The 57,671-nt window shown below is 68.8% G+C and carries 45 protein-coding genes and 1 pseudogene (1 of these 46 running past the window's edge); 12 read left to right on the top strand and 34 right to left on the bottom strand.

Going from position 1 to position 57,671, the window contains the following annotated elements:
- The 3 genes in view from FE811_RS08550 to glpD are tightly spaced (at most 14 nt apart) and all read right to left on the bottom strand, a layout consistent with a single transcriptional unit that may run on beyond the window.
- On the bottom strand, positions 1 to 301 hold the start of the coding sequence (locus tag FE811_RS08550) for an ABC transporter ATP-binding protein (RefSeq protein WP_116220688.1). Its footprint begins 788 nt before the window's first position; 301 of the gene's 1,089 nt are visible here — the first part of the coding sequence; its start codon is at positions 299 to 301; its stop codon lies beyond the left edge, outside the window.
- A 1-nt stretch (position 302) separates the two neighbouring features.
- Positions 303 to 1,382, bottom strand: coding sequence for an ABC transporter ATP-binding protein (locus FE811_RS08545; protein ID WP_116220687.1), 1,080 nt, complete (start codon positions 1,380 to 1,382; stop codon positions 303 to 305).
- Between the two features lie 14 nt (positions 1,383 to 1,396).
- Positions 1,397 to 2,989, bottom strand: coding sequence for a glycerol-3-phosphate dehydrogenase (glpD, locus tag FE811_RS08540; RefSeq protein ID WP_116220686.1), 1,593 nt, complete (start codon positions 2,987 to 2,989; stop codon positions 1,397 to 1,399).
- A gap of 454 nt (positions 2,990 to 3,443) precedes the next feature.
- Between glpD and cysD the strand changes: the two genes are divergently transcribed.
- Positions 3,444 to 4,379: a sulfate adenylyltransferase subunit CysD gene (gene cysD / locus FE811_RS08535; RefSeq protein WP_036753297.1), complete on the top strand. Its 936-nt coding sequence runs from the start codon at positions 3,444 to 3,446 to the stop codon at positions 4,377 to 4,379.
- A 1-nt stretch (position 4,380) separates the two neighbouring features.
- Positions 4,381 to 6,303 carry a sulfate adenylyltransferase subunit CysN gene (cysN, locus tag FE811_RS08530; RefSeq protein ID WP_036753300.1) on the top strand — a complete coding sequence of 641 codons (1,923 nt, stop codon included), beginning with the start codon at positions 4,381 to 4,383 and terminating at the stop codon, positions 6,301 to 6,303.
- A gap of 92 nt (positions 6,304 to 6,395) precedes the next feature.
- Here the strand turns inward: cysN and glcF are convergent, their stop codons facing one another.
- Genes glcF through FE811_RS08515 form a run of 3 tightly spaced genes read right to left on the bottom strand, consistent with a single transcriptional unit; the run spans position 6,396 to position 10,262 of the window.
- Positions 6,396 to 7,691, bottom strand: a complete 1,296-nt coding sequence (gene glcF / locus FE811_RS08525; protein ID WP_116220685.1) for a glycolate oxidase subunit GlcF — start codon at positions 7,689 to 7,691, stop codon at positions 6,396 to 6,398.
- A gap of 1 nt (position 7,692) precedes the next feature.
- Entirely contained in the window at positions 7,693 to 8,826 is a 1,134-nt protein-coding gene (locus FE811_RS08520) for an FAD-binding protein (protein ID WP_116220684.1), read from the bottom strand.
- Positions 8,823 to 10,262, bottom strand: a complete 1,440-nt coding sequence (locus FE811_RS08515) for an FAD-linked oxidase C-terminal domain-containing protein (protein WP_370362669.1) — start codon at positions 10,260 to 10,262, stop codon at positions 8,823 to 8,825. Before FE811_RS08515 ends, FE811_RS08520 begins: the two co-directional genes overlap by 4 nt.
- Positions 10,263 to 10,425: 163 nt before the next feature.
- On the opposite strand from FE811_RS08515, the gene FE811_RS08510 reads away from it, so the two are divergent.
- Entirely contained in the window at positions 10,426 to 11,238 is an 813-nt protein-coding gene (locus FE811_RS08510; protein ID WP_036753313.1) for an FCD domain-containing protein, read from the top strand.
- A 37-nt stretch (positions 11,239 to 11,275) separates the two neighbouring features.
- On the opposite strand, the gene FE811_RS08505 is transcribed toward FE811_RS08510, so the two are convergent.
- The 9 genes from FE811_RS08505 to FE811_RS08465 form a co-directional block, all read right to left on the bottom strand.
- Entirely contained in the window at positions 11,276 to 12,241 is a 966-nt protein-coding gene (locus tag FE811_RS08505) for a tripartite tricarboxylate transporter substrate binding protein (RefSeq protein ID WP_036753316.1), read from the bottom strand.
- Between the two features lie 21 nt (positions 12,242 to 12,262).
- The gene (locus FE811_RS08500; RefSeq protein WP_036753319.1) at positions 12,263 to 13,771 is read right to left on the bottom strand and encodes a tripartite tricarboxylate transporter permease; all 1,509 of its coding nucleotides are present in this window, start codon (positions 13,769 to 13,771) and stop codon (positions 12,263 to 12,265) included.
- Between the two features lie 7 nt (positions 13,772 to 13,778).
- On the bottom strand, positions 13,779 to 14,243 hold the full coding sequence (locus FE811_RS08495) for a tripartite tricarboxylate transporter TctB family protein (protein WP_036753322.1): 465 nt from the start codon (positions 14,241 to 14,243) through the stop codon (positions 13,779 to 13,781).
- A gap of 56 nt (positions 14,244 to 14,299) precedes the next feature.
- Positions 14,300 to 15,274, bottom strand: a complete 975-nt coding sequence (locus FE811_RS08490; protein ID WP_036753325.1) for a tripartite tricarboxylate transporter substrate-binding protein — start codon at positions 15,272 to 15,274, stop codon at positions 14,300 to 14,302.
- A 191-nt stretch (positions 15,275 to 15,465) separates the two neighbouring features.
- On the bottom strand, positions 15,466 to 16,812 hold the full coding sequence (locus tag FE811_RS08485) for a sigma-54 dependent transcriptional regulator (protein WP_036753328.1): 1,347 nt from the start codon (positions 16,810 to 16,812) through the stop codon (positions 15,466 to 15,468).
- The gene (locus FE811_RS08480) at positions 16,809 to 18,638 is read right to left on the bottom strand and encodes an ATP-binding protein (RefSeq protein WP_244294869.1); all 1,830 of its coding nucleotides are present in this window, start codon (positions 18,636 to 18,638) and stop codon (positions 16,809 to 16,811) included. The genes FE811_RS08485 and FE811_RS08480 overlap by 4 nt, the downstream gene beginning before the upstream one ends.
- A gap of 118 nt (positions 18,639 to 18,756) precedes the next feature.
- Positions 18,757 to 20,079, bottom strand: a complete 1,323-nt coding sequence (locus FE811_RS08475) for a cytosine permease (protein ID WP_140847177.1) — start codon at positions 20,077 to 20,079, stop codon at positions 18,757 to 18,759.
- Positions 20,080 to 20,168: 89 nt separating this feature from the next.
- Complete coding sequence (locus FE811_RS08470) at positions 20,169 to 22,292, bottom strand: hydantoinase/oxoprolinase family protein (protein ID WP_072462225.1); 2,124 nt, start codon at positions 22,290 to 22,292, stop codon at positions 20,169 to 20,171.
- Between the two features lie 94 nt (positions 22,293 to 22,386).
- A complete protein-coding gene (locus FE811_RS08465; RefSeq protein WP_036753335.1) occupies positions 22,387 to 24,135 on the bottom strand; it encodes a hydantoinase B/oxoprolinase family protein in 1,749 nt (582 codons plus the stop codon).
- A gap of 306 nt (positions 24,136 to 24,441) precedes the next feature.
- On the opposite strand from FE811_RS08465, the gene FE811_RS08460 reads away from it, so the two are divergent.
- Positions 24,442 to 25,398, top strand: coding sequence for a helix-turn-helix domain-containing protein (locus FE811_RS08460; protein WP_116220680.1), 957 nt, complete (start codon positions 24,442 to 24,444; stop codon positions 25,396 to 25,398).
- Positions 25,399 to 25,583: 185 nt separating this feature from the next.
- Here the strand turns inward: FE811_RS08460 and FE811_RS08455 are convergent, their stop codons facing one another.
- Complete coding sequence (locus FE811_RS08455; protein WP_116220679.1) at positions 25,584 to 26,729, bottom strand: CaiB/BaiF CoA-transferase family protein; 1,146 nt, start codon at positions 26,727 to 26,729, stop codon at positions 25,584 to 25,586.
- Positions 26,729 to 27,922 carry an acyl-CoA dehydrogenase gene (locus FE811_RS08450; protein ID WP_116220678.1) on the bottom strand — a complete coding sequence of 398 codons (1,194 nt, stop codon included), beginning with the start codon at positions 27,920 to 27,922 and terminating at the stop codon, positions 26,729 to 26,731. The genes FE811_RS08455 and FE811_RS08450 overlap by 1 nt, the downstream gene beginning before the upstream one ends.
- Positions 27,923 to 28,026: 104 nt before the next feature.
- Here FE811_RS08450 and FE811_RS08445 point away from each other — a divergent pair, with 104 nt between their 5' ends.
- A complete protein-coding gene (locus FE811_RS08445) occupies positions 28,027 to 28,935 on the top strand; it encodes a LysR family transcriptional regulator (protein WP_116220677.1) in 909 nt (302 codons plus the stop codon).
- A 177-nt stretch (positions 28,936 to 29,112) separates the two neighbouring features.
- Here the strand turns inward: FE811_RS08445 and gabT are convergent, their stop codons facing one another.
- Complete coding sequence (gene gabT / locus FE811_RS08440) at positions 29,113 to 30,393, bottom strand: 4-aminobutyrate--2-oxoglutarate transaminase (RefSeq protein ID WP_116220676.1); 1,281 nt, start codon at positions 30,391 to 30,393, stop codon at positions 29,113 to 29,115.
- 143 nt (positions 30,394 to 30,536) lie between these two features.
- Here gabT and FE811_RS08435 point away from each other — a divergent pair, with 143 nt between their 5' ends.
- Positions 30,537 to 31,115, top strand: coding sequence for a cupin domain-containing protein (locus tag FE811_RS08435; protein WP_036753347.1), 579 nt, complete (start codon positions 30,537 to 30,539; stop codon positions 31,113 to 31,115).
- Here FE811_RS08435 and FE811_RS08430 read toward each other — a convergent pair.
- From FE811_RS08430 to FE811_RS08410, 5 genes are all read right to left on the bottom strand, one after another.
- Complete coding sequence (locus FE811_RS08430) at positions 31,112 to 32,545, bottom strand: NAD-dependent succinate-semialdehyde dehydrogenase (RefSeq protein ID WP_116221665.1); 1,434 nt, start codon at positions 32,543 to 32,545, stop codon at positions 31,112 to 31,114. The genes FE811_RS08435 and FE811_RS08430 overlap by 4 nt on opposite strands.
- Before the next feature lie 130 nt (positions 32,546 to 32,675).
- Entirely contained in the window at positions 32,676 to 33,098 is a 423-nt protein-coding gene (locus tag FE811_RS08425; RefSeq protein WP_140847175.1) for a hypothetical protein, read from the bottom strand.
- Between the two features lie 6 nt (positions 33,099 to 33,104).
- Positions 33,105 to 33,608 carry a hypothetical protein gene (locus FE811_RS08420; protein ID WP_036753356.1) on the bottom strand — a complete coding sequence of 168 codons (504 nt, stop codon included), beginning with the start codon at positions 33,606 to 33,608 and terminating at the stop codon, positions 33,105 to 33,107.
- A 51-nt stretch (positions 33,609 to 33,659) separates the two neighbouring features.
- A complete protein-coding gene (lepA, locus tag FE811_RS08415; protein ID WP_036753359.1) occupies positions 33,660 to 35,459 on the bottom strand; it encodes a translation elongation factor 4 in 1,800 nt (599 codons plus the stop codon).
- A 41-nt stretch (positions 35,460 to 35,500) separates the two neighbouring features.
- Positions 35,501 to 36,406 carry a DMT family transporter gene (locus FE811_RS08410; protein ID WP_116220673.1) on the bottom strand — a complete coding sequence of 302 codons (906 nt, stop codon included), beginning with the start codon at positions 36,404 to 36,406 and terminating at the stop codon, positions 35,501 to 35,503.
- Positions 36,407 to 36,510: 104 nt separating this feature from the next.
- Between FE811_RS08410 and FE811_RS08405 the strand changes: the two genes are divergently transcribed.
- From FE811_RS08405 to FE811_RS08385, 5 genes are all read left to right on the top strand, one after another.
- The gene (locus tag FE811_RS08405) at positions 36,511 to 36,696 is read left to right on the top strand and encodes a heavy-metal-associated domain-containing protein (RefSeq protein WP_036753366.1); all 186 of its coding nucleotides are present in this window, start codon (positions 36,511 to 36,513) and stop codon (positions 36,694 to 36,696) included.
- Positions 36,697 to 36,863: 167 nt separating this feature from the next.
- Positions 36,864 to 37,169, top strand: coding sequence for a hypothetical protein (locus FE811_RS08400; RefSeq protein ID WP_072462232.1), 306 nt, complete (start codon positions 36,864 to 36,866; stop codon positions 37,167 to 37,169).
- 7 nt (positions 37,170 to 37,176) lie between these two features.
- Positions 37,177 to 37,857 carry an NAD-dependent deacylase gene (locus FE811_RS08395; protein ID WP_116220672.1) on the top strand — a complete coding sequence of 227 codons (681 nt, stop codon included), beginning with the start codon at positions 37,177 to 37,179 and terminating at the stop codon, positions 37,855 to 37,857.
- A 181-nt stretch (positions 37,858 to 38,038) separates the two neighbouring features.
- Entirely contained in the window at positions 38,039 to 39,181 is a 1,143-nt protein-coding gene (locus FE811_RS08390) for an alpha-D-ribose 1-methylphosphonate 5-triphosphate diphosphatase (RefSeq protein WP_140847172.1), read from the top strand.
- Between the two features lie 99 nt (positions 39,182 to 39,280).
- Entirely contained in the window at positions 39,281 to 39,619 is a 339-nt protein-coding gene (locus FE811_RS08385) for a carboxymuconolactone decarboxylase family protein (protein ID WP_036753378.1), read from the top strand.
- Positions 39,620 to 39,640: 21 nt separating this feature from the next.
- Here the strand turns inward: FE811_RS08385 and FE811_RS08380 are convergent, their stop codons facing one another.
- From FE811_RS08380 to nadA, 10 genes are all read right to left on the bottom strand, one after another.
- Positions 39,641 to 41,272, bottom strand: a complete 1,632-nt coding sequence (locus tag FE811_RS08380; RefSeq protein WP_116220670.1) for an alpha-D-glucose phosphate-specific phosphoglucomutase — start codon at positions 41,270 to 41,272, stop codon at positions 39,641 to 39,643.
- A 10-nt stretch (positions 41,273 to 41,282) separates the two neighbouring features.
- Positions 41,283 to 43,118, bottom strand: a complete 1,836-nt coding sequence (locus FE811_RS08375) for a 4-alpha-glucanotransferase (RefSeq protein ID WP_116220669.1) — start codon at positions 43,116 to 43,118, stop codon at positions 41,283 to 41,285.
- On the bottom strand, positions 43,111 to 45,204 hold the full coding sequence (gene glgX / locus FE811_RS08370; protein ID WP_116220668.1) for a glycogen debranching protein GlgX: 2,094 nt from the start codon (positions 45,202 to 45,204) through the stop codon (positions 43,111 to 43,113). Before glgX ends, FE811_RS08375 begins: the two co-directional genes overlap by 8 nt.
- Positions 45,204 to 46,607, bottom strand: a complete 1,404-nt coding sequence (gene glgA, locus FE811_RS08365) for a glycogen synthase GlgA (RefSeq protein WP_036753389.1) — start codon at positions 46,605 to 46,607, stop codon at positions 45,204 to 45,206. Before glgA ends, glgX begins: the two co-directional genes overlap by 1 nt.
- Positions 46,604 to 47,866, bottom strand: coding sequence for a glucose-1-phosphate adenylyltransferase (glgC, locus tag FE811_RS08360; RefSeq protein WP_072462239.1), 1,263 nt, complete (start codon positions 47,864 to 47,866; stop codon positions 46,604 to 46,606). Before glgC ends, glgA begins: the two co-directional genes overlap by 4 nt.
- A gap of 43 nt (positions 47,867 to 47,909) precedes the next feature.
- Complete coding sequence (glgB, locus tag FE811_RS08355) at positions 47,910 to 50,111, bottom strand: 1,4-alpha-glucan branching protein GlgB (RefSeq protein WP_116220667.1); 2,202 nt, start codon at positions 50,109 to 50,111, stop codon at positions 47,910 to 47,912.
- A gap of 21 nt (positions 50,112 to 50,132) precedes the next feature.
- Positions 50,133 to 52,529, bottom strand: coding sequence for a glycogen/starch/alpha-glucan phosphorylase (locus FE811_RS08350; RefSeq protein ID WP_116220666.1), 2,397 nt, complete (start codon positions 52,527 to 52,529; stop codon positions 50,133 to 50,135).
- A 233-nt stretch (positions 52,530 to 52,762) separates the two neighbouring features.
- The gene (nadC, locus tag FE811_RS08345; protein WP_116220665.1) at positions 52,763 to 53,614 is read right to left on the bottom strand and encodes a carboxylating nicotinate-nucleotide diphosphorylase; all 852 of its coding nucleotides are present in this window, start codon (positions 53,612 to 53,614) and stop codon (positions 52,763 to 52,765) included.
- Entirely contained in the window at positions 53,611 to 55,179 is a 1,569-nt protein-coding gene (locus FE811_RS08340) for an L-aspartate oxidase (RefSeq protein ID WP_116220664.1), read from the bottom strand. Before FE811_RS08340 ends, nadC begins: the two co-directional genes overlap by 4 nt.
- Before the next feature lies 1 nt (position 55,180).
- Entirely contained in the window at positions 55,181 to 56,233 is a 1,053-nt protein-coding gene (gene nadA, locus FE811_RS08335; protein WP_114536629.1) for a quinolinate synthase NadA, read from the bottom strand.
- Positions 56,234 to 56,443: 210 nt separating this feature from the next.
- Between nadA and FE811_RS08330 the strand changes: the two genes are divergently transcribed.
- On the top strand, positions 56,444 to 57,226 hold the full coding sequence (locus tag FE811_RS08330) for an IclR family transcriptional regulator (protein WP_244294867.1): 783 nt from the start codon (positions 56,444 to 56,446) through the stop codon (positions 57,224 to 57,226).
- A gap of 5 nt (positions 57,227 to 57,231) precedes the next feature.
- Here FE811_RS08330 and FE811_RS08325 read toward each other — a convergent pair.
- Positions 57,232 to 57,671, bottom strand: a pseudogene (locus FE811_RS08325) (aminotransferase class IV); the annotation flags it as partial.

The following is a 57,671-nucleotide window of genomic DNA, read 5'->3' as shown; positions in this document are numbered from 1 at the left end:
TGTCGCGCACGGTCATGGTGTCGTAGACCACCGGGAACTGGAACACCTGGGCGATGTTGCGCTCGGCCGTAGGGGCCGCGGTCACGTCGCGGTCGCCGAACAGCACCCGGCCCTGGCTGGGGGTCAGAAGCCCCGAGATGATGTTCAGAAGCGTGGTCTTGCCGCAGCCCGAGGCGCCCAGCAGCGCATAGGCGCCGCCGTCCTGCCAGACATGGTCCATCCGTTTCAGCGCGAAATCTGCATCGGACCGCGGATGGGGCAGGTAGCTGTGGGCCAGGTTCTGCAGGGTGATCCGCGCCATGTCAGGCCGCCTTCGCATAGGCGGCCGGGGCGGCAAGCCGCCCGGACGCGTCGAACAGGTAGACATGCGCCGGGTCCAGCCAGACCGAAAGCGGCTGGCCGGGGGTCAGCAGATGCACGCCCTCGACCAGCCCGACCCAGCGGTCGGCGCCATGCTCGACATGGACGAAGGTTTCCGAGCCGGTGATCTCGGTCCCGGCCAGCGTGCAGGCGAACGCCACCGCCGCCGGGCCGTGCCGGGCCAGCGACAGGTGGTTGGCGCGGAACCCGGCCAGATAGGCGCCGTCCGGCAGGTCGGCGAAACTGCCTGCGGCCAGCACGCTGTCGCCGAAGGTGACGGCATCGCCCTGCTTGCGGGCGGCAACGAAATTCATCGGCGGATCGCTGAACACCCGCGCCGTGGTCGCATCCACCGGCTGGCGATAGACCTGCGGCGTCGGGCCGAATTGCGTCACCCGGCCCTGCCACAGCGTCGCGGTATGGCCGCCCAGCAGCAGCGCCTCCTCGGGCTCGGTGGTGGCATAGACGAAGATCGCGCCCGACGCCTCGAAGATGCGCGGGATCTCGACCCGCAGCTCTTCGCGCAGCTTGTAGTCGAGGTTCGCCAAGGGCTCGTCCAGCAGCACCAGCCCGGCGCCCTTGACCAGCGCGCGGGCCAGGGCGCAGCGTTGCTGCTGGCCGCCCGAAAGCTCCAGCGGCTTGCGCGCCAGCATCGGCGTCAGGTGCAGCATCTCGGCGGTCTCGCGCACCTTGCGGTCGATCTCGTCCCGCGGCCGGCGCAGGATGCGCAGGGGCGAGGCGATGTTTTCATAGACCGAGAGGCCGGGATAGTTGATGAACTGCTGGTAGACCATGGCAATGCCGCGGTCCTGCACGCGCTGGCCGGTCACGTCCCGCCCGTCCCAGAGGATGCGGCCGGTCGTCGGCTGGTCCAGCCCCGCCATCAGCCGCATCAGGCTGGTCTTGCCGGAAAGCGTCGGGCCCAGCAGCACGTTCATGCTGCCCCTTTGCAGGGTCAGGCTGGTGGGGTGGACATGCACCCTGCCCCCGACCGACCGCGATACGCCCTGCAGTTCCAGCAAAGCCTTACCCTCCCCTATTCCGCCGCCGAATGGGCGGCATGGTGCCTGTCCACGAAGGCCGCCAGCTCGCGGCGTTGCGCCTCGGTCATGTGCAGGCCCAGCTTGGTGCGGCGCCACAGGATGTCCTCGGCAGTGGCGGCGAATTCATGGCGGATCAGCCAGATCACCTCGGCCTCGGTCAGCCCGGCGCCGAAATCGCGCCCCAGCGCCGCCATGCTGCCGGCGCCGTCGAGCAGCAGGAACGCCTCGGTGCCATAGGTGCGCACCAGCCGGCGCGACAGGCGCGGCGACAGGAACGGGTGGCGCGCCTGCAGCTGGGCCAGCAGATCCTCGACCCCGTCCACCGGGAAGTCGCCGCCCGGCAGCGGCACCCGCGCGGTCCAGTCCCCGCCCGCCTGCGGAAAGTAGGGCGCAAGCCTGGCCAGCGCGCCCTCGGCCAGCCGGCGGTAGGTGGTGATCTTGCCGCCGAAGACGTTGAGCAGCGGCGCCCCGCCCGCCTCGCCGTCCTGCAGGCTGAGGACATAGTCCCGCGTCGCCGCCGTGGCCGATTTCGCGCCGTCGTCGTAAAGCGGCCGCACCCCGGAATAGGTCCAGACCACCTGATCGGGCGTCACCGGCCGGGCGAAATAGCGGCTGGCGAAGGCGCAGAGGTAATCGCGCTCTTCCTCGGTGCAGCGCGCCTCGCCGGGGGGGCCGCGATGGTCCATGTCGGTGGTGCCGATCAGGGTGAAATCCTCTTCGAAGGGGATCGCGAAGATGATCCGCCCGTCCGTGCCCTGGAAGAAATAGCAGCGGTCGTGGTCGTAAAGCCGCGGCACGACGATGTGGCTGCCGCGCACCAGCCGCACCCCTTCGGTCGAGGGGATATGCGCGACGTTGCGGATCACGTCCTCGACCCATGGCCCGCCGGCATTGACCAGCGCGCGGGCGTGGTGGATGCGCGTGCCCCCCGCCCCCTCGGTGGTGATGCGCCACAGCCCGTCCGCGCGCTCGGCATGGGTGACGCGGGTGCGGGTCAGGATGGTGGCGCCGCGGGCCTGCGCGTCGCGGGCGTTCAGCACCACCAGCCGCGAATCCTGCACCCAGCAGTCGGAATATTCCCAGCCCCGCCGGAAGCCCGGCTTCAGCGGCTTGCCCAGCGGGTCGCGGGACAGGTCCAGCCGCCTGGTCCCCGGCAGGATCCTGCGGCCGCCCAGATTGTCGTAAAGGAACAGCCCCAGCCGGATCAGCCAGGCCGGGCGGCGGCCGCGCAGCCAGGGCATCGCCAGCGACAGGATGCGCGAGGTCGGCGTGTCGGCCTCGAAGCGCATGTCGGGCGACCAGGGCAGCACGAAACGCATCGGCCAGGAGATATGCGGCATCGCGGCCAGCAGCGTCTCGCGTTCCTCCAGCGCCTCGCGCACCAGCCGGAACTCGAAGAACTCCAGGTAGCGCAGCCCGCCATGGAACAGCTTGGTCGAGGCCGATGAGGTCGCCTGCGCCAGGTCGCCCATCTCGGCCAGCGTGACCGCAAGCCCGCGCCCCGCCGCATCCCGCGCGATGCCGCAGCCGTTGATTCCTCCGCCGATGATGAAAAGGTCGGCCTGGGGCCGCGCTGGTGCCGACACGCCGATCCCTCCCCGTCGCTGCGCGTCCGTCGATAGCCGAAAGGTGTAACGGCTTCGTGACCCCGGTCAAGCGAAAATTTTCGTTTATGATCGCTTTTGGAAAAAACGAATGAACATGCGCGGCATTGCAGCATGATTCGCGGGAAAACAGTGCAGATGCAGCAATGATCGCGAGCCGCGACGCGCGGTTTTTCTTGCGCCGCAAGAACGGCGAGCCGCCGTCAAGGGTAAAATCGAACTGAAACGAACATTCGGAAGCGCCGAGGGCGCGGCAACCGCAGGTAGAAAGGCATTTCCACGCCGCCGCGCAGCCATCCGCGACTGCCCGCCGTTGCCGCAATGCAGCAATTTCGCCGTCCATGCGGCAAAGGGACGCCGTTTCCGCCGCGCCGGGCTTGGTCTCGGCGGGAAAATCTGGCAAGGACGGCGCATCCTAAGAACAAGGGCCATCCAGATGAACAGCCAATCCGTCATACATACCGGGGGTCAGGTGGCCACGCTGACCCATCTTCAAAGGCTTGAAGCCGAAAGCATCCAGATCATGCGCGAGGTCGTGGCGGCGGCCGACAACCCGGTGATGCTCTATTCGGTCGGCAAGGATTCGGCCTGCATGCTGCATCTGGCGAAGAAGGCGTTCTACCCGGCCCCGCCGCCCTTCCCGCTGCTGCATGTCGACACCACCTGGAAATTCCGCGCCATGTACGATCTGCGCGACCGCGCCGCGGCGCAGGCGGGCATGGAGCTGATCGTCCACCACAACCCCGAGGCGATGGAAAAGGGCATCAACCCCTTCGACCACGGCAGCCTGCATACGGACATGTGGAAGACGGACGGGCTGAAGCAGGCGCTGACCAAGTTCAATTTCGACGTGGCCTTCGGCGGCGCGCGCCGCGACGAGGAAAAGTCGCGCGCCAAGGAACGGGTGTTCTCGTTCCGCTCGGCCAACCACCGCTGGGATCCCAAGAACCAGCGCCCCGAGCTGTGGAAGCTCTACAACACCCGCAAGGGCAAGGGGGAATCGATCCGGGTCTTCCCGCTGTCGAACTGGACCGAACTGGACATCTGGCAGTATATCCACCTGGAAAACATCGACATCGTGCCGCTGTATTTCTCGGACCTGCGGCCGGTGGTGGAACGCGACGGCCTGCTCATCATGGTCGACGACGACCGCTTCCGCCTGCGCGAGGGCGAGCAACCGATGATGAAATCCGTGCGCTTCCGCACGCTGGGCTGCTATCCGCTGACCGGCGCGGTGGAATCGAACGCCAAGACCCTGCCCGAGGTCATCCAGGAAATGCTGCTGACCACCACGTCCGAGCGGCAGGGCCGCGCCATCGACCACGACCAGTCGGCCTCGATGGAGAAGAAGAAGCAAGAGGGGTATTTCTGAGATGAACCACGAGATGAAAAGCCCCGTCTATGTCACGGACACGCTGATCTCCCAGGATATCGACGCCTATCTGCTGAAGCACCAGCACAAGACCATGCTGCGCTTCATCACCTGCGGCTCGGTCGACGACGGCAAGTCCACGCTGATCGGCCGGCTGCTCTATGACAGCAAGATGATCTTCGAGGACCAGCTGGCGAGCCTGGAAAGCGATTCCAAGGTCGTGGGCACCCAGGGCGGCGAGATCGACTTCGCCCTGCTGGTCGACGGCCTGGCGGCGGAACGCGAACAAGGCATCACCATCGACGTGGCCTATCGCTTCTTTGCCACCGACAAGCGCAAGTTCATCGTCGCCGACACGCCCGGCCACGAGCAATATACCCGCAACATGGTCACCGGCGCCTCGACCGCCGACCTTGCCGTGATCCTGATCGACGCGCGCCAGGGCGTGCTGACCCAGACCCGGCGGCACAGCTACCTGGTGAACCTGCTGGGCATCCAGAACGTGGTGCTGGCGGTGAACAAGATGGACCTGGTCGATTACTCGGCCGAGCGGTTCTACGACATCGTCGCGGATTATTCGCATTTCGCCAAGCAGATCGGCATGGACAGCTTCCTGCCGATCCCGATCTCGGGGCTCAAGGGCGACAATATCGTCGAGAAAAGCCCGAACATGCATTGGTACCAGGGCCCGACGCTGCTGGGCCACCTGGAAGAGGCGCCGGTCAGCGACACCCGCATGCTGGACCAGCCCTTCCGCATGGCGGTGCAATGGGTGAACCGGCCGAACCTGGACTTCCGCGGCTTTGCCGGCCAGATCGGCGCGGGCATGGTGCGGCCGGGCGACGCCATCCGGGTGCTGCCCTCGGGCAAGACCACCACGGTCAAGTCGATCGTCACCTATGACGGCGACCTGGACCTGGCCGTCGCCGGCCAGTCGGTGACGCTGACCTTCGCCGACGAGATCGACTGCTCGCGCGGCGATATGATCGTGCAATCCGACCAGCCCTGCGAGGTCGCCGACCAGTTCGAGGCGACGGTGGTCTGGATGGCCGAGCAGGAGATGCTGCCGGGCCGCCCCTACCTGCTGAAGATCGGCACCCAGACCGTCACCGCGACCGTGACCGAGCCCAAGTATGAGGTCAACGTCAACACGCTGGAGCATCTGGCCAGCAAGACGCTGGGGCTGAACGCCATCGGGGTGGTCAATATCTCGACCGACCGGCCGATCCCGTTCGAGGCCTATGCCCAGAACCCCGACCTGGGCGGCTTCATCCTGATCGACCGCATGACCAATGCCACGGTGGCGGCGGGCATGATCCATTTCGCGCTGCGCCGGTCGCAGAACATCCACTGGCAGGCGCTGGACGTGAACCGCGATGCCCATGCGGCGCTGAAGAACCAGAAGCCCGCCGTGGTCTGGTTCACCGGCCTGTCGGGCTCGGGCAAATCGACCATCGCCAATATCGTCGAGAAGAAGCTGCATGCCCTGGGCAAGCACACCTTCCTGCTGGACGGCGACAACATCCGCCACGGGCTGAACCGCGACCTGGGCTTTACCGATGCCGACCGGGTGGAAAACATCCGCCGCGTGGGCGAGGTGGCGCGGCTGATGACCGATGCCGGGCTGATCGTGCTGACCGCCTTCATCTCGCCCTTCCGTTCGGAACGGCAGATGGTGCGCGACCTGATGGCGCCGGGCGAGTTCGTCGAGGTCTTCGTCGACACGCCGCTGGAGGTGGCCGAGGCGCGCGACGTCAAGGGCCTGTACAAAAAGGCGCGGTCGGGCCAGCTGAAGAACTTCACCGGCATCGACAGCCCCTATGAGCAGCCGCAGAATGCCGAGCTGACTGTGAACACGGTCGAGCTGACGCCCGAGGACGCGGCCGAGCGCATCGTGCAATACGTGCTGCGCGAGATGAGCTGACGCCCCGCCCCTTCGCGGATGAGACAAAAGAACGGCGGCCGGGTTGCGGCCGCCGTTCGCATGTCGGGGTCGGGCTTTTCCTAGCGGCGGCGCTAGGCCCTGTCCGCCAGCGCCCGCGGCCTTGGCCCGCCGGTGGCCCAGTCGAGCAGTTCGGCCGTATGGACGACCGGCACCCCGGTGCCCGAGCCGATCTGCATCATGCAGCCGATATTGCCGGCGCTGATCACCTGCGGGGTCAGCGCCTCCAGCGTCTCGACCTTGCGGCGCTTCAGCTCGGCCGAGATCACCGGCTGCATCAGGTTGTAGGTGCCGGCCGAGCCGCAGCAGATATGCGCGTCCCTGGGCTCCAGCACGGTAAAGCCGGCAGCGGCCAGCAATTCCTTGGGCGCGCTGCGGATCTGCTGGCCGTGCTGCAACGAACAGGCGGCGTGATAGCCGACGCGCAGCGGCTCGGCATGGCCGGGCTCGCGCAAGCCCAGCTCGGCCATGACCTCGGTGATGTCCTTGGCCAAGCCGGCCACCCGCGCGGCATCCGCGGCCAGCGGATCATGCGCGAACATGTGCCCGTAGTCCTTGACCGTGGTGCCGCAGCCCGAGGTGTTGATGACCACCGCGTCCAGCCCCTCGCCCGCGATCTCGGCCATCAGCGCACGGATATTGGCGGCGGCCATGGCGTGGCTTTCGTCGGTCTTGCCCATGTGATGGGTCAGCGCGCCGCAGCAGCCCAGGCCGCGCGGGATCACCACCTCGCAGCCATGCCGGCGCAGAAGGCGGATGGTCGCGTCGTTGATGTCGGTGTTCAGCGCCCTTTGCGCGCAGCCGACCAGCAGCGCCACCCGCTTGCGGCGCGGCACCTCGGCGGCAAAGACCTGCGGGCGGTCGTTCAGGCTGGGCGGCGGGATGTCGCGCGGCGCCATGTCCAGCATCGCCCGCAGCCGCGCATCCGGCAGCAGCCGGCGAAAGGGCCGCGCGATCTTCGCGCCCATCAGCGCCAGTCGGAAGCGCCCCGGATAGGGCAGGATGCGCGCCAAGAGCCAGCGCAGCGCCCGCTCGCCCAGGGGGCGGCGATAGGTCTTTTCGATATATTCGCGGGCGTGATCGACCAGGTGCATGTAATGCACGCCCGAGGGGCAGGTGGTCATGCAGGAAAGGCAGCTGAGGCAGCGGTCGATGTGGCCGACGGTCTTGGCATCGGGGATCTTGCCGTTCTCCAGCATGTCCTTGATCAGGTAGATGCGGCCGCGCGGGCTGTCCAGCTCGTCGCCCAGCACCTTGTAGGTCGGGCAGGTCGCGGTGCAGAAGCCGCAATGGACGCAGCTGCGCAGGATCTCGTTGGCGCGGGCCGTGCCGGGGTCGGCCAGTTGCTCGGCGGTGAAATTGGTCTGCATGTCAGCTGTCCATCAGGCCGGGATTGAGGATGCCGGCGGGGTCGAACCTGTGGCGCAACCCGGCCGAGAGCCGGGCGACGGCCGGGGCTTCGGGCGGAAAGGCCGGGCCGTCCAGCCCTCCGCGCCGGACCAGCGTGGCATGGGGCGCGACCTGCCGCACCGCCTGGACCGTCCCCGGCCCGCAATACCAGACGAGCCCGCCGCCCCAGTCGAGCGACGCCTCGCCCCCCAGCGCCTGCAAGGCCCGCGCCGCGGCCGGGGCGTCGCTGGGCTTGACCAGCACCCGCCAGAGCGGCGCGTCCGCGCCAGCGAAATGCGCCAGGTCGCGCAGCTCGCACCACAGGGCCAGGGTGGCGGCATCGTCCAGCACCTCGGCCTCGCGCGGTGCCAGCAGCGCCAGCAGCCGGTCGCGGCGATAGGTCATCTGCGGCCCCAGCCCCTCGACCCGCAGCCAGGCCGAGCCGTCGCGGAAGGCGGCGCCCGAGACCTCGAAAGGCGTCGCCAGCGCGGCCGAGAAGATCGCCACCGCCTCTTCGATCGTGACGCCGTGAAAGCCCAGCGTGCAGCGGTCGGGCAGGTGCGGCAGGGTCTTCAGCGCCACCTCGGTCAGCACGCCCAGCGTGCCATGCGCGCCGCAAAAGAGCTTGCCCAGGTCGAGGCCGGTGACGTTCTTCATCACCCGGCCGCCGTTCTTCAGCACCCGGCCCTGGCCGTCGACGAAGCGCACCCCCAGCAGATGGTCGCGGCAGGCCCCGGCCAGCAACCGGCGCGGGCCGCTGGCATTGGCCGCGACCACGCCGCCGATGGTCGGCGTGCCGTTACGACCCAGCACGCCGCGCATGTCGGCGGGCTCGAAGGCCAGCGCCTGGCCCTCGGCGGCCAGCATGGCCCGGATCTGGTCCAGGGGCGTGCCGACGCGGGCGATCAGCGTCATCTCGCCCGGCTCATAGGTCACGACGCCGCTGATCGCGGCAGTGGACATCAGCTCGCCCGGCACGGCGCCGGTCTCGACCCGCGTGCCGCCGCCGGCGATGCGCAGGGGCAGACGGGCGGCGAAACGCTCAGCGATCAGGGCGGCAAGCTCGGCCTCGCTGGCGGGGCTCAGCCCCGCGCCGCTGGGGTTGTCGGGGGTCATCGGGCGGCTGCCTCCTCGCGCCAGGGCTGGCTTGCGTCCAGCGGAAAGACCTTGGCCGGGTTGAGCAGCCAGCGCGGGTCGAAAGCGTCCTTGACCGCCATCTGGATCTCCAGGTCGGGGCCGTCATATTGCTTGCCCATCAGGTCGCGCTTTTCGATGCCCACGCCATGCTCGCCGGTCAGGCAGCCGCCGACATCGACGCAAAGCCGCAGGATGTCGTTGCCGAAAGCCTCGGCCCGCTCCAGGTCGCCGGGCTTGTTGGCGTTGAACAGGATCAGCGGGTGCATGTTGCCGTCGCCGGCATGAAAGACATTCGCGACCTCCAGCCCGTGCTGGCGCGAAAGCTCGCCGATCATCTTCAGCGTATAGGGCAGCTGGCCCACCGGCACGGTGCCGTCCAGGCAGATATAGTCGCCCAGCCGGCCCATGGCGCCAAAGGCCGACTTGCGGCCCTTCCAGATCGCCATGGCTTCGTCGGCATTGCGGCTTTCGCGGAACTCGACCGGGTTCAGGGCACCCGCGATCTCGCGGATGCGGGCGATCTGGTGGTCGATCTCGGCCGGCGAGCCCTCGACCTCGACGATCAGCACCGCGGCGCAATCGGGATAGCCGGCATGGGCAAAGGCCTCGACCGCGCGCAGGCAGACGTCGTCCATGTATTCGATGGCGACCGGCAGCACGCCCGAGCGGATGATCCGCGCCACGCATTCGCCGGCCACCTCGGCGCCGTCGAATCCGATCAGCACCGGGCGCGCACCCTCGGGGCGCGGCAGGATGCGCAAGGTGGCCTCGGTCACGATGCCCAGCTGCCCTTCCGAGCCGCAGATCAGCCCCATCAGGTCCAGGCCCATCGGCCCCATCTCGGGCCCGCCCAGCTCGACCACCTCGCCGGTGGTCAGCACCACGGTGGCGCCCATCAGGTTGTTGGTGGTGACGCCGTATTTCAGGCAATGCGCCCCGCCCGAGTTCATCGCGATATTGCCGGCGATGGTGCAGGCCAGCTGCGAGGACGGGTCGGGCGCATAGAAGAAGCCATGCGGCTCCAGCTCGGCGCTGACCGACAGGTTGGTCACGCCGGTCTGCACGCGAATGATGCGGTTCGCGGTGTCGATCTCCAGCACCTCGCGCAGGCGCAGGGTGGCGATGATGACCGAATCGGCCGTGGGCAGCGCGCCCCCGGCCAGCGAGGTTCCCGCACCGCGCGGCACCACCGGCACCCGCATCTCGTGGCAGATGCGCATGGCGGCCGCGACTTCCTCGGTCGTGCGCGGCAGCACCACGGCCAGCGGCGGGCAGCGATAGGCGGTCAGCGCGTCGCATTCATAGGCCCGCGTCTCCTCGGGGTCCGAGATCACGGCATCCGCGGGCAGGACGTCGCGCAGGGCGGCGACGATCTGCGGCGCGCGCGCAAGAATGGCCGCATCGGGGCTGGGCATGGCGATACCGGACAAGCTCTCCTCCCTTGGTGGCGGGGCCGTCCTCTGCCCCTGCATTCTTGGTATAATTTTCAGACCACATTAGTCAATCGGTATTTTTCTGGACCAACGCGCCGGATTTGTGCTTACATGGCAGCGATCCGACAAAATCGCACGAGCGCCCATGACCAACGCTTCCGTAAAATCCGAACGCGCCGCCGAGGCCGTGGCCCAGCATCTCGAATCGCTGATCCTTGAGGGCTCGCTGCGCCCCGACGAGCGGCTCTTGCCCGAGCGCGAGCTGGCCGAGCGGCTGAACGTCTCGCGCTCGACCCTGCGCGACGGGCTGAAGATCCTTGAGGAGCGCGGGCTACTGACCAGCGCCGGCGGGCGCGGCAGCCGGGTGGCAGCCCTGGGCAGCGCGGCGATCACCGATCCGCTGATCGCCATGCTGGCCCGCCATGCCGAGGCGGCGGACGATTACCTGGAGTTCCGCGGCATCGTCGAAAGCGCGGCAGCCGGGCTGGCCGCGCAGCGCGCCACCGAGATCGAGCTGGCGCGCATCCGCGACTGCCTTGGCCGCATCGACCGCGCCCATGCCCGCGCCGATACCGGCGAGGAGGCCGAGGCGGATGCCGAGTTGCACCTGCTGATCTATGAGGCGAGCCATAACCTGACGCTCTTGCAGATCATGCAGGCGCTGGCGGGGGTGCTGCGCTCAGACGTGATCCAGAACCGCAGCCGGCTGTTCGCGGTGCCGGCCATCCGCGAGTTGCTGCGCCAGCAGCACCGCGCCATCGCCGAGGCGATCCTTGCCCGCGATGCCGAGGCCGCCCGGCAGGCAGCGGGCGAGCATATCGGCTATCTGCGCCAGGCCAGCCGCGAGATCCGCGAGGCCGAGGCGCGGCTGGACCTGTCGCTGCGCCGGCTGAACGGCGGCGGCGCCGGCACGCGCGCGGCCGGCGCCAGATCATCCGCCCCCGCCGCAGGGGGCTAGGGGCGAAAGGGCCGGTTTCCGGCCCTTTTATCCCCGCTCAGTCCAGGCTGACATTGGCGTCGCGGACCACCGGCTCCCATTTCGCCATCTCGGCCTTGACATGCTCGGCCAGTTCCTCGGGGGACGAGGCGACGATGGTGGCCGAGAACTCCTTCATCCGCTCGGCCACCGCCGGGTCGGCCATGGCGGCCAGCGCGGCCTTGTTCAGCGCCTCGACCGCCTCGGGCGGCGTGCCGGCGGGGGCGAAAAGCGCGTTCCAGGTATAGGTTTCGTATCCCGGCAGGGTCTCGGCGATGGCCGGGATGTCGGGGAAGCTGGGCGCGCGTTCGGCGGTGGTCACGCCAAGCGCCCGCAGCTTGCCCGAGGCGATATGCCCCGAGGCCGAGGGCAGGTTGTCGAAGATGATCGGCACTTGGTTGCCCAGAACGTCGGTCAGCGCCGGGCCCGAGCCCTTGTAGGGGATATGGGTGATGTCCACCCCGGCCATGGCCTTGAACAGCTCGCCCGACAGGTGCAGCGGCGTGCCGTTGCCTGACGAGGCATAGGCCAGCGGCTCGGCCTTGGCGAGGTCGATCAGTTCCTGCACCGTGTTCACCGGCAGCTCCGGGTTCACCGCCAGCACGTTCGGCACCAGCACCAACAGCGACACAGGCGCGAAATCCGCGACCGGATCGTAGGGTTTCTGCTTCAGGATCAGCGGGTTCAGCGCATGGGTGGCGACGGTGGCCATCAGGATCGTATAGCCGTCGGGATCGGCCTTGGCGACCTGGGCCGCGCCCAGGCTGCCGCCGGCGCCGCCGACGTTCTGCACGATGACCTGCTGGCCCAGCTCTTGGCTCATCCGTTCGGCGACGATGCGCCCGACCACGTCGGTCGAGCCACCGGCGGCAAAGGGGATGACCAGGGTGATCGGGCGATCCGGGTATTCGGCGGCGGCGGCGCCGGCCAGGCCAAGCGCCATGGCGGCGCCCAGCAGCAGGCGGCGGGTGATGGATGCGGTCATGGTTTCCTCCCAGTTGAATGTTCAGGCGTCGCTTTCGGTAAAGACCTCGTCCCGGCGCTTGCGGATCTGCGGCATGAAGACCAGCACCAGCACGATCAGCGACATCACCAGCAGGGTGGCGCTGATCGGACGGGTCAGGAAGGTCGTGGGATCGCCGCGCGACAGGATCATCGCCCGGCGCAGGTTTTCCTCCAGCAGCGGGCCCAGGACAAAGCCCAGCAGCAGCGGCGCCGGCTCGCAGCGCAGCTTGGACATGACATAGCCAAGCAGACCGAAGAAGGCGACGGCGAACAGGTCGTAGCTGTTCGAGTTCACCGAATAGACCCCGATCGAGCACATGGCCATGATGATCGGGAACAGCACGTAATAGGGCACGCTCAGCAGCTTGACCCACAGCCCGATCAGCGGCAGGTTCAGCACCACCAGCATCAGGTTGCCGATCCACATGCTGGCCACGATGCCCCAGAACAGCGCGGGCTGTTCGCTGACCACGTTCGGCCCCGGCACGATGCCCTGGATGATCATGGCGCCGATCATCAGCGCCATCACCGGGTTCGCCGGAATCCCCAGCGTCAAGAGCGGGATGAAGCTGGTCTGCGCCCCGGCGTTATTGGCGCTCTCCGGCCCGGCGACGCCGGCCAGCGCACCCTTGCCGAACTCCTCGGGGTGGCGGGAGACCTTCTTCTCGATCGTGTAGCTGGCGAAACTGGCCAGAATCGCCCCGCCCCCCGGCAGGATGCCCAGGATCGAGCCGATGCCGGTGCCGCGCAGGACGGGACCGATCATCTGGCGCAACTCCTCGCGCGTCGGGAACAGCCGGTTGATGTTCTTGGTCATGACCTGGCGGTCATGCTCGTCCTCGAGATTGCGCAGGATCTCGGCGATGCCGAAGACCCCCACGGCGACGGCGACGAAGTTCAGCCCGTCGGCGAATTGCGTGATCCCCAGGGTGAAGCGCGGCGCGCCGGTATAGATGTCGGTGCCGACCATGCCCAGAAGCAGGCCCAGCACCACCATGGCCAGCGCCTTGAGAACCGAGCCATGCGCCAGCGCCACCGACATCACCAGGCCCAGCACCATCAGGCTGAAATACTCGGCCGCGCCGAATTTCAGCGCCACCGCGGTCAGCGGCGGGGCGAACAGCGCCACCAGGAAGGTCGAGACCGAGCCGGCGAAGAACGACCCCAGCGCCGCCAGCGCCAGCGCGGTGCCGGCCTTGCCCTTGCGGGCCATCTGGTAGCCGTCGATGGCGGTGACGGCCGACGAGCTTTCGCCCGGCATGTTGATCAGGATCGCCGTGGTCGAGCCGCCGTATTGCGCGCCGTAATAGATGCCGGCCAGCATGATGAGCGAGCTGACGGGCTCCAGCTGGAAGGTGATCGGCAAGAGCATGGCGATGGTCGCCGTGGCACCGATGCCGGGCAGCACGCCGATCAGCGTGCCGAGCAGCACCCCGATCAGGCAGAAGGCCAGGTTCTCCAGCGAGGAGGCGACCGAAAAGCCAAGGGCGAGATTGCTGAAAAGTTCCATCGCGCCCTCACATGCCCAGCCAGGGACCGAAGCGCCGGAAGGGCAGGCCAAGGCCGTAGCTGAAGATCAGCGTGGACAGGATCGTCACCGCCACCGCCAGGATCAGCGCCGCCAGCGGCCGCATGCGCATCGAGGCCTGCGAGGCGATCAGCGTGGTGAAGAACAGCGCCGGCACGAAGCCGAGGCCGCGCACCGTCAGGCCAAAGAAGATCGGCGCCGGCAGGATGAACAGCAGCCCGCGCCAGGCGACCTTGCCGAAGGGCTCGTCATCCTCGCGCCCGAAGGATCTCAGCAGGATGATCAGCCCCAGAACGAACAGAAGGCCGGACAGGACCATCGGGAAATATCCCGGCCCCATCCGCAGCGAAGTGCCGATTTCCAGCCCGGCCGTGTGCCAGCCGAAGAATGCCGCCGCCGCCATCATCGAAAGCCCGGCGACGATGTCGGTGGTATCCTTGGGTTTTGCGGACATGCGTTCCTCCCCCCGAGTGACGGGCCCCGCCGCAAGGGGCGGGGCCGCTTTCCGTTTCAGTCGGCATAGACGCCGGCGGCCTCGATCACCGGCTTCCAGCGGGCGATCTCGGATTCCAGCTTGGCCTTGAGCGCGGCCGGCGTGGCGTTTTCCGCCGGCTCGGGCGCGGTGCCCAGGTCGGCCATCGCCTTGGCGACGCCCTCGTCGGCCAGCGCGACCTGCAGGGCCTGCGACAGCCGCTCGGTCACTTCGGCCGGCGTGCCCTTGGGGGCATAGATGCCGTGCCAGATGCCGAATTCCATCGTCTCGACCCCGCCTTCCTTGGCGGTGGGCAGGTCGGGGAACAGCTCCAGCCGCTCGGGCGAGGTCACGGCATAGGCCTTGATCGTGCCGCCCTTGATCTGCTGGGTGGTGTTGGTGGTCTGGTCGCACATGATGTCGGTCTGCCCGCCCAGCAGGTCGGTCATCGCCGGGCCGGTGCCCTTGTAGGGCACCGTCACCAAGGGCGCCTCCAGCGCCTGCATCAGCAGCATGCCGCACAGGTGGCTGGCCGCGCCGATGCCGGCATTGGCCAGCGTCAGCTGGTCGGCATTGGCCTTGACGTAGTCCTTGAAGGCGGTGAAATCGGCCGGCTCGAAATCCTTGCGCGCCGTCACCACCATCGGCACCTCGGTCACCAGCCCGACATATTCGAAGGCGTTCAGCGTGTCATAGGCCAGGTTGCGGTAAAGCGTGGCCGAGGTCGCCATGCCGATATGGTGCAAAAGCACCGTATAGCCGTCCGGATCGGCCTTGGCGACATTGGCCGCGCCCAGGGTGCCGCCGGCGCCGCCGATATTCTCGACGATGATCTGCTGGCCCAGGTCGGCCGACATGCGCTCGGCCACCATGCGCGCGACCGTATCGGTCGGACCGCCGGCCGAGAACGGCACGACCATGGTGATCTGGCGCTGCGGCCAGTCCTGCGCAAAGGCCGGCGCGGCCAGCAATGTCGCGGCGCAAAGCGCGCCCAGAAGCTTCGGATAAGCCATGTTCCCTCCCCAAGGATATGCCGGCCGGCGCCTTGCCCGGCGCGGCTACCGGGTGAAGCCTGCGGCGGGCCGGACCGCGGCACAAATCAAAAACGCAGACCATGCGGCGCATATTGCCGCAATGCGCCGGAAATGGGTGGAAAGGGGAACATCGCCCTGCAGGAATGGGTGGATTTCCACCCATTTTTCGCTCAGCCCGTCTCGTCCTCGGGCGCATCCAGGATCAGCCGGCGGTCTAGCCCGTATTTCTGCATCTTCTCGTAAAGCGTCTTGCGCGAGATCCCCAGCGTCTCGTAGACCGGGCGCAGCTTGCCGTCATGGGCGGCGATGGCGCCGGCGATCAGGCTGCGCTCGAAGGCGGCCACGCGGTCGGCCAGGCGCGCGCCCTGCACCGGGCCAAGCTCGACCCCTTCCAGCCCCAGCACGAAACGCTCGGCCAGGTTGCGCAATTCGCGCACGTTGCCCGGCCATTCCCGCGCTGCCAGGCCGGACAGGAAGGCGGCGGGGGCCTGGCGCTCGGGCAGGTTGTGGCGGGCGGCGGCCTCGCGCAAGAGCTGCAGGAACAGCAGCGGAATGTCCTCGCGCCGGGCGGAAAGCGGCGGGACGTGCAGCACGGCGACATTCAGCCGCCAGAACAGATCCTCGCGAAAGCGGCCCTGCGCGACCAGCCCCTCCAGATCGGCCTTGCTGACGGCGATGAAGCGCACGTCCAGCGCCACCGGGTCGTTCGAGCCGAGCCGGGTGATCGTGCGTTCCTGCAGCACCCGCAGCAGCTTGGCCTGCAACTCCAAAGGCATCGAGCCGATCTCGTCCAGCAGCACCGTGCCGCCGCGCGCATGTTCGAACTTGCCGTATCGCGGGCGCAGCGCGCCGGGAAAGGCGCCGGCCTCGTGGCCGAACAGCTCGGATTCGATCAGCGCCTCGGGCAGGGCGGCGCAGTTGATGGCGATGAAGGGCCGCCCGGCGCGGGCCGAGATGTCGTGCAGCGTGCGCGCCACCACCTCCTTGCCGGCGCCGGTCGGGCCGATCACCAGAGCATCGGCGTCCGAGGCGCCGATGGCGCGCAGCCGATAGCGCAGGTCGACCATGACCTGGGTGCGGCCGGGCAGCCTCGCCTCGACATCGTCGCGCTTGCCTGCGACGGCGCGCAGGCGGCGGTTTTCCAGCACCAGCCCGCGATGGTCGATGGCGCGGCGGATCACCGTGGCCAGCTCCTGCACCACGAAGGGCTTTTCGATGAAATCATAGGCGCCGCCGCGGATCGCCTCGACCGCCAGCGGCACCTCGGCATGGCCGGTGACCAGGATCACCGGGATCTCGGGATCGACCTCGTGCAGCCGGCCCAGCAGGGTCATGCCGTCCATGCCCGGCATGCGGATGTCGCTGACCACCGCGCCGGCAAAGCCCGGCCCGGCCAGCGCCAGCGCCTCCTCGCCCGAGGCCAGCGGCTCGACGGCGAAACCCGCCAGCTCCAGCGCCTGCGCGGTCGAGCTGCGCATCTGCTCGTCATCCTCGACCAGAAGCACGCGCCGGGTCATGCGGCGGCCTCGGCAGCCGCGGCAGCGGGCAGGGTCACGCAGAACTCGGCGCCGGGGTCCATGTTGCGGCAGGCGATCTCGCCGCCGAAATCGCGCGCGATATTGGCGGTGATCGACAGGCCCAGGCCCAGCCCCGCCCCCATGCCCTTGGTGGTGAAGAACGGGTCGAAGATGCGCGCGGCGATGGCCGCGGGCACGCCGGGGCCGCGGTCGCGCACCCGGATGGCGATGCGGCCCGCCTCGGCCCGCGCCGACAGCGTGATGCGGCGGTCCGCCCCGCCCTCGACCGCATCGGCGGCATTGGTGATCAGGTTCACCAGCACCTGCTGCAGGCGCGTCGGCCCCGCCCGCAGCGGCGGCAGGTCGGGCGGCACGTCCAGCTCCAGCACCGCGCCGCTGCTGGCCAGCCGGGCGGCGACGATGGTGCGGGTCTCGTCCAGCAGCCCGGCCAGCGCCACCGCGCCCAGCCGGTCGTCGGGCTTTCGCGCGGCATGGCGCAGGTGCTTGCCGATGGCGGCCATGCGGTCCACCAGCGCCAGGATCTGGGCGATGTTTTCGCGCGCGCGGGCCAGGTCGCCGCGCTCGATCAGGATGGCGGCGCTGTCGGCATAGTTGCGCGCCGCCGCCAGCGGCTGGTTGATCTCGTGCGAGAGCGAGGCTGACATCTGCCCCAGCGCCGCCAGCTTGCCGACCTGCACCAGGCTGGCCTGGGCGGCGCGCAGCTCGGCCTCGGTGGCGCGGCGCTCGGCGATCTCCTGCTCCAGCTGGCTGTTGACCCGCGCCAGGTCGGCGGTGCGCTCGACCACGCGGCGCTCCAGCTCGGCGGTGGCGGCCAGGCGGTCGGCGATCCGCGCCCGGCGCTGGCGCCACATCATCAGCCCGATGCCGGCGACGGCGATCAGCAGCGCCAGGCTCAGCACCGCCAGCCGCGCCTCGGCCCGCAAGTCGGCGCTGTCCAGCAGCACATGCACGGTCCAGCCCGCCCCCGGCATGTCCTCGGAGGCGGCGATATAGTCGTGGCTGCGCGCCTCCTCGCCCCCAAGCGCGGGCGGCAGGCGGAACACCGGCGCGCCATGCAGCGCCAGCCGCTGCATCGGCAATTCGGCCAGCGGCGTGCCGGCATAGCGGCGCGAGGATTCGGTGCGCGCCAGCCGCTCGGGCGTCAGCGGCCGGATGCTGTGGTAAAGCCAGCTCGGCTCCGAGGACAGGAAGGCCGTGCCCTCGGGGTCGGTCACCAGCACGCGATACTGGTTGCCGCGCCAGGAGGCCTCGATCCGGTCGACGCCGATCTTGACCGCGACGACGGCGCTGATCCGGCCGGCATCGTCCTCGACCGGGGCCGAGAAGAAATAGCCCCGCACCCCCGAGGTGGTGCCGATGCCGTAGAACCGCCCCTGCCCGCCCGCCATGGCGTCGATGACATAGGGCCGGTAGCTGAAGTTCTGCCCGACGAAGCTGGCCGGGCCCAGGTAGCCGGAATGGGCGATGGTCTCGCCATCGGGCAGGATCAGGTAGATGTCCGAGGCCTGCACGGCCTCGTTCTGCTCGGCCAGCCAGCGGTTCGTCTGCCGGCGCAGCGCGGCATTGCCGGGATCGGCGGCAAGCTGGCGGATCAGGTCCAGGTCGGCGACCAGCTGCGGCACCACCTCGTAGCGGGCCAGGTCGGCGTTGAGCGCGTTCACCGTCAGCCGCAGCGCGGTGGTGGCGCGGGCGTGGCCTTCGTGGAAGTAATGCTGATGCGCCAGCTGCGCCCCCAGCCACAGGACGGCCGCCACGCAGGCCAGGCACAGCGCCAGCGGCCAGCAGCCCGCAACCGGCTTGCGCAAGGCCGGCCCTATCCGCATCTGGGCCCGTGCATCCAAGGCATGGCTCCGCCCCCTTCCTTCCTCCGCGGCGGAATCTGACAGCAAGGCCGGCTGCGCGCAACCGGCCTTGTGCCAGGGGTCAGGACAGCGCCCGGCGCGCCGCCGCCCGGCCCGCCAGCGTCGCATAGCCCGCCGCCGCGACCAGGAAGGTCGACGGCGCCGAAAGCGAAGCCGCCGTGCCGCCGACGAAATGCAGCGCCAGCCCCGCGCCCGAGGCCAGAAGCCAGGCCCCCAGCCCCGCCGGGTTGACCGCGCGCGCCTGCGCCAGATCGGCGTCGCCGGCGCCGCGATCCGTCGCGATATGGACCAGCGCGATGCCGACCCAGGCCACGACGAAGATGCCCTGATAGGCCAGCGCCTGCAGGATATAGGCAAAGACATCGGCCAGCATCAGCGCATAGGTGACGGCGCCGACCACGCAGGCCCAGACCCATTTCGGCAGGTGCAGGCGAAAGACGGTCTGGGCAAAGCTCTCCATGTTCACCGCGGCGAGGTAATAGTTCGCGGTATTGATCCGGGTCTGCGAGATCCAGACGAAGGCGAGGCCCCCCACGCCCATCAGCTGCACCAGCGCGAAGACGACCGAGACCTCGGAAACCCCGCCCTCGGTCGGCAGGCTGGCGGCCAGGAAGATGCCGACCAGCCCGTTGAGCAGGAAGGCCACGGCATAGAAGGGCGCGCCGAAGTTGATGGTGGCGTGGAAACGCGCGTCCTCGGGCCGGCCGAAGCGGGCATAGTCATAGGTGAACATCATCAGGATCCAGACGCCCATATAGGCGACGAAGCAATCCCACCAGCCGCCGGCGGGCGCGCCGCCCTGTGGCCCAAGGTTCAGCCAGGCGTCCGAATAGCCGTATTCCGCCACCGCCAGCGCCACCGCCGCGACCAGCCCCAGCAGGTAGAAGGGCAGAAGCACGCCGTTGAACTTGTCCAGCCAGTTCTGGATCGAGCCGAAGATCAGCGCCACCGAATAGACCGCCACCACCAGCGCCGCCAGCGGATAGGAGATGCCGGCATATTCGCGCAGGGCGACGGCGATCACCGAGCCCTCGAACACCGCGTAATAGATCGCGGTGGCAAAGAAGATCAGCGTCGCCACCGCCGCCCCGCTGCGGCCCAGCAGGATGCGCGAGAACAGCGATACGCTGAGCCCGGTGCGGATCGCGTGCCGCACCAGCACCGCGTTCACCGCCGCATAGGCGATGACCGACAGCACCAGCCCGATGATGGCGTTGCGCGCCCCATAGGCCAGCGCCAGCGAGGCGGCGATGACGAGATAGAACATGGCCGAGCAGACCGACCACCAGGCCATGGTCAGGGGCAGCCGGCCCATGCGCTGGTCGCGCGGCACCGGCCGGTCCGAAAATTCCAGTTCTTCCGAATTGTCCAAAGATCCAGCCATGGCTGAAGCTCCCTGCATGATTTTTGTGATTGGATGGGGATGGGCGGGGCCTTGCGCGGCCCCGCCCGGCCTTGGGCCCGGCCTTGGGGTCAGGCCTCGGCCAGCGCCCTGGCCTGCTTGTGCGCCGGCGCCGCGCCGCTGGTCGCGGTCACGACATAGACGCCGTTGCCGTCCAGTTCGGCGACCCAGCCCGGCTCGATGACGATGGTGGTCGTCACCTCCTGGATGACCGCCGGGCCGGTGACGACATCGCCCGCGCCCAGCTTGGCGCCGTCATAGACCGGGGTTTCGTGCTTGCGGCCCGAGGCGTCGAAGATCATCTCGCGCGTGCCCGACAGCGCCGCATGGGCGCCTGCGCCCTGCGCGATGCGCATCCGCGCCGGACGCTCGACCGCGCCCGAGACAGCGCTTTCCACGTTCACCACCTCGACCGGGCTGTGCGGCTCGGCATAGGTGTAAAGCTCCTCGTGGCGGGCGTGGAAGGCGGCCTTGAGCCGGTCCAGCGCCGCCTCGTCGATCGGGAAGGGATCGACGCTGACCGTGCATTCATGCACCTGCCCGACATAGCGCATGTCGAGGCTGCGGCGGATGCCGATCCGCTCGGGGGCGAAATCGTCGGCCATCAGCTCGGCCCGGCCCCTGTCTTCCAGCCGGGCGAAGGTCTGGTCCAGGCGCTTGGCCGCCTCGGCCCCTTCCAGCCGCGCGGCGATGGGGGCCATGTAGTTGTATTTCACGTCCGAGATGATCTGGCCGAAGGCGCAAAGCCCCGAGGCGAGCTTGGAGACCAGCACCTTGCCGATCCCCATCTCGCGGGCGAGCGCGGTGATATGCGCGCCGGTCGCGCCGCCCGCGCAATTCAGCACGAAGTCGCGCGGATCGTAGCCACGCTCGACCGAGACGCGGCGGATCGCGTTCACCATGTTGTTGTTGACGATGGTGAACATGCCGTAGGCGGCCGTCTCGACGCTGATGCCCAGGGGCTCGGCCAGGTGCTTGCGGATCGCCTCGCGCGCCTTTTCGACACCGAGCGGCAGGCGGCCGCCGACCAGCCCCTGCGGGTTCAGGTAGCCCAGCACCAGGTTGGCGTCGGTCGTGGTCGGCATCTCGCCGCCCTTGCCGTAGCAGGCCGGGCCGGGCTCGGACCCCGCAGATTGCGGCCCCATCTGCATCAGCCCCATCGAGTCGATCCAGCCGATCGAGCCGCCGCCCGCGCCCAGGGTCTCGACCTGGATCATCGGGATGCCGATGCGATAGCGCAGGAAGTCGATGTTCTTCGAGACATTGGCCTGGCCGTCGCGGGTCAGGGTGATGTCGAAGCTGGTGCCGCCCATGTCGACGGTGATGATGTCCTTCAGGCCATAGGGCTCGCCCAGGTAAAGCGCCGCCCGCGGCGCCGAGGCCGGGCCCGAGTTGATCGCATAGACCGAACGGTCCGAGACCACCGAGCCCAGCGCCAGCCCGCCGTTCGACTGGAAGTAGCGCACCGGCTGGCGCGCGCCGAGGCTTTGGAAATAGCCGTCCACCGCCTGCACGTAGCACGACAGGATCGGCGCCAGATAGGCGTTCACCACCGCGGTCGAGGTCCGGGTGTATTCGCGCAGCTGCGGATAGAGCTGGCTGCCGACGGTCAGCGGCACGCCCGGCATCATCTCGCGCACGATCTGGGCGGCGCGCAATTCGTGATCGGGATGCAGCACGGACCAGACGAAGCTGATCGCGACCGACTGCACGCCTTCGCGCAGGAAATGCCGGCAGGCCTCGCGCAGCTCGTCTTCGTCCAGCGGGGTGTGGACGGCGCCGGTCGAGATCACCCGCTCGCTGATCCCGCGCCGTAGGTAGCGCGGCACCAGCATGGTCGCGGGCGGATAGTCCGGGTCGTAGCGATAGCCGTCCTCCTTGTGGCCGAGGCGGATCTCGATGCTGTCCTCGTGGCCTTTGGTGGCGATCAGGCCGGTCTTGGCGCCGGTATGGGTGATGAGCGCATTGAGCCCGACCGTGGTGCCGTTGATGCAGAGATCGGCGTTCGAGACCAGTTCGCGCGGGGCGATCCCCGTCTCTTCCTCGATCACGGCGAGGCCGTTGCGGATGGCTTGCGTCGGGTCTTGCGGGGTGGAGAGCGCCTTGAAGATGCGCAGCTCTCCCTTGCGGTCGGCGAGGATGAAATCGGTGAAGGTGCCGCCGGCGTCGATGCCGAGGCGATATTGGTGTTTCATGGCGGGTTCCATCTGTGGCTGCGGTCCGCGGGTCCGGCGCCGGGGGCTTCGCGCCCCCGGACCCCCGCGGGGTATTTGGAAAACGGAGAAAGCCTTACGCGGCGCGCAGGCGCGCGGTGGCGGCGTGATCGACGGCAAGGGTCGCGGCATCGGCGATGACGACGCCGTAGTCGAGCCGCGCCCCCTCCAGGCTGACGAGGCCGTTCCTGACATCCTCGACCACCTTCTCGACCGGGCGCTGGTAGGGGTTGCCGTAGCCGCCGCCGCCGGGGTTGCGGTTCGCGGCGCGTTCGCCCGGCTGGATGGTCTCGATGACGTTTTCGGTGATGACCTGCGTCTGGCCATTGCGGGTCACTTCCAGCCGGCCGACCTTGGGCGGGATCAGCGTCGATTTCGCCCCGGCCGCGCCCATGGCCGGGATGCGGCGGCCCTCGCCGAAGGTGACGAGCGTCATCGGGCTGTCCAGCGGCTCGACCTCCCAGCAGGTGCCCGAGCCGCCGCGGAACTGGCCGGCGCCGCCCGAATCCTGCATCAGGGAATAGCGGTGGATGATGATCGGATAGCTGTGCTCCAGCATCTCGATGTCGCCCGAGGTCAGCGCGCCGAAGCAGCATTCCGGCCCGCAGGCGTGCCAGCCGTCCTGGCTGGCCGTGGCCCCCGCCCCCGAGATGATCGAGGCCAGCACCATGGTCACGTATTCCTCGTCATGGCGCTTGTCCCAGCCGGCGATGTTGCAGCCGTTGGCATGGCCCCAGCTGGCCGATACCTTGGCGGGTGCGGCCTGTTCGAAGGCCAGCCGCACCGCATCGGTCAGCGTCTCCATCGGCGTCGTGGTGCAGTTCATGTGCGGCGCCGGGGATTTCGCGTTGCAGAGCGTGCCCCTGGGCCCCATGTCGGTGGTCACGCAGCGATAGAGCCCCTCGTTATAGGGCGGCGGCAGCTGCGCGAACATCATCAGCCCCAGGTAGACGCCGGAATGGCTGTTGCCTTCGTAGCTGTTGATGAAATAGGGCACCTGCGGCGGCGAGCTGATGGCGATGTGGCAGCCGTCGCCCTGGATCGTCACCGTTGCGGTGATGTCCATGTCGCCGAAGCCGTGGCCCGCATCCTCGAGCACCGCCGTGCCGGTATAGGTGCCGTCGGGCACCTGGGCGATGAGCTTTCTCATATGCGCCTCGGCCATGTCCAGAAGCTCGGCGATGCAGTCCTGCACCACCTGCTTGCCGTATTTGTCCATCAGCCGGACCAGGTTGCGGGCGCCGACCTGGCAGGCGCCGATCAGGGCGTTGAAGTCGCCCTCCTGGTCGCGGCGGGCGCGCATGTTGGTCAGGATCAGGTTCATCACGTCATGGCGCGGCCTGCCGCGGTCCCAGAGCTTGACCGGCGGGATGCGCAGCCCCTCGGCATAGATCTCGGTCGCGTTGGGGTTGTAGCCGGCGGGCACCGGGCCGCCGATATCGGTCAGGTGGCCCTTGCAGACGGTCCAGAACACCAGCTCGCCCTGGTAGAAGACCGGGTAATACATGCAGGTGTCGATGATATGGCTGCCGCCATGGGCCGGGTCGTTGTGCAGGATCAGGTCGCCCTCGTGGATGTCGCCCTGGAAGAACTGCGCCACCGATTTCATCGCCGGGATCAGGCTGCCCAAGTGGATGGGGATGTCCTGGCCTTGCAGGATCATCTCGGGCGTGTGGTTGAAGAGCGCGGTCGAATAGTCATGCGCGAGGTTGAAGACCGAGCTGCGGGCGGTCTGTTCCAGAGTCAGCGTCATCTCGCGCTGCGTGGTCTCCAGCACGCCGCGCACCACCGAAAGCGTGATGGGGTCGGGTTTGGGTCTGGTCATGGCTTTTCCCTGTCTGGGGCCGCATGGGCGCACACGGGCAGGGCAGCCGGGAATCGGCTGGTCACGGTCTTCTCCCTGCGGCGTGCCGCCTGGCGCGGCATCTTTTCGGTCGGACCATGGTGCGGCCTGGGCGGCGGCCGGTCTTGGCGCTGGGTGCGGATAAACTTGTCGCCGGGTGCAGTCCTGCCGATCCAAGCGGCAGGATCGGCCGCCGCGGCGCAGCCTCCTGCCCGCCGCGCCAGTTTTCTTTTGCCCGATTGCTCGCGGCGCGCTACGAATCGCCCAAGCGATGCGGGGAGGCGCATCATGACCCTGGAAAGCTACGGCACGGCCGCCATCGCCCCGCCCGAGCGCGCGGCGCATTGGTCGGCGATCATCGCGGATACCTATTTCCCGCTGCACCTGAGCTATCGCGACCCCGCCACCTTCCAGGGCCGGCTGGAGCGGCGCGGCATGGGGCGGGTGTCGCTGTCGCGGCTGCGCACCGAGCCGGCGCGCTATGAACGGGTGCCCGGCCTGATCCGGCAGGGCGAGGCCGAGGAATACCTGGTCACCATCCCCAGCCTTGCCCCGGTGCTGTTTCGCCAGCTGGGCCGCGACATCACCTGCGCCCCCGGCGGCTTCATCGTCGAGCGCGGCGACGAGCCCTATCGCTTCGCCTATCAGGCGCGCAACGACCTGTTGGTGATGAAGATCGCCCGCGGCGCGCTGGCCGAAAGGCTGCGCCAGCCCGACCGGCTGTGCGCCACGGTCTTCGACGGGCGCGAGGGGCTGGGCGGGCTGTTCGCCGAGACGGTGCGCCGCGCCCATGCCATGCCGGCGGACCCCGCCGCCTCGGAGGTGCTGGGCCGGCAGCTGGTCGAGTTGCTGGCGCTGGCGCTGGACCGGCAGGCGGAGACCGATGCCGGCGCCGCCACGGTGATCCGCGCCGCGCATCTGAAGCGCGCGCAGGACACGATCCTGCGCAACCTGACCGATCCGGCCCTGTCGCCCCAGACGGTGGCGGCGGCCTGCGGCATCTCGAAACGCTATCTGCACGACCTGTTCGGCGATACCGAGACGACGGTCGCGCAATTCATCCGCGAGGCGCGGCTGAAGGCGGCGCGGGACATGTTGCAGATGCCGGGCGACCTGTCGCTGGCCGCCATCGCCTATCGCTTCGGCTTCAGCGATCAGGCGCAGTTCTCGCGGCTGTTCCGGGCCATGTTCGGCCAGACCCCCAGCAGCTATCGCGCCGCCTGCCGCGCCGGGCGGCAGGGCTAGCCGTTCGGTTTCTGCATCTGGCGGATCGGATCACCGATGAATCGGTGTGGTCCTTGCCGAAGCATTCCCATGGCATGAGGCCGTTCAGCGTCTTGCCCCTGCGGGCAAGGCTGCAGGCTGCGACGAACCGCTCCATTCATTGGCGGGAATCGCCCCATCAAATCATCGGAACAAACACCCAGGGCTCACCCTTGGAAGCACCATTCGCCATCGCCAAGCGCCGGGGCGGCGCGTTCCGTCACCAGCGGGCTGCGCGAAAAGCGCAGCGGGCTGCGCAGGCCGGCAATGCCCTCGGGGGCGATGCGCAGGTCGCGGGCCTGCACCTGCGGTTCGGCCAGGGCCTCGGCCACGTCGTTGACCGGGCCGGCGGGCACCCCCGCCCCCTCCAGCGCGGCGATCAGCGCGCTCCGGGTGAAGCGGCGCGTGGCATCGGCCAAGAGCGGCGCCAACCGCGCGCGGTTCGCCACCCGCGCGGGGTTGGTGGCAAAGTCCGGGTCATCCGCCAGTGTGGGCAGTTCCAGCACTCGACACAGCGCTGCAAACTGACGGTCATTCCCGCAGGCGACGATCAGATGCCCGTCCGAGGCCGGGAACAGCTGATAGGGCACGATATTCGGGTGCGCATTGCCCAGCCGGTGCGGCACCGTGCCGCCCAGCAGGTAATTCGTCGCCTGATTGGCCAGCACGGCGACGCCGCAATCCAGCAGCGACAGGTCCAGATGCTGGCCCAGGCCCGAGCGCGCCCGCTCGGCCAGCGCCGCCTGCACGGCGATCACCCCGTAAAGCCCGGTGAAGATGTCGATCCAGGCCACGCCGACCTTCTGCGGCTCGCCCGCCGGATCGCCGGTCAGGTCCATGATGCCCGACATGCCCTGGATCAGGAAATCATAGCCCGGCTGCGCCGCGCGCGGCCCGTCCTGCCCGAAGCCGGTGATCGAGGCATAGACCAGCCGCGGATTGCGCGCCGAAAGCGTCTCGTAGTCCAGCCCGAACTTGCGCAGGCCCCCCAGCTTGAAATTCTCGATCACCACGTCGGCCTGGTCGATCAGCGCCCGCAGCCGCTCCAGATCGGCGGGGTCGTTGAAGTCGCAGGTGACGGAGCGCTTGCCGCGATTGGCGGCGTGGAAATAGGCCGCGACCCGTTCGGTCATCCCGTCCGCGCGCGGCCGCTCGATGAAGGGTGGACCCCAGCGGCGGGTGTCGTCGCCCTCGGGCGCCTCGACCTTGATCACCTCGGCGCCCAGGTCGGCCAGCGTCTGGCCGATCCACGGGCCGGCCAGGATGCGCGCCAGCTCGACGACGCGCAGCCCCTTCAGCGCCGGCTGATCCATCACGCAAACGCCTGGATGCCGGTCTGCGCCCGGCCCAGGATCAGCGCATGAACGTCATGCGTGCCCTCATAGGTGTTCACCGTTTCCAGGTTCTGCGCGTGGCGCATGACGTGATAGCCGATCTGGATGCCGTTGCCGCCATGCATATCGCGGGCCTGCCGCGCGATCTCCAGCGCCTTGCCGCAATTGTTGCGCTTGACGATGGAAATCATCTCGGGCGCGAACTTGCCCTCGTCGAAAAGCCGCCCGACCCGCAGGCTGGCTTGCAGGCCCAAGGCGATCTCGGTCTGCATGTCGGCGAGCTTCTTCTGGTAAAGCTGCGTCGCGGCCAGCGGGCGGTTGAACTGGTGGCGATCCAGCCCGTATTGCCGGGCGCGGAACCAGCAATCCTCGGCCGCGCCCATGGCGCCCCAGCTGATGCCGTAGCGCGCGCGGTTCAGGCAGCCGAAGGGACCGCCCATGCCCTCGATATTCGGAAGCAGCGCATCCTCGCCGACCTCGACATTCTCCATCACGATCTCGCCGGTGATCGAGGCGCGCAGGCTCAGCTTGCCCTCGATCTTGGGCGCCGAAAGGCCGGACGTGCCCTTGTCCAGCACGAAGCCGCGCACCTTGCCGCCATGCGCCTCGGACTTGGCCCAGACCACGAAGACATCGGCGATGGGCGCGTTCGATATCCACATCTTGGACCCGTTCAGCACATAGCCGTCCCCGGTCTTGCGGGCCACCGTGCGCATCCCGGCGGGGTCCGAGCCCGCGTCCGGCTCGGTCAGGCCAAAGCAGCCGATGAACTCGCCCGAGGCCAGTTTCGGCAGGTATTTCTGCTTCTGCTCTTCGCTGCCATAGGCCTCGATCGGGAACATGACCAGCGAGCTTTGCACCGAAGCCATCGAGCGATAGCCCGAATCGATGCGCTCGATCTCGCGCGCGACCAGCCCATAGGCGACGTAAGAGGCACCGACGCCGCCATAGGCTTCGTCCACGGTGACGCCCAGCAGGCCCGAGGCACCCATTTCGCGGAATATCTCGGGATCGGTCTCTTCGTTCAGATAGGCGGCCTCGACGCGCGGTGCCAGCCGGTCGGCGGCGAAGGCCGCGGCACTGTCGCGGATCATCCGCTCTTCCTCGGTCAGTTGGTCGTCGAACAGGAACGGGTCGGACCACGAGAAAGGGCCGCCCTTGTGCGATTTCATCGTCACGGTGATGCCTCATGCGCTGATGCTTGTCGGTTCATTCATTACCGCTTTCAAACCGGGCCGGAAAATGGATAATCCTCATTACTTCATGCATGGGATGAATGTTCTTGCGGCAAAGGCGCTTTCTTCCGAACCTCAGCCTGCTGCTGGCCTTCGACGCGGTGATGCGCACCGGCTCGGTCACGGGCGCGGCGCAGGACCTGGGGCTGACGCAAAGCACGGTCAGCCGGCTGCTGCAAAGCCTTGAGGCGCAACTGGGGCAGGAACTGTTCATCCGCCACAAGAAGCGCCTGACCCCGACCGAAGCGGCCGAGCGCTATTTCCGCGACGTTTCCGCGGCGCTGGACCTGGTCCAGCGCGCCAGCATGTCGCTGATCGCCAACCCCGACGGCGGCAGCCTGGACCTGGCCGTGCTGCCGACCTTTGCCACGCGCTGGCTGGCGCCACGGCTGCCGGATTTCCTGTCGGCGCATCCGGGCGTGTCGATCAACCTGACGACGCGCTTTCGCCGCTTCAGCTTCGACGAAGAGCCGTTCGACGCGATGATCTTCTACGGCCGGGACGACTGGCCAGGGGCCAAGCACCTGAAGCTGTTCGACGAAAGGCTGACCGCCTGCGCCGCGCCCGATCTGCTGGCGCGGCGGCCGGTGACGGCGCCCGCCGACCTGGCCGGGATGGTGCTGCTGCAATTGCCGACCCGCCCCGATGCCTGGCAGGCCTGGTTCCGGGGCCAGGGGGCCGAGCCGCCGGCGCCGCTGGAGGGCATGATGATGGACCAGTTCTCGATGATGATCCAGGCGGCGATCTCGGGGCTGGGGATCGCGCTGCTGCCCGACTACCTGGCCCAGGTCGAGATCGCCGAGGGCCGGCTGGCGCCGGTGCTGCGGCAGGGGGTGCCGGGTAGCGGCGCCTATTGGCTGGCCTGGCCCGCGCGCAAGGCCGGGCTGAAGCCGCTGGCGGCCTTTCGCGACTGGATCGCCGCCCGCATGGCGCGGGACGGCATGGGTTAAGGGGCTGCTGAAAAAGTCCTTGGGACAGGACAGCGTGGGCAGGGAACCGGGAAATCCGCCTCAAATTTGTCGAAAACACCCCATTTTCTGGCCAATATTAGCTGGATCCAGAACGATTTCCGCTGCGTCGCTCTCTCAAAATCCTTTTTCAGCAGCCTGTTAAGGGGCCGCCCGCTTTCAGGCCGGGACCAGCGCCGCCTCGATGGCCGCTTCCAGGATCACCAGCGCCTCGGACAGCTGCGCGTCGGGGATGGTCAGCGGCGGCAGCAGGCGGATGACGTTATAGCGCGTGCCGCAGGACAGCAGGACCAGCCCCCGCGCCTCGGCCTCGGCCACGATGGCGGCGGTCAGCTGCGGGTCGGGCTGGCTGCGGTCGCCGGCCTGCACCAGCTCGAAGGCGTTCATCGCCCCCAACCCGCGCACGTCGCCGATGGCCGGGAAGCGTCCCGCCAGCTTCTGCAGGCGCGCGCGGATGGCCAGGCCGATTTCCTCGGCGCGGGCGCAAAGGTCTTCGTCCTCGACCACCTCCAGCACGGCAAGCGCGGCGGCGATAGCCAGCGGGTTGCCGGCATAGGTCCCGCCCAGCCCGCCGGGCGCCGGCGCGTCCACGATTTCGGCCCGCCCCGTCACCGCCGACAGCGGAAAGCCCCCGGCGAGCCCCTTGGCCATGGTCACCAGGTCGGGCGCGACGCCGGAATGCTGGAAGCCGAACATGCGGCCGGTGCGGGCCATGCCGGCCTGGATCTCGTCGCCGATCAGCACGATGCCGTGGCTGTCGCAGATCCGGCGCAGCGCGGCCAGGAACTCGGGCGGGGCGACGTTGAAGCCGCCCTCGCCCTGCACCGGCTCGACGATGATCGCCGCCACGCGCCGCGGGTCGATGGACGAGGCCAGCAGCGTCTCGAGATGCGCAATCGCCTGCGCCGTGGTCACGCCCGCCATGGCGTTCGGGAAGATCGCGTGATGGATCTCGGGCGGCATGGCGCCGAAACCGGCCTTGTAGGGCGCGACCTTGCCGGTCAGCGCCATGCCCAGAAGCGTGCGGCCATGGAAGGCGCCGTTGAAGGCGATCACGCCCGAGCGCCCGGTAAAGGCCCGCGCCATCTTCACCGCATTCTCGACCGCCTCGGCGCCGGTGGTGGCGAACATGGTCTTTTTCGCGAAATCGCCGGGGGTCAGCGCGTTCAGCCGCTCGGCCAGGGCGACATAGGTTTCATAGGGCGCGACATGGAAGCAGGTATGGGTGAAGTCCTGCATCTGGCGCTGGACCGCCTCGATCACCCTGGGATGGCGATGGCCGGTGTTGTTCACCGCGATGCCGGCGGCGAAATCCAGCATCCGCCGGCCGTCCGCGGTCCAAAGCTCGGCATTCTCGGCCCGGACGGCATAGATGTCCCGCGTGCCGACGCCGCGCGCCACCGCCGCCTTGCGCCGGTCGATCAACTGTCTCGATTCCATGTGCACACCTCCATGCTGACGCAATCGCAATACACGATGCTCAATATCTTGAGCAACAGGTTTCTTGGAATCCTCGCATGCCCGCAATGCTGGTGCGCAGTCGCCAGCCCTGATAACCTGCGCAAAACGGCATCGGGGCAAGGATGAGCGATTTCGACGTAGGCGCACGGCTGAAGGAATTGCGCAGCGGCGCGGGCCTGTCGCAGCGGCAGCTGGCCGAGGCTTCCGGCGTGCCGCATGGCCAGGTCTCGATGATCGAGACCGGGCGCTCCAGCCCCTCGGTCGCCTCGCTGCGCAAGATCCTTGGCGGGCTGGGCGTCACCATGTCCGAGTTCTTCGAGCCGGACCTGCCGCAAAGCCCGCAGCCCTTCTTTACCCCGGCCGAGCTGCGCGACCTGACCTCGCGGCTTTACTCGGCGACGCAGGGGCCGGTCGGGCGCATGACCCTGCGCCAGGTCGGCGACGCGCGGCTGCACAACCTGCAGGTCCTGCACGAACGCTATGAGCCGGGTGCCGACACCGGCGAGACCATGCTGGCCCATCACGGCAGCGAGGGCGGCATCGTCATCGCCGGCGAGATCGAGCTGACCGTGGGCGACCAGAGCCGGGTGCTGAAGGCCGGCGACAGCTATCTCTTTGCTTCGAACCAGCCGCATCGCTTCCGCAATGTCTCGGATCGCGAGGCGGTGGTGGTCAGCGCCTGCACGCCGCCCTATCTCTAGCCCTTGCGAGTGACCAGGCGGGTTTGCAGATAGGCGCCGATCGCCTCGGAACCGCCCTCGGTGCCCATGCCGGAATCGCCGATCCCGCCAAAGGGCAGTTCCGGCAGCGACAGGCCGACGTGGTTGATGGTCAGCATCCCGGCCTGGATTTCGTCCTGCAACCGCTGCGCGCGGGCCGAACTGCCCGTCCAGGCATAGCTGGCCAGGCCATAGGGCAGCCGGTTCGCCTCGGCAAAGGCCTCGTCATCGCTGCGGAACCTGTTGACCACGGCGATGGGACCGAAGGGTTCCTCGTTCATCACCGCCGCATCCGCAGGCACGTCGGCCAGCACGGTCGGAGCAAAGAACCAGCCCTCGTTGCCGATGCGCGCGCCGCCGGTCGCCAGCCGCGCGCCGCGGTCCAGCGCATCGCGGATCAGCCGCTCGATGGCGGGGATGCGGCGGGCGTTGGCCAGCGGTCCCATGGCGCTGTCCGGGTCCGTGCCCGGCCCGACCTTGGCGGCGGCCAGCGCGGCGGTGAAGCCTTCGGTAAAGCGATCCGCCACGCCTTCCTGCACCAGGAAGCGGGTGGGCGAGATGCAGACCTGCCCGGCATTGCGCAGCTTCGCGGCCGCCATGGCCGAGACCGCCGCATCCACATCGGCATCGTCGAAGACCAGCACCGGCGCGTGCCCGCCCAGCTCCATGGTGGCGGGCTTCATGTGCAGCCCGGCCATCGAGGCCAGCTGCTTGCCCACCGCCGTCGAGCCGGTGAAGGACACCTTGCGGATCACCGGATGCGGGATCAGGTAGCCCGAGATCTCGGCCGGGTCGCCATAGACCAGGTTCACCACCCCCGCCGGCACCCCGGCATCGGCAAAGCAGCGGATCAGCTCGGCGGGCGAGGCCGGGGTTTCCTCGGGCGCCTTGACGATGATGGTGCAGCCCGCCGCCAGCGCAGCCGAGACCTTGCGAACCGCCTGGTTGATCGGGAAATTCCACGGCGTGAAGGCGGCGACCGGGCCCAGCGGCTCCCGGATCGTCAGCTGGGTGACGCCGGGCACGCGGGGCGGGATGACCTGGCCATAGGTGCGCCGGGCCTCTTCGGCGAACCATTCGATGATCTCGGCGCCGGCCATGGTCTCGACCCGCGCCTGGGCCAAGGGCTTGCCCTGCTCGGCCACCATCAGCGCGGCGATGGCCTCGGCGCGCTCGCGCAAAAGCGCCGCCGCCTTGCGCATCAGGTCCGAGCGCTGCAGCGGCGAGCTGCGCTTCCATTCGGCAAAGGTGCGGTCGGCGGCGGCCAGCGCCTCGTCCAGGTCGGCGATGCCGGCATGGGCGACGCGGCCGATCTCGGCGCCGGTGGCCGGGTTCAGCACCGGCAGGCTGCGCCCGTCCCGCGCGGGGCGCCAGGTTCCGTCGATGAAAAGCTGCGTGTTCGGATAGCTCATCCTGTCCCCCTGCTGGAATCGGCCGTCGGCCGCTTCGGTCATAGGGCAAGGCGGGGCGGTTTTCAATCCGCTTGCTCAATATCCTGAACGGTAGCTTGCAGCATGATTGCGCATCGGCAGGGGCCCTGCCCTAGCCTCCGCCACCGCCGCCGAACAGCAGGTTGAAGAATCGCGAGCCGATGACGAACGAGCCGACGGTGACAATCCCCGCCGCCAGCGTCATCTTGGTTCCCAGCGGCACCTCTGCCCCGGTCCTGGTCCGGCCGAACAGCTGAAAGAAGAATGCCAGGATCACCACAAAGGACGGCAGCAGGTTTTCCAGCAAGGTATCCTTGCTCAGATAGGTCAGATAGGCGACCAGCAGCCCGATAAAGGAAAAGAATGTCAGCTCGAATGGGGCGAGAACCTTTTCCCCTTCATCGAAGCGGATGAAAAGCAGCAGCACCAGCGGAAAGGCGATCGCGAAGAATATGGCGGGCAGCAGGTCCGAAAGCGCCAAAAGGAAATTGAAAAGCGAAAGTTCGGCCCGTTCGGCGATGTTGCCCCAGTTCAACGCCATCTATTCCTGCCCCAGCCGGCAAGGATCGCTGGCATAGCAACTGTTCAGGCGATCCCTGGAACTGGCGGCCTCGTCCCGATAGATGCCCATGAACTGGTCATAAAGCCTGTAATACCGGCTGGAGGACTTGTTCGACACCGAGCATTGCCCGCGTTCCTCGGCGATCCGGTAGTCGTAATTGCTTTTCTCGTTCGGGGAAAGGTCGCCCCTGCCGGCGGCGGCATTCACCCTGGCCTCGACAATAAGCAGATCCCGGCAGATCTGGTCTATCGACTCGTTGAACGCCTCGAGATAGGTGACCCGGTAAAGCTCCAGATCCCGGCGATACTTGATCAGGCTGTCCAGCTTTTTCAGGCTGTTATCGACTTGCGGAAAGGCTTCGCTCAGCAGCTGCCGCTGGGTCTGCACATTGATCGGGACCGGGAAGCCGAAATCGTCGCCCTCTTGGGCGAAAGCTCCCGTGCCCAGGGAAAAACCCGCCAGTAAAACGAATGCAACACGCATACCATTCCCCGATGTGGCGCGAATCCATGCTGCCACAATCCGGGGAATGTGTCATCCATCCATCTTCAACGCCTGGATGAATGCCGTCTGCGGGATCTCGACCTTGCCGAACTGGCGCATCTTCTTCTTGCCGGCCTTTTGCTTTTCCAGCAGCTTCTTCTTGCGCGTCGCGTCGCCGCCATAGCATTTCGCCGTCACGTCCTTGCGCATCGCCGACAGCGTCTCGCGCGCGATCACCCGGCTGCCGATGGCGGCCTGGATCGGGATCTTGAACATGTGGCGCGGGATAAGCTCTTTCAGCTTTTCCACCATCGCCCGGCCGCGGCTTTCGGCGCGGTCGCGGTGGACCATGATCGACAGCGCATCCACCGGCTCGTCATTCACCAGGATCGACATCTTGACCAGATAATCCTCGCGATATTCCGAGAGCTGGTAATCGAAGCTGGCATAGCCCTTGGTCACGGATTTCAGCCGGTCGTAGAAATCGAACACCACCTCGGCCAGCGGCAGGTCATAGACCACCATCGCCCGGTTGCCGGCATAGGTCAGGTCCATCTGGATGCCGCGGCGGTCCTGGCAGAGCTTGAGCACGTCGCCCAGGTATTCGTCCGGCACCATGATCGTGGCCTTGATGCGCGGCTCTTCGATATGGTCGACATGGGTCAGGTCGGGCATGTCGGCGGGGTTGTGCAGCTCGCGCACCTCGCCGTCGCGCATGTGCAGGCGGAACACCACCGAGGGCGCGGTGGTGATCAGGTCAAGGTCGTATTCGCGCTCCAGCCGGTCGCGGATCACCTCGAGGTGCAGAAGGCCCAGGAAGCCGCAGCGGAAGCCGAACCCCAGCGCGGCCGAGGTCTCCATCTCGTAGGAAAAGCTCGCGTCGTTCAGCGCCAGCTTCTCGATGGCATCGCGCAGCGCCTCGAAGTCGTTGGCATCGACCGGGAAGAGGCCGCAGAAGACCACCGGCTGCGCCGGCTTGAAGCCCGGCAGCGGCTTGTCGGTGCCCTTGCGCTCATGCGTGATGGTGTCGCCGACACGGGTGTCGCGCACCTGCTTGATCGAGGCGGTCAAGACGCCGATCTCGCCCGGCCCCAGCTCGGCGATGTCCTGCATCTGCGGGCGCAGCACCGCCAGCTTGTCGATGCCGTAGACGGCGTTGGTCTGCATCATGCGGATGCGGTCGCCCTTGCGGATCACCCCGTCCATGACCCGGATCATCACCACGACGCCCAGATAGGGGTCATACCACGAATCGACCAGCATCGCCTTCAGCGGTGCGTCGCGGTCGCCCTTGGGGGCCGGCAGGCGGGTGACGATGGCCTCCAGCACGTCGGGGATGCCAAGCCCGGTCTTGGCCGAGATCTCGATGGCGTCCTGGGCGTCGATGCCGATCACGTCCTCGATCTGTTCCTTGACGCGGTCGGGCTCGGCCGCGGGCAGGTCGATCTTGTTCAGCACCGGCACGATCTCGTGCCCGGCGTCGATGGCCTGGTAGACATTGGCCAGCGTCTGCGCCTCGACCCCCTGGGTCGCGTCCACGACCAGAAGCGAGCCCTCGACCGCGCGCATCGACCGGCTGACCTCATAGGCGAAGTCCACGTGGCCGGGCGTGTCGATCAGGTTCAGCACATAGGTGCGCCCGTCCTTCGCCGGGTATTCGATGCGCACGGTGTTGGCCTTGATGGTGATGCCCCGCTCGCGCTCGATATCCATGCTGTCGAGCAGCTGGGCCTTCATGTCGCGTTCGGCGACCGTGCCCGTCAACTGGATCAGGCGGTCGGCCAGGGTGGATTTGCCGTGGTCGATATGGGCCACGATCGAGAAATTGCGGATGAGGTCAAGGTCGGTCATGGCCGGGCTATACAAGGGCTTTGGCGTTGCGGAAAGGGGGTTCATGCGGCCGTGACAAAGCCGGCCTCGCGCAGCCGGCGCCGGCGCAGCGCGGCCTCGCGCCACATGGTATAGCAGCCCGAGACGACGATCAGCCCGGCGCCCAGAAGCGTGGGCAGGTCGGGACGTTCGTCGAAGACCAGGAAGGCCAGGATCAGCGCAAAGACCAGCCGGGAATAGCGATAGGGCGCGATGGCCGAAGCCTCGCCGATGCGGGTGGCGGCGACCAGCAGGGCATAGCCGCCGACGCCGACGACCATGCAGCCCGCCAGCTGGCCCAGCTGCACCGCGCCGGGCCGCGCAAGCGGCTGGCCCAGGGCGGCCCACATGGCCAGCCCGCCCAGCATGATCGCCAGAAAGGCCGAGCCGGCGATCTGGTCCGAGGGGATGCTGTCGGGGATGCGGCGCGTCGCCAGGTCGCGCACCACCAGCGCCACCACGGCAAGCAGGGCCATCAGCGAGACCGGCTGGAAGCCCGCAAATCCCGGCCGCACGATCAGCAGCACGCCCGCGAAGCCCACGGCGATCGCGCTGCAGCGGCGCCAGCCCACCGGCTCGCCCAGAAACAGCGCCGCGCCCAGGACGATGAAAAGCGGCAGCGCCTGCAGGATCGCCGAGGTCGAGGAAAGCTCGCTCAGCGCCAGCGCCACGGTAAAGCCGATGGCGCCCACCACCTCGCCCAGGTTGCGCAAGAGCAGCAGCGGATGCAGCAGCTGGCGCGTCCAGAAGCGTCGCCGCCGACGCAGGAGCGAGGCCCAGAAGGCCAGGAAACCCATGCCGCCCACCATGGCCAGAACCTGCGCATAGGGCAGGCCCATGGTCATCAGCTTGACGAACATGTCCTCGAAGGCGAACAGCGCCATGGACAGGACCATCAGGATCGCGCCACGGAAGTTTTCAGTGACCATCGGTCGCAGCCTCATGTGGGGGAGTTGCGCCCGCGGCGCCTTGGCGCGATCATAGCCGCGTTGCCGGGCAGGCGAAAGGTCCGGGCAGGCGAAAGGATGCACCGATGAAATTCCGCGTCGAGGACATGAGCTGCGGCCATTGCACCGCCGCCATCGAAAAGGCGGTGGCCGAGGCGGGCGGCAGGGCCGCGACCGACCTCGCCGGCCGCAGCGTCACGGTCGAGGGGCTGGATGCCGCCCGCGCGGCCGAGGTGATTCGCGAAGCCGGCTATACGCCGGAACCGGCCTGAGCGCATATCTTGGGGCGCGCGCGCCCGCAGCCGCCATCCTTGGATCCCCTGCGCCGCCCCGCCGCAATTGAGGCGAGGGGCGGCTTCTGCTAAGCTGCGCCGGACAAGAACGCGGCCGAAAGAGGGTGCCCAGCCCCGCTGCCGTGGCAGGAGCCGAGGAGACAGAGATGTTCAACCGATTGATGATCGCCGCCGCCGCGGTGGTGCTGACCACGCCGCTCGCCGTGGCGGGCCCGATCGATTCCGCCTGCGTCCGTTCGGAACGCGGCGCCCGCAACGGCCAGGCCTGCCGCTGCATCCAGCAGGTCGCCGACCAGACGCTGTCGCGCTCGGACCAGCGGCGCGCGGCGCGCTTCTTCCGCGACGCCGATGCGGCGCAAGAAGTGCGCATGTCGAAAAGCGATGCCGACAACGCCTTCTGGGCGCGCTACAAGAGTTTCGCCGCCGCGGCCGAGGCCTATTGCACGCGCTGAGGCGGGGATGCGCATCACCGTGCTGACGGGGGCCGGCATCTCGGCCGAAAGCGGGATCAGGACGTTCCGCGCCACCGACGGGCTGTGGGAAGAGCATCGCATCGAGGATGTCGCGACGCCCGAGGGCTTCCGCCGCGACCCGGCGCTGGTGCATCGCTTCTACAACCAGCGCCGCGCCGATGCCGCCCGCGCCCGGCCCAATGCGGCGCATCGGGCGCTGGCGCGGCTGGCGCAGCGCCACGAGCTGACCCTGGTCACGCAGAACGTGGACGACCTGCACGAACGCGGCGGCTCGCCCGAGGTGATCCACATGCACGGCAGCCTGCTCGGCGCGCTCTGCGCCGGCTGCGGGCACCGCTGGCCGGCGGCGCTGGTGATGCGCCCGCCCGATCCCTGCGCGGCCTGCGGCCAGGCGCTGGCCCGGCCCGACATCGTCTGGTTCGGCGAGATCCCCTATCACATGGAGCGGATCTGGCAGGCGGTCGAAAGCGCCGAACTCTTCGCCGCCATCGGCACCTCGGGCCTGGTCTATCCGGCCGCGGGCCTTGCCCAGCACGCCCGCCGCAACGGCGCCGAGACGATCGAACTGAACCTGGCGACCTCGGCCGTCAGCCGCGACTTCTCCGACCGCCGCACCGGCCCCGCCACCCTGGTGGTGCCGGAATGGGTCGATGCGCTCTGCGGCTGACCCCTCCCGCGTTTTTCTCCGTTGCGAAAATACCCCGGGGGAACGCCGGGCCGACCCCATCGAGGGGTCGGCCCGGCGTGGGGGCAGCGCCCCCAGGCGCCCCCTGCAACCCGCACCGCGCTTGACCAGGGCGGCGCAATCGGCCACCCCTGGCCTGCGCCCCGCAACCCCAAGGCCCGCCATGACCCGCACCATCCTTGCCAATGCCCGCCTGATCCTGCCCGAGACCGTGACCCCCGGCGCGCTGGTGCTGGAAGACGGCGCCATCGTCGCGATCCAGCCGGGCAACGCCGTGCCGGCCGGCGCGCTGGACATGCAGGGCGACTTCATCGCGCCCGGCATGGTCGAGCTGCATACCGACAACCTGGAGCGCCACATCCGCCCCCGCCCCGGCGTAGACTGGCCCCATGCCGGCGCCATCCTCGCCCATGACGCCGAACTGGCGGGCTGCGGCATCACCACGGTCTTCGACGCCATGCGCGTGGGCTCGATCCCGAACGAGGGGCCGGACCAGGATTACGACAAATATGCCCGCGAGCTGGCGCATGAACTCGCCGCGCTACGGGCGCGGGGCGCCTTGCGCATCAGCCATTTCCTGCACCTGCGCGCCGAGATCTGCTCGCAAACCCTGCTGGCCGAGCTGGACGAATTCGGCCCCGAGGACCGGGTCGGCATCATCAGCCTGATGGACCACACCCCCGGCCAGCGCCAGTTCCGCGACATCTCGAAGCTCGCGCAATACGTGCAGGGCAAGTACAAGCTCTCGGACGCGGCCTTCGCCGAGCATGTCGCCCGGCTGCAAGACCTGCGCGCCCGCTTCGGCGACCGGCACGAGGCGGCGGCAGTCGAGATCGCACATCGGCTGGGCGCGGTGCTGGCCAGCCATGACGACACCACGGCCGCCCATGTCGCGCTTTCGGCCGGCCATGGCGTGCGGCTGGCCGAGTTCCCGACCACGCCCGAGGCGGCGGCCGCCTGCCACGACCACGGCATCATGGTGATGATGGGCGCGCCCAACCTGATCCGCGGCGGCAGCCATTCCGGCAATGTCTCGGCGGCGGAGCTGGCGCGGGCCGGGCACCTGGACATCCTGTCCTCGGATTACGTGCCCTCGGGGCTCCTGGCCGGGGCGCTGATCCTGGCGCGGATCTGGGACGACCTGCCGCGCGCCATGGCGACGGTGACGGCCAATCCGGCGCAGGCGGCCGGGCTGAACGATCGCGGCCGCCTGGCGCCGGGGCTGCGCGCCGACCTGATCCGCTTTGCCATGCTGGAGGTGACGCCGGTCATGCGCGAGACCTGGGTGCGCGGGCGCCGGGTCTGATGCCGCGAACCTGCGAAAATTCGCAATTTCCTTGACCTGGATCAAGCCGTTCCGGCCGGCACCGGGCTAGCCATGCCCGGCCCAGAAGGAGTGCGAACCATGAGCTACAAGGCAAAGATCGACGAGATGCGCGGCGAATTGCGGGTGATGAACAAGGCCATCCCCGACACCACAAAGGGCTTCGGCGCGCTGACCAGGACGGTGCATGACGGCGGCGTGCTGGACGCCAAGACCAAGGAGTTCATCGCCGTCGGCATGGCCATCGTCCAGCGCTGCGAGCCCTGCATCCTGTTCCATGTCGAGGCGCTGATGAAGGCCGGCGCCACCCGCGAGGAACTGGGCGACGTGCTGTCCATGGCGATCCAGATGAGCGGCGGGCCCGGCCTGATGTATGCCGGCCGGGCGCTGGCCTGCTGGGACGAGCTGGCGGCGGGCTGATCCCGCCGCCGCAAGGCGCGCTCAGGTGATGACGTCGGGCGCGGCGCGGCCGGTGCGGGCGCGGATGCCGGCGATCTCCTCGGCGGCGGCGATGACCGCGGCCAGCGCCTGTTGCGGGTCGTCCTGCATCCGGGCCGAGTCGGTCTCGACCCGCTCCAGGTAGACGCGCAGCGTCGCCCCCTCGGTCCCGGTGCCCGACAGGCGCAGCACGATGCGGCCGCCGCCCTCGGTCATGATGCGCAGGCCCTGCCCCTCGCTGCGCGAGCCGTCCACCGGGTCGTCATAGGCGAACTCGTCCGCCGCCTCGATCCGCAGCCCGGCGGCACTCTGGCCCGGCAATTCGGCCAGCCGGTCGCGCAGGGCCGCCATCAGCTCGGCCGCGGCCGCCGCATCCACCGCCTCGTAATCGTGGCGCGAGTAATAGTTGCGGCCGTATCGGGCCCAATGGTCGGCCATGATCTCGGCCACGGACTGCCGGCGCTCGGCCAGCAGGTTCAGCCAGAACAGAACCGCCCAGAGCCCGTCCTTTTCCCGCACATGGTCCGAGCCGGTGCCGGCGCTTTCCTCGCCGCAGAGCGTGGCGCGGCCGGCATCGAGCAGGTTGCCGAAGAACTTCCAGCCGGTCGGCGTCTCGTAGCAGGCGATCCCAAGGCTCTCGGCCACCCGGTCCAGCGCGCGCGAGGTCGGCATCGACCGCGCCACCCCCTTCAGCCCGCCGGCATAGGCCGGGACCAGCGTGGCATTGGCCGCCAGCACCGCAAGGCTGTCCGAGGGCGTGACGTAGCAGCCCCGCCCGACGATCATGTTGCGGTCGCCGTCGCCATCCGAGGCGGCGCCGAAATCCGGCGCGCCCTCGCCGAACATCGCCTGCATCAGATCCTTGGCCCAGATCGGGTTCGGGTCCGGGTGGCCGCCGCCGAAATCGGGTTTCGGCTCGGCATTCACCACCGAGCCCGCGGGCGCCCCCAGCGCCCCTTCCAGGATCGCCCTGGCATAGGGGCCGGTCACGGCATGCATGGCATCGAAGCGGATGCGAAAGCCGTCCGCGAACAGCGCGCGGATCTTGGCGAAATCGAAGATCTGCGCCATCAGCGCCTGGTAGTCGGCGACGGGATCGACGACCTCGACCTCCATGCCGCCCAGGGTGGTGGTGCCCGGCCTGGACAGGTCCACGTCCTGCGCGTCGAGGATGCGGTATTCCGTCAGCGCCTTGGTCGCCTCGAAGATCGCCTCGGTCACGGGCTCGGGCGCGGGGCCGCCGTTGGCGGTGTTGTACTTGACGCCGAAATCCTCGGTCGGGCCGCCGGGGTTGTGGCTGGCGGACATGATGATGCCGCCGTCCGCGCCGCGCAGCCGGATCAGGTGCGAGGCGGCGGGGGTGGACAGCAGCGCGTTCTGCCCGACGATCACCTTCTTCGCCCCGCTGGCCGCCGCCATGCGCAGGATGACCTGTGCGGCGCGGTCGCCGAAATAGCGCCCGTCCCCACCCAGCACATAGGTCTTGCCCGCGGCGCCGCCGGTGCCGTTCCAGATCGCCTGGACGAAGTTTTCCAGGTAATGCGGCTCGATGAAGACCGGGGTCTTCTTGCGCAGGCCCGAGGTGCCGGGCTTCTGGCCCGCGATGGGCTGGGTCGGGACGGTGTGAACGGTCATGGACCTCTCCTTAGCGTTCGTGGTCGCGCATGATGCTGGCAGTCCGCGCGACCGAGGGCAATGCCGGGAAATCCCCGGCCGCCGCCGGCAGGCGCAGCTGCCAGTTCGGATATTCGCCGACCGTGCCGGGCAGGTTCGGCTGGTCGGCCATATCGAGCAGCAATTCCGCCTGCACCGCCACCAGAAGCGACGGCGTGCGGGCCAGGAAATCGTGCAGCGCATCGACGCCGGGATCGGGCAGCAGCCGGTCGAAGGCGGCGACTTCCTCGGCGCGTTCCTGCTGCCCGGCGGCGGTTTCCTGCCCGGCAATGCGGGCGCGGGCGGTGATGTCGGCGCCCTGCCGCCAGCCGCGCCAGGTCGGCAGGTCGTGGGTCGAGAAGCTGGCGATGGCGCCGCGGTCATAGGATTCGGCCGCGCGAAAGGCGGGCGGATGCCAGCCGTCGCGCTCGAACATCGCCACGCGGCAACCAAGGATGCCCGAGGCCGCCAGCGCCTCGCGCAGCCCCTCGGGGATATTGCCCAGATCCTCGCCGACGATGACCGCATTGCCGGCGCGCGCCGCCTCGATCCGGGCCACGGCCAGCATGGCGTCGCGCGGCATGGCGACATAGGCGCCGGGGGCCGCGTCGGGCACCCAATAGGCGCGCTCGAAGCCCAGGATGTGGTCGATGCGCAGCACGCCCGCGAATTGCAGCTGGCAGCGCAGGGTTTCCGCCAGCGGCGCATAGGCCCGCGCGCGCAGGCCCAAGGGGCTGAAGGGTGCGAGCGACCAGTTCTGCCCCTCGGGCGCAAAGGCGTCGGCCGGAGCGCCCAGCGAGGCGCCGAAGGCGAAGCTCGCGCGATCCTCCCATGTCTCGGCGCCGAAGGGATGGGTGCCGACGGCGAGGTCCAGGTAAAGCCCATGCGCCATGCCGCCGTCGCGCGCCGCCTGCCCGGCCGCCGCCAAGGCCCGCTCGGCCCGCCATTGCAGCCAGGCGTGAAAGCGCATCTCTGCGGCCAGTTCCGCCCGCGCGGCGATGGCAGCGGGCGTGTCGGGCGAGGCGAGCGTCGCCGGCCAATCGCCCCAGAAGGCACCCAGCCGCGCCGACAGCGCCTGATGCAGGGCAAAGCGTTGCAGGCCCTCGCCCTCGGCCGCCTGCCAGGCGTCGAAACCGGGATCGCCGGGGAAGGCGTCGTATTCCGCCCGCAGCGCCGCCATGCGGGCCGGAATGTCGCGGGCGTAATCGACGCGCGGGCCGGGCGTGCCCGCGCCGCCGGACAGGTGAATCACGTTCAGCCGCCGGCGGTGCGAGGGGGTATAGGGGCTGAAAAGCTGCGGCACGGTCGGGAAGCCGACATGGACCGGGTTGATGCCCAGAAACGCCGCCCCCTTCCCGCCCATGCCCCGCGCCAGGGCCGCAAGGTCGGCATAGCTGCCGATCCCCGTTTCCGAGATGCCGTAAAGCGGCGCGACCAGCCCCCAGCAGCGCGCCGGCTCGGGCAGGCGCGGCGGCGCGGCGAGCAGCGTCAGCTCGCGCCCCTCAGCCCGCAGGCGATGGATGCCCAGCGGCAGCTCGGGCAAGGGGCCGTTGCCCTCGGCCTCGGCGCCATTCTCGAAGGTCAGCTGCCAGTCGCCGAAGGACAGGTCGGGGCGGGCGCCAGCGGCGCAGATCACGTCCTGCGGCAGGCGGTCGGCATGGTCGTCCAGCGCCGCCTGCGCCTCGGCCGCGGTCGGCACGGCCAGGCCCATGGCGGCAAGCAGCGCCACCGCCGTCTCGACCGAGGTCGCGCGCCATTGCCCGGCAAGGTCGTGAAAACCCGGCAGCACCCCCATCCGCTCCGCCAGGGCCAGGCGCGGGTCAGTCATCCTCGCGCTCCAGATCGAAGGCCAGGACGGATTGGCCATCCACCGCCAGCCGCTCGGCCTCGACCACATGCGGGGCCAGGTCGGGGCGGCTGGTGTCCAGGTGCAGCCGCCAGCGCCAGCCCGCGGGGCGTTCGGGCAGCACCACCTCCAGCGGGTCGCCGTTGTTGAAGACCAGGAACAGCGCCTCTTCGCGCTGCGCATATTCGGGGGTGCCGGCGGCCATGCGCAGCTCGGCGCAAAGCACGCGCAGCTCGGGGTTGCCCCAGTCGGCCGGCGTCATCTCGGCCCCGTCCGGGCGCAGCCAGAACAGGTCGGGCAGCCCGTCGGTCAGGCGCGGGCGCGAATGCAGGAAGCGTTTCTGCCGCAGGATCGGATGGGCGCGGCGAAAGGCGATGAGCTTGCGGGTGAAGTCCAGGAAGGCCGGGTCGGCGCCGTCCCATTGCACCCAGCCGATCTCGTTGTCCTGGCAATAGGCGTTGTTGTTGCCGGCCTGCGAATTGCCCAGCTCGTCCCCGGCCAGCAGCATGGGCGTGCCCTGCGACAAAAGCAGCGTCGCCAGCAGGTTGCGGCGCCGCCGCGCGCGGGCATCGAGGATCGCGGGATCGTCGCTGGGCCCCTCGGCGCCCATGTTGTCCGAGAAATTCTCGGAATGGCCGTCGCGGTTCTCCTCGCCATTGGCGGCGTTGTGCTTTTCGCAATAGCTGACCACGTCCATCAGCGTGAAGCCGTCATGCGCGGTCAGGAAGTTCACCGAGGCCGTGGCGGGCCGGCCGGAATGGTCGAACTGCCGGGCGGAACCCGCCATGCGGTCGGCAAGCTCGGGCACCTGCCGGGCGTCGCCGCGCCAGAAGCGGCGGATGCCGTCGCGATACTTGTCGTTCCATTCCAGGAAGGGCGGGGGGAAGCCGCCCAGCTGATAGCCGCCGGGGCCGATGTCCCAGGGCTCGGCGATCAGCTTGACCCGCGTCAGCACAGGATCCTGCCGGATCGCGTCGAAGAACGAGGCGCTGCGGTCGAAGCCGCCGCGCGCCCGCCGCCCCAGCGTCGCGCAGAGGTCGAAGCGGAATCCGTCCACATGCATGACCTCGACCCAATAGCGCAAGGAGTCCATGACCATGCGCAGCACCATCGGATGGTTCACGTTCAGCGTGTTGCCGGTGCCGGTGTCGTTGATGTAATAGCGCGGATCCTCCTGCAGCCGGTAATAGCTGCGGTTGTCGAGGCCGCGGAAGCTCAGCGTCGGGCCAAGCTCGTTGCCCTCGCCGGTGTGGTTGTAGACCACGTCCATGATGACCTCGATGCCGGCGGCATGCATGCGGGCGACCATGTGCTGGAACTCGGCGATCTGATCCTTGGCCAGGTAGCGCGGATCGGGGGCGAAGAAGCCGAGCGTCTGGTAGCCCCAATAGTTCACCAGCCCCTTTTCCAGCAGGAAGCGGTCGTTGAGGAAGGCCTGCGCCGGCAGCAGCTCCAGCGCGGTGATGCCCAAGGATTGCAGATGCTCCAGCACCGGGTCCGAGGCGAGGCCCAGGAAGCTGCCGCGATACGGGACATCGGGGTGCGCTTCGGTGAGGCCCTTGACATGGGCCTCGTAGATCACCGTCTCGGCGATGTCGCGGCGCGGCGGCTGGTCGGGGCCCCAGGCGAAGGAGGGATCCTCGACCACGCAGCGCGGCATGAAGCGGGCGCTGTCGCGGCGGTCAAAGCTCAGGTCGGATTCGGGCGCGCCGACGGTATAGCCCATCAGCGCGTCGTGCCAGACCGGGTGCCGGGTCAGCCGCTTGGCATAGGGATCGAGAAGCAGCTTGTGATAGTTGAAGCGGTGCCCCTCGGCGGGCGCATAGGGGCCGTCGGCGCGCAGCCCGTAAAGCTGGCCGGGGCGCAGGCCGGGGACATAGCCGTGCCAGACGTCGCCGTCGCGTTCCGGCAGGTCCAGCCGGTGCGTCTCGGTCCGGCCGTCGGGGGAAAACAGGCACAGCGTCACCCGCCGCGCATGTTCGGAAAACACGGCGAAGTTCACCCCCTCGCCGTCGAAGGTCGCGCCCAGCGGTTCCGCCCGGCCCTCGAGGATGCGCAGCAGGGTCATCAGGCGGCCATCGCCCCGAACAGCTGGGCATAGGCGCGGGCCGAGGCGTCCCAGCCAACCGGATGCGCCATGGCGTTTTCCATCATGCGACTCCAGACCGCCGGCTGGCGCCAGAGCGCGCAAAGCCGGGACAGCGCGCGCGACAGCGCCTGGGCATCGACCGGGTGGAACTGCACCCCGGTCGCCACCCCCGCGGCCAGCCCGGCGGCCGAGGCGTTGATGACGGTATCGGCCAGCCCGCCGGTCAGCGCCACCAGCGGCAGGGTGCCGAAGCGCAGCCCGTAAAGCTGGGTCAGCCCGCAGGGTTCGAAGCGCGAGGGCACCAGGATGGCGTCGCCGCCGGCGATCATGCGGCGCGACAGCGGCTCGTCATAGCCCAGCCGCAAGGCCACGCCGGGATGGCGGGCGGCAGCCTGGGAAAAGGCGGCCTCGAGCCCAGGGTCGCCCGAGCCCAGCACCGCCAGCTGGCCGCCGTTGTCGAGCAGCGTGGGCAGCGCCTCGATCAGCAGGTCCAGCCCCTTCTGCCCGGTCAGGCGCGAGACGACGACGCAAAGCGGCCCATCCGCATCCGGCAGGCCGAACTCGTCGCGCAGCGCGGCGCGGTGGGGCGCCTTGCCCTCGGGCGTGGCATAGGGCGGCTTCCAGGCGTCCAGGTCGATGCCGTTCAGGATGCCGGTGAAGTCGGCGGCGCGGTCGGCCAGCACCCCCTCCATCCCCATGCCGTATTCGGGGGTCATCAGCTCCTCGGCATAGGTGGGGCTGACGGTCGAGACCTTGTCGGCAAAGACGATCCCCGCCTTCAGCGCCGAGATCCGGCCCCAATATTCGAAGCCGCGCGGGTTGAAGAGATGCGCCGGCAGTTGCAGCGCCGACAGCATATGCGCCGGCGCAAGGCCCTGGAAGGCGATGTTGTGGATGGTCAGCAGCGTCCGCACGTCCCGCACGCCCGCCTGGCGCAGATAGACCGGGGTCAGCCCCGCCTGCCAGTCGTGCAGGTGCAGCACCTGCGGCCGCCAGCCCTCGACCCCATCGGCGGCGATCAGGGCGGCGGCCTTGCACAGCGCGGCGAAACGCTGCGGATTGTCGGGCCAGTCGCGGCCGTCCGGGCCCAGGTAGATGCCGCCCTGCCGGTCGAAAAGATGCGGCGCGTCCAGGATGTAGAGCACCGCCTTTCCCAGCGCGCCGCGCCGGATGCGGGCCGGGCCGCCGAACAGCTCCGGGATCTCGCGCACCACCGGGGCCTTGGCCGCGGCCCCCAGCACCGCCGGATAGCCGGGCAGCAGCACCCGCATCCCGACCCCCTGCCCGGCCAGCGCCGCCGGCAGCGCGCCCGCCACGTCGGCAAGGCCGCCGGTCTTGACCAGCGGCACGCATTCCGAGGCGACGGACAGAACCCTTGTCATAAAGACGCTTCCCTTCGATCCAGCATGTCCTGCGTGATCAGCGTGACACCTCCTTCCGAGACGCGGAACCATTTCGCGTCCTCTTCCGGGTCTTCGCCGACGACCAGCCCTTCGGGGATTCGAACGGCGCGGTCAATGACCACATTGGTCAAACGCGCGTGTCGGGCGACATTGGCGTAAGGCAGCACCACCGCGCGCTCCAGGCTGGAATAGGAATTGGTGTGGACCTGGGTGAACAGCAGCGACTCGCGGATCTCGCTGCCCGAGATGATGCAGCCGCCCGAGATCAGCGAACTGACGGCGCTGCCGCGGCGGTCGGGCTCGTCATGGATGAACTTGGCCGGCGGCACCAGTTCGGAATAGGTCCAGATCGGCCAGTCGCGGTCCCACAGGTTCAGGTCCGGGTTGAAGTCGGTCAGGTCGATATTCGCCCGCCAGAAGGCATCGACCGTGCCCACGTCGCGCCAATAGACCGGCTCGCCGTCCGAGCGCACGCAGCTGTCGGCAAAGCGATGCGCCTGCGCCTTGCCGTCCCTGACGATCTGGGGGATCAGGTCGTTGCCGAAATCATGGCTGGAATTGTCGTCCTGCATGTCGCGGATCAGCAGGTCGCGCAGGAAGTCCCAGCGAAAGACATAGATCCCCATCGAGGCCAGCGTCACCTCGGGGTCGTCCGGCGTTCCCGGCGGATCGGCGGGCTTTTCCAGGAAGCTGGTGATGACGTCGTTGCCGTCCACCGCCATGACGCCAAAGGCCGATGCCTCGGCCCGCGGCACGGTCAGGCAGCCGATGGTCACGTCCGCGCCCGCCTCGACATGATGGCGGATCATCAGTTCGTAATCCATCTTGTAGATATGGTCGCCGGCCAGGATCAGCACGTAGTCGACGCCGTAGCTGTCGATGATGTCGATGTTCTGCGCCACCGCATCGGCCGTGCCTCGATACCACATCGATTCGTCGTAACGCTGCGAGGCGGGCAGAATGTCCAGGAACTCGTTGCGCTCGGCGCGAAAGAAGTTCCAGCCGCGCTGGACGTGGCGGATCAGGCTGTGGGCCTTGTATTGCGTGGCCAGCGCCATCTTGCGGATGCCCGAGTTCAGCGCATTCGACAGCGCGAAGTCGATGATCCGCGACTTGCCGCCGAAATAGACCGCCGGCTTCACGCGCTTGTCGGTCAGCTCGCGCAGGCGCGAGCCGCGGCCGCCGGCCAGAATGAAGGCCATGGATCTTCTGGAAAGCCTTTCCTCACGCGGTGCCATCTCTCTGCCCTCCCCCTTTTTGCCCGGCGCGCGGGTGTGGTTGCTATGATGTCGTCCTGTCGTCCTTGATGAAGATCAGCGTCGAAAGCGGCGGCAGCACCAGGTCCGCATGGGCGGGCTGGCCGTGGCTTTCGCCCGGCAGGGCGGTGACGCGGCCCAGGTTGCCGCGCCCGGCGCCGCCATAGACCTCGGCATCGCTGTTCAGCACCTCGCGCCACAGGCCCGGCTGCGGAAAGCCCATGCGCCAGCCGCTGCGCTCGACCGGGGTGAAGTTGCAGACCACCACCACCTCGGCATCGCCCGGACCCCCGCGCCGCACCCAGGCATAGATGGAATGGGCGGCATCATCGGCCTCGATCCACTGGAAGCCCGCGCCGTCGCAATCATGCGCGTAAAGTGCGGGCGTGGTGCGATAGATCGCGTTCAGGTCGCGCACCAGCAATTGCATGCCGTAATGCAGCGGGTTGCCGATGCAGGCCCAGTCGATCTCGGCATCGTGGTTCCATTCCGACCCTTGGGCGAATTCCTGGCCCATGAACAGCAGCTTCTTGCCCGGATGGCCCCACATGAAGCCGTAATAGGCGCGCAGGTTGGCGAATTTCTCCCATTCGCTGCCGGGCATCTTGGCCAGCATCGAGCCCTTGCCGTGGACCACCTCGTCATGGCTGATCGGCAGGATGAAATTCTCGCTGAAGGCGTAATGCAGGCCGAAGGTCATCTGGTGGTGATGGTGCTTGCGATGGATCGGCTCGCGCTTGATGTAATCCAGCGTGTCGTTCATCCAGCCCATGTTCCACTTGAAGCCGAAGCCCAGCCCGCCTTCATGCACCGGTCGCGAGACCCTGGGATAGCTGGTCGATTCCTCGGCCACGGTCATGATCCCCGGTTCCTCGCCATAGGTCAGGCGGTTCATCGCCTGCAGCATGGCGATGGCCTCGTAATTCTCGCGCCCGCCGTCCTTGTTGGGCACCCATTGGCCCTCGGCGCGGGAATAGTCGCGGTAGAGCATCGAGGCCACCGCATCCACCCGCAGCCCGTCCAGGTGATATTCCCTGAGCCAATACAAGGCATTGGCGGTCAGGTAATTCATCACCTCGGCCCGGCCGTAATTGTAGATCAGCGTGTTCCAGTCCTGGTGGAAGCCCTCGCGCGGGTCGGCATGTTCGTAAAGCGCGGTGCCGTCGAACTGCACCAGCCCGTGCGGGTCGGTGGGGAAATGGCCGGGCACCCAGTCGAGGATCACCCCCAGCCCGGCCTTGTGCGCGGCGTTCACCAGGTCGCGGAACTCGTGCGGCGGGCCGAAGCGGATCGTCGGCGCGAACAGCCCGACCGGCTGGTAGCCCCAGGAGCCGTCAAAGGGATATTCGCTGATCGGCAGCAGCTCGATATGGGTGAAGCCCATGTCCTTGGCGTAATCGACCAGCTCGACCGCCGCCTCGCGGTATGAGATCGGGCGGCCGCCGTCCTTCCTGCGCCAGCTGCCCAGATGCACCTCGTAGATCGAGATCGGGCGGTCGATGCGCTGCGCCTCGGCCCGCGTGCCCATCCAGCCACGGTCCGACCAGCCATAGCCCGCAATGTCGCGCACGACCGAGGCCGTGGCCGGCGGGTGCTGGGCGCCGAAGCCGACCGGATCGGCCTTTTGCGCCAGCCCGCCATAGGCGCCGAGGATCTCGTATTTATAGGCGGTGCCCTCGCCCAGGCCGGGCATGAAGATCTCCCAAACGCCGGTCGCGCCGCGGCGGCGCATGACATGGCGCCGCCCGTCCCAGGCGTTGAAATCCCCGATCAGCGAGACGCGGCGGGCATTGGGCGCCCAGACCGCGAAATGCGTGCCGGCCGTGCCCTGGTGTTCGATCACATGCGCCCCGAGCGCCTGCCACAGCCCATGGTGCCGCCCCTCGCCCAGCAGGTATTCGTCAAGCTCGCCCAAGACCGGGCCGAAGCGATAGGCGTCCTCGACCAGCCATTCCTCGCCGTCGCGCCGCCCGCGCAAGAGATAGGGTTCCGCGCCCGGCACCATGCCATGGAACAGGCCGGGATAGCCCTCGACCGGGTCCAGCGGATGCGCCTTGCCGCCCGCCATGGCCGCCATCTCCTGCGCGCCGGGATCGAAGGCGGTGACATGGCGCGTGCTGCCCCGCGGATGCGGGCCAAGGACCGCGAAAGGATCGTCGAAGCGTCCCTCGGCGATGCGGCTCAGCACCGCGGGGTCGGCGATATCATCCGGGTCGATCTGCGCCATGGTTCCCCCTCCGCGACGGCGTCACTCCTGCCCGAGCAGGCTTTTCGCGTTCCAGATGTCCTGCATGTAGCCGCGGATGGTGCGATCCGACGAGAACCAGCCCGAGCGCGCCACGTTCAGCGCCGCCATGCGCGTCCATTCGGTCCGGTTGGCATAGGCGAAGTCGACCTCGCGCTGCGCCCGCCAGTAATCGGCGAAATCCGAGGCGACGAGGAAATAGTCCGCCCGCGTCAGGTTCTCGACGATATTCGCATAGCGGTCCGGCTCGCCTGGGCTGAAGGTGCCGCTGCGGATCGCCTCGACGGCGCGGGTCAGGCGCGGATCGGCGGCGACCGCGCGGGCGGCATGGTCGGGGACGGCGCGGCGGGCCTCGGCCTCCTCGGCGGTCAGGCCGAACAGGAAGAAGTTCTCGGCCCCGACCAGTTCCCGGATCTCGACATTGGCCCCGTCCAGCGTGCCGATGGTCGGCGCGCCGTTCAGCGCGAATTTCATGTTGCCGGTGCCCGATGCCTCCTTGCCCGCCGTCGAGATCTGCTCGGACAGGTCCGCGGCCGGGATCAGCCGCTCGGCCAGCGTCACGTTGTAGTTGGGCAGGTAGAGGATCTGCAGCTTCTCGTTCGTCGCCGCATCGGCGTTGATGACGGCGGCCACGTCGTTGATCAGCCGGATGATGTCCTTGGCGAAGAAATAGCCCGGCGCCGCCTTGCCGCCAAAGATCTTGACCCGCGCCGTCCAGTCCGCGGACGGGTTCTCGCGCATCTCCTGCCACAGGGCGATGGCTTCCAGGATGTTCAGGTGCTGGCGCTTGTATTCGTGGATGCGCTTGATCTGCACGTCGAACAGCGCCTGCGGGTTCAGCGCCACGCCATGTTCGCGGGCGATCCAGTCGCACAGGTCCGTCTTGTTCGCGGCCTTCACGGCGGCGAACGCATCCAGCCAGCCGGCGTCGGCGACATGGGGCTCCAGCGCGTGCAACTGCTCCAGATCGCCCACCCAGCCGTCGCCGATGGTCTGGGTGATCAGCCGCGACAGCCGCGGGTTGCAACCCAGAAGCCAGCGCCGCGGGGTCACGCCGTTGGTCTGGTTGACGATGCGGTCGGGCCAGATGCGATGCTGGTCGGCAAAGACCGTGGTCTTCATCAGCCCGGTATGCAGGGCCGAGACGCCGTTCACCCGGTTCGACAGGATGAAGGACAGCTCGCCCATCCGCACCTTGCCATCGCCGCGCGCGGTATTGCGGCGGTCGGGATGGGCCTTGGCATCGGCCTCGTCGATGCGGTCGATGATCTGCAGGTGCCGCGGCAGCAGATCGGCAAACAGCCCCTCGCCCCAGCTTTCCAGCGCCTCGGGCAGAAGCGTGTGGTTGGTGTAGTTGACGCAGCCGCGGGTGATCCCGACCGCCTCGTCAAAGGGCAGGCCGCGTTCATCATGCAGGATGCGCACCAGTTCCGGCCCGGCGATGGCGGGATGGGTGTCGTTCAGCTGGATCGCCACCTTCTGCGGCAACAGGCGCAGGTCGGCATGGTCGGCCTCGAAGCGGCGCAGGATGTCGCGGATCGAGGCGGCCGAGAAGAAATATTCCTGCGTCAGCCGCAGCCGCTTGCCCTTTTCGGTCGAATCCTCGGGATAAAGCACGCGCGAGATGGTGCGGGCCAGCGCCTCGGCCTCGGCCGCGGCGGCAAAATCGCCGGCGTTGAAGCGGTCGAGGTCGAAGGGATCGACCGCCCGCCCGGCCCAGAGCCGCAGCGTATTGGCCCAGGCCCCGCGCCAGCCGATGACCGGCGTGTCGAAGGCCTCGGCCTGCACGAAGCTTTCGGGTTCCCAGACCGCCCGGCCGTCGCGGGTCGCGACCCGGCCGCCGAAGCCCAGGGTAAAGCGCGCCTCGGGGCGCTCGAACTGCCAGACGAAGGGCCGTTCCAGCCAGTCCTCGGGCGCCTCGACCTGCCGGCCCTCGGCAAAGCTCTGGCGAAACAGCCCGTGTTCGTAGCGGATGCCATAGCCATAGGCCGGGCAGCCCAGCGTGGCCAGCGATTCCATGAAGCAGGCCGCCAGCCGCCCCAGCCCCCCGTTGCCAAGCGCCGCGTCGGGTTCGTCCAGCAGCAGCCCGGCATAGTCGAGGCCGAAGCTTTCCACCGCCGCCTGCGCCTCGTCGGCCAGTTGCAGGTTGACGATATTGTCCTGCAGCAGCCGTCCGATCAGGAACTCCATCGACAGGTAATAGACCCGCTTGGCGTCGGCGCGATAGGTGGCGCGGGTCGCGGCCATCCAGCGGTCCACGATGCGGTCGCGCACCGCGTGGCTCAGCGCCAGCCGCCAGTCGAAGACCTGCGCGTGGTCGGGATCCTTGCCCAGCGTATAGGCCAGGTGCCACAGGATCGCGTCGCGGAAATCGCTTTGGGGCATGTCGTCCCTGGCCATGGATCACCCTTCTTTCGGCACACCCGTATCCTTTCGGGTCATCCCCTTGGCTTAAGCCATCCGTTATCGAAAGCAAGCGGTTGGGAGAAAATTCTGTTAGCGTTAACCGACGCGGGCAATATCGTGCCGAAACCCGGCTCGGATCGTCGGAATCGCCCGCGTTCCCGGCCCCACACGCCAAAGGATTGCGCCAAACCGGGCAAGGGCCGCATGTTCTGCGGCTCTTTGGGCGGTCAGAAATCCAGGCCCAGGTCCAGCGTGCGCGCCGAATGCGTCAGCGCGCCCACCGAGATGTAATCGACCCCCGTCGCCGCCACCTCGGCCACGCGCGCCAGGCGCATGTTGCCCGAAGCCTCCAGCACCACACGGCCCTGGGCCATGGCGACGGCCTCGCGCAGCTCTGCCGTCTCCATGTTGTCCAAGAGCACGACATCGGCGCCGCCCTCCTCCAGCACCTCGGAGAGCTGGTCGAGCCGGTCCACCTCGATCTCGACCCGCATCATATGCGAGGCGCGGGCCTTGACCGCTTGCAGGACCGGCCGGATGCCGCCCGCCGCGGCGATGTGGTTGTCCTTGATCAGGATCGCGTCGGACAGGCTGAAACGATGGTTGAAGCCGCCGCCGTGCAGCACCGCCTGTTTCTCGACCAGCCGCAGCCCCGGCGTGGTCTTGCGGGTGCAGGTGATGCGCGCGCGCGTTCCCGCCGTCTCGGCCACGAAGGCCGCCGTCTGCGTGGCGATGCCCGCCAGCCGGCCGGCGAAGTTCAGCGCCACCCGCTCGGCCGAGAGGATCGAGGCCGCCTCGCCCTCGATCTCGGCCAGCGTGTCGCCGGGCTGGAAGCGGCTGCCGTCGGCATGCTGCAGCCGCCAGTCCAAGCCTGGGTCGATCAGGCGAAAGGCGATGGCCGCCAGCTGCATCCCCGAGGCCACGCCCCCCTCGCGCGCCACGATCCGCGCCCGGTAGCGGGTGCCGGCCGGGATCACCGTGCGGGTGGTGATGTCGCCATAGGTGCCCAGATCCTCGGTCAGCGCGGCCCGGACCAGCGGTTCCAGGATCATCTCGGGCAGCGGGGGCATCTCGGTCATGTCGTCTCCGGTTCAAGCGAGGCGCGCAGGGCCAGCGCCTGCGCCAGCCGCAGGCGCGAGCGGCGCCCTTCGGGCAGGGTCTGCGGGAAATCGGTGCGGCAATGCGCGCCGCGGCTTTCCTGCCGCATCAGCGCCGCAGCGGCGATCAGCGTGGCGGTGGCGGTCATGTTCGAGAGCGCCGGGCAATCGGGCTGCGCGGCCTCGATGGCGGCGATCTCGCGCAGGCAGCGGGTCAGGCCCCCGGCGTCGCGCAGGACGCCCGCGCCCTCGGTCATGGCACGGCGCAGGCGGGCGACCAGCACCGGGTCGGGCACCGGGCCGGGTGGCAGGTCGGGCAGCACGACTTCCGGCGCGTCCTGCGCTGCCGGGCCCAGCCGCGCCTCGATCGACAGCGCGCAGCGGCGGGCAAAGACCAGCGCCTCCAAAAGCCCGTTCGAGGCCAGCCGGTTCGCGCCATGCAGCCCGGTCGAACTCGCCTCGCCGCAGACCCACAGCCGGTCGAGGCTGGCCCGCCCCTCGTCATCCACCGCCACCCCGCCCATGTGGTAATGCGCCGCGGCCGCCACCGGGATCTGCTCGCGGGTGGGGTCGATCCCCGCCCGCGAGCAGGCCCCCGCGACGGCCGGGAATTCGCTCAGGATGCGGGCGCCCAGGCAGGCGCGGGTGTCCAGCACCGGCCGCAGCCCCGCCTGGCTTTGCGCATAGATCGCGCGCGCCACCACGTCGCGCGGCGCCAGCTCGGCATCGGGATGCACCGCCAGCATGAAGCGCTCGCCCAGCCGGTTCAGCAGCTGCGCCCCCTCGCCGCGCAGCGCCTCGGTCGCCAGGGGCGCCGGGTCTTCGCCGCAGTCGATGGCGGTGGGATGGAACTGCACGAATTCCGCATCCGCGATCTCGGCCCCCGCCCGCGCCGCCATGCCGATCACCTGGCCGCGGATGCGCGGCGGGTTCGTCGTCAGCGCGTAAAGCCCGCCCGAGCCACCGCCCGCCAGCAGCACGCCCGGCGCCCGGATCAGGACCGGCGCCGAGCCCTGCGGGCCCGAAAGCGTGACCTCGACCCCCGCGACCGCGCCGCCCTCGACCCGCAAGCCGGTGGCCATGACACCCTCCAGCACCTGCACCGAGGGCGCCTCGCGCAGGCAGGCGACCAGCGCGCGCATGATCTCGGCCCCGGCCTGGTCGCCGCGCACCCGCACGACGCGGGCAAAGCTGTGCGCCGCCTCGCGCGACAGCACATAGCCGCCGTCCGGCTTGCGGTCGAAGGGGGTGCCGAGCCGGGTCAGGTCCAGGATATGCACCCGCGCCTCGTCCGTGACCAGCTGGGCGATGGCGGGATCGACGGTGCCGGCGCCGGCGCGCAGCGTGTCGCGGGCATGGGCCTCGGCGCTGTCGGCCGGGTCCATGGCCGCCGCCACTCCGCCCTGCGCCCAGGCCGAGCTTGCGCCCTGCCCCAGAACCTCGGGCGAGATCATCAGCACCGGGCGCGGCGCCAGTTTCAGCGCCGCGTAAAGCGCGCCCAGACCTGCGCCGACGATGATGACGCGGCCGGTCGAGACCTCGCGCACCTCAGGCCGCCAGGCGCTGCGACAGGTCGATCATGCGCTGCACCGCCAGGCGGGCGCGGTCCGCGACCTTGGGATCGACCTCGACCACGCCGGTCATGGTGTGCAGCGACCACAGCACCTTTTCCAGCGTGATCTTCTGCATGTAGGGGCACATGTTGCAGGGGCCCAGGAACTCGACCTCGGGATTGGCGTCCGAGATGTTCGAGGCCATCGAGCATTCCGTGACCAGCATCACCTGCTTCGGCCGCTCGGTCTCGACCCAGCCCTGGATATTGGCGGTCGAGCCGGCATAGTCGGCTTCGGCCACCACATCGGGCGGGCATTCGGGATGGGCGATGATCTTCAGCCCCGGATTCCAGTCGCGAAAGTCGCGCAGGTCCTGCGCGGTGAACTGCTCATGCACGATGCAGGCGCCGTCCCACCAGACGATGCGCTTTTGCGGCACCTTGTTGGCGACGTTCTGCGCCAGCCACTTGTCGGGCGTCATGATGACGGTGTCGCTGTCCATGGCCGCGACGATCTGCGCCGCATTGGCCGAGGTGCAGCAGATGTCGGACGCCGCCTTCACCTCGGCGGTGGTGTTGACGTAGCTGACCACCGGCGCGCCGGGATAGCGGGCGCGCATCTCGGCGATGCCCTCGGCGGTGATGCTTTCGGCAAGCGAGCAGCCGGCCGCCATGTCGGGCATCAGCACGGTCTTTTGCGGGTTCAGGATCTTCGAGGTCTCGGCCATGAAATGCACGCCGCATTGCACGATCACCTCGGCCTCGACCCTGGTCGCGGCGATGGCCAGCGCCAGGCTGTCGCCCACCACGTCCGAGATGCCGTGATAGATCTGCGGCGTCATGTAGTTATGCGCCAGCACCACGGCGCCGCGTTCCTTCTTGAGCTTGTTGATCGCGGCGACATAGGGGGCATGGATCGCCCAGTCGGGCCAGGGCATGACGCGACCCATCCGGGCATGGATATCGGCCATGCGCTCGGCCAGCTCGAGCGAGGGCTCGAGATCGTAATGCGAGCCCAGCTCGCTGCGGATGGTCGTCAGATCGAGCATTCGGTCCCCCCACTCTGCCCGCGTCGCAGTCACCCCGGATATAATGCGCCCGGCCCCCGATACCAGAGCGCCGGGCCCGTGAGTCGCGGTTCCTAACCCATGGATGACGCTCGGGCAACGCAAATGCTACGCCGCGGCAAGGGGACAAGCGGCCTTGCCCGGCCTTGGCGTCTGGACCTCGGGCCGTCCTGCGGTAAAAAGGACGGTGAAGTGATCGGGTTCCAGGCCATGCAAGAGTTCCAAGACAATTCCCCTGTGCCGCCCAGCCTGCGAAACCTCCAGATCCTGGAAGTGCTGGCGCGCGAGGCCCGCCCGATGACCGCGACCGAGATCAATGCCGCCCTGGGCCTGCCCAAGCCCACCATCCACCGCCTGGTCGCCCATCTGGAGCAAGAGGGCTACCTGTCGCGCCAGCTCGACGGGCGCAGCTACCTGCCCGGCCTCAAGCTGCGGCAGATGATGCTGGGCGTCATGCATGCCGGCCAATACGACCTGCCGCGCCACGACGTGCTGGTGCGACTGTTCGCCGCCGTGGGCGAGACCTGCTCGATCTCGATCCCCGAAGGGGACACGCTGGTCTATGTGGACCGGGTCGAGACCACCTGGCCCTTGCGGCTGGTGATCCGGCTGGGCACCCGCATCCCGCTGCATGCCACCGCGGCCGGCAAGGTCTGCCTGGCCTTCATGAACCCGCAGAGCGTCGAGCATTTCCTGCGCCATGCCCGGCTGCAGCCGCATACGCCGAACACCTTCGCCTCGGCCAAAAGCCTGCGCGAGGAGCTGGCGCGGGTGCGCGAACAGGGCCATGCCGTCGACGACCAGGAGTTCATTCCCGGCATGGTCGGCATCTCGGTCCCGGCGCTGGATGCGCGCGGCCGGGTTCTGGCCGCCGTGACCTTCCACGCGCCGGTGCAGCGCATGTCGCTGGAAACGGCAATGACGCATCTGCCGGCGCTGCAGCGCGCCGCACGCGAGCTGGCGGCGCTGGCCTGACCGGCTCAGCCCGCCCAGGCGGCGGGGATCAGGCCGCGCAGCGCATTGCCGACCCACAGCCGGACGCGCGGCAGATCCTCGGCCCTCAGCAGTTCCTCGCGGCAGGTGCCCTCGGCCAGCATCCCGGCGCGCAGCACGCCCGGCAAAAGCCCGCAGGACAGGGGCGGCGTGCGCATCCCCTGCCCGCGGTCGAAGAAGACCGTGGTGATGGTGCCGTCGCAGACCTCGCCGCGCTCGTTCAGGAAGACCGCCTCCTCGATCCCCTCGGGCAGGGCGGCGCGGGCGGCGTCGTACTGCGCCCGCCGCGTGGTCTTGAGCCGCAGCCACGGATCGTCCGAGCNGCCGCCACTCCGGCCGCGACTGCGGCAATGGGCCGCGCGTCACCTCGATCCGCCCAGCCCGGTCCAGCGTCAGCCGCAGCCGCGCGGGCTGGCCCGCAGGCGCG

The sequence above is a fragment of the Paracoccus sp. FO-3 genome, assembly GCF_006386455.1.
Lineage (GTDB): Bacteria > Pseudomonadota > Alphaproteobacteria > Rhodobacterales > Rhodobacteraceae > Paracoccus > Paracoccus versutus.
Note: the sequence above shows the minus strand (reverse complement) of the source record. Positions and strands in the feature narration are given on the sequence as shown.

Coding starts and splice junctions, on each gene's coding strand:
- cysD (WP_036753297.1), top strand. CDS start 3,444: ATGAACAGCCAATCCGTCATACATACCGGGGGTCAGGTGGCCACGCTG.
- cysN (WP_036753300.1), top strand. CDS start 4,381: ATGAACCACGAGATGAAAAGCCCCGTCTATGTCACGGACACGCTGATC.
- glcF (WP_116220685.1), bottom strand. CDS start 7,691: ATGCAGACCAATTTCACCGCCGAGCAACTGGCCGACCCCGGCACGGCC.
- FE811_RS08520 (WP_116220684.1), bottom strand. CDS start 8,826: ATGACCCCCGACAACCCCAGCGGCGCGGGGCTGAGCCCCGCCAGCGAG.
- FE811_RS08515 (WP_370362669.1), bottom strand. CDS start 10,262: ATGCCCAGCCCCGATGCGGCCATTCTTGCGCGCGCGCCGCAGATCGTC.
- FE811_RS08510 (WP_036753313.1), top strand. CDS start 10,426: ATGACCAACGCTTCCGTAAAATCCGAACGCGCCGCCGAGGCCGTGGCC.
- FE811_RS08505 (WP_036753316.1), bottom strand. CDS start 12,241: ATGACCGCATCCATCACCCGCCGCCTGCTGCTGGGCGCCGCCATGGCG.
- FE811_RS08500 (WP_036753319.1), bottom strand. CDS start 13,771: ATGGAACTTTTCAGCAATCTCGCCCTTGGCTTTTCGGTCGCCTCCTCG.
- FE811_RS08495 (WP_036753322.1), bottom strand. CDS start 14,243: ATGTCCGCAAAACCCAAGGATACCACCGACATCGTCGCCGGGCTTTCG.
- FE811_RS08490 (WP_036753325.1), bottom strand. CDS start 15,274: ATGGCTTATCCGAAGCTTCTGGGCGCGCTTTGCGCCGCGACATTGCTG.
- FE811_RS08485 (WP_036753328.1), bottom strand. CDS start 16,812: ATGACCCGGCGCGTGCTTCTGGTCGAGGATGACGAGCAGATGCGCAGC.
- FE811_RS08475 (WP_140847177.1), bottom strand. CDS start 20,079: ATGGCTGGATCTTTGGACAATTCGGAAGAACTGGAATTTTCGGACCGG.
- FE811_RS08470 (WP_072462225.1), bottom strand. CDS start 22,292: ATGAAACACCAATATCGCCTCGGCATCGACGCCGGCGGCACCTTCACC.
- FE811_RS08465 (WP_036753335.1), bottom strand. CDS start 24,135: ATGACCAGACCCAAACCCGACCCCATCACGCTTTCGGTGGTGCGCGGC.
- FE811_RS08460 (WP_116220680.1), top strand. CDS start 24,442: ATGACCCTGGAAAGCTACGGCACGGCCGCCATCGCCCCGCCCGAGCGC.
- FE811_RS08455 (WP_116220679.1), bottom strand. CDS start 26,729: ATGGATCAGCCGGCGCTGAAGGGGCTGCGCGTCGTCGAGCTGGCGCGC.
- FE811_RS08450 (WP_116220678.1), bottom strand. CDS start 27,922: ATGAAATCGCACAAGGGCGGCCCTTTCTCGTGGTCCGACCCGTTCCTG.
- FE811_RS08445 (WP_116220677.1), top strand. CDS start 28,027: ATGTTCTTGCGGCAAAGGCGCTTTCTTCCGAACCTCAGCCTGCTGCTG.
- gabT (WP_116220676.1), bottom strand. CDS start 30,393: ATGGAATCGAGACAGTTGATCGACCGGCGCAAGGCGGCGGTGGCGCGC.
- FE811_RS08435 (WP_036753347.1), top strand. CDS start 30,537: ATGAGCGATTTCGACGTAGGCGCACGGCTGAAGGAATTGCGCAGCGGC.
- FE811_RS08430 (WP_116221665.1), bottom strand. CDS start 32,545: ATGAGCTATCCGAACACGCAGCTTTTCATCGACGGAACCTGGCGCCCC.
- FE811_RS08420 (WP_036753356.1), bottom strand. CDS start 33,608: ATGCGTGTTGCATTCGTTTTACTGGCGGGTTTTTCCCTGGGCACGGGA.
- lepA (WP_036753359.1), bottom strand. CDS start 35,459: ATGACCGACCTTGACCTCATCCGCAATTTCTCGATCGTGGCCCATATC.
- FE811_RS08410 (WP_116220673.1), bottom strand. CDS start 36,406: ATGGTCACTGAAAACTTCCGTGGCGCGATCCTGATGGTCCTGTCCATG.
- FE811_RS08405 (WP_036753366.1), top strand. CDS start 36,511: ATGAAATTCCGCGTCGAGGACATGAGCTGCGGCCATTGCACCGCCGCC.
- FE811_RS08400 (WP_072462232.1), top strand. CDS start 36,864: ATGTTCAACCGATTGATGATCGCCGCCGCCGCGGTGGTGCTGACCACG.
- FE811_RS08395 (WP_116220672.1), top strand. CDS start 37,177: ATGCGCATCACCGTGCTGACGGGGGCCGGCATCTCGGCCGAAAGCGGG.
- FE811_RS08390 (WP_140847172.1), top strand. CDS start 38,039: ATGACCCGCACCATCCTTGCCAATGCCCGCCTGATCCTGCCCGAGACC.
- FE811_RS08385 (WP_036753378.1), top strand. CDS start 39,281: ATGAGCTACAAGGCAAAGATCGACGAGATGCGCGGCGAATTGCGGGTG.
- FE811_RS08380 (WP_116220670.1), bottom strand. CDS start 41,272: ATGACCGTTCACACCGTCCCGACCCAGCCCATCGCGGGCCAGAAGCCC.
- FE811_RS08375 (WP_116220669.1), bottom strand. CDS start 43,118: ATGACTGACCCGCGCCTGGCCCTGGCGGAGCGGATGGGGGTGCTGCCG.
- glgX (WP_116220668.1), bottom strand. CDS start 45,204: ATGACCCTGCTGCGCATCCTCGAGGGCCGGGCGGAACCGCTGGGCGCG.
- glgA (WP_036753389.1), bottom strand. CDS start 46,607: ATGACAAGGGTTCTGTCCGTCGCCTCGGAATGCGTGCCGCTGGTCAAG.
- glgC (WP_072462239.1), bottom strand. CDS start 47,866: ATGGCACCGCGTGAGGAAAGGCTTTCCAGAAGATCCATGGCCTTCATT.
- glgB (WP_116220667.1), bottom strand. CDS start 50,111: ATGGCGCAGATCGACCCGGATGATATCGCCGACCCCGCGGTGCTGAGC.
- FE811_RS08350 (WP_116220666.1), bottom strand. CDS start 52,529: ATGGCCAGGGACGACATGCCCCAAAGCGATTTCCGCGACGCGATCCTG.
- nadC (WP_116220665.1), bottom strand. CDS start 53,614: ATGACCGAGATGCCCCCGCTGCCCGAGATGATCCTGGAACCGCTGGTC.
- nadA (WP_114536629.1), bottom strand. CDS start 56,233: ATGCTCGATCTGACGACCATCCGCAGCGAGCTGGGCTCGCATTACGAT.